The 46,254-nt window shown below is 75.1% G+C and carries 33 protein-coding genes and 1 pseudogene; 10 read left to right on the top strand and 24 right to left on the bottom strand.

Features of this window, described 5'->3' with window-relative positions; all coding sequences use genetic code 11:
- Positions 1-51: 51 nt before the first annotated feature.
- The 3 genes from ACFRAR_RS25785 to ACFRAR_RS25775 all read right to left on the bottom strand — a co-directional run bounded on the left by ACFRAR_RS25785 (position 52) and on the right by ACFRAR_RS25775 (position 2,561).
- Positions 52-1,044 carry a malate dehydrogenase gene (locus tag ACFRAR_RS25785; RefSeq protein ID WP_380700556.1) on the bottom strand — a complete coding sequence of 331 codons (993 nt, stop codon included), beginning with the start codon at positions 1,042-1,044 and terminating at the stop codon, positions 52-54.
- A gap of 216 nt (positions 1,045-1,260) precedes the next feature.
- The gene (locus ACFRAR_RS25780; protein ID WP_380700555.1) at positions 1,261-1,686 is read right to left on the bottom strand and encodes a DUF3017 domain-containing protein; all 426 of its coding nucleotides are present in this window, start codon (positions 1,684-1,686) and stop codon (positions 1,261-1,263) included.
- Positions 1,687-1,706: 20 nt separating this feature from the next.
- Entirely contained in the window at positions 1,707-2,561 is an 855-nt protein-coding gene (locus ACFRAR_RS25775) for a bifunctional methylenetetrahydrofolate dehydrogenase/methenyltetrahydrofolate cyclohydrolase (protein WP_380700554.1), read from the bottom strand.
- A gap of 543 nt (positions 2,562-3,104) precedes the next feature.
- On the opposite strand from ACFRAR_RS25775, the gene ACFRAR_RS25770 reads away from it, so the two are divergent.
- Positions 3,105-3,734 (top strand): hypothetical protein, encoded by a 630-nt coding sequence (locus ACFRAR_RS25770; protein WP_380700553.1) that lies wholly within the window; start codon positions 3,105-3,107, stop codon positions 3,732-3,734.
- 87 nt (positions 3,735-3,821) lie between these two features.
- On the opposite strand, the gene purH is transcribed toward ACFRAR_RS25770, so the two are convergent.
- Together purH and purN are read right to left on the bottom strand one after the other, a co-directional pair.
- The gene (gene purH / locus ACFRAR_RS25765) at positions 3,822-5,399 is read right to left on the bottom strand and encodes a bifunctional phosphoribosylaminoimidazolecarboxamide formyltransferase/IMP cyclohydrolase (RefSeq protein WP_380700552.1); all 1,578 of its coding nucleotides are present in this window, start codon (positions 5,397-5,399) and stop codon (positions 3,822-3,824) included.
- On the bottom strand, positions 5,396-6,055 hold the full coding sequence (gene purN, locus ACFRAR_RS25760) for a phosphoribosylglycinamide formyltransferase (protein WP_380700551.1): 660 nt from the start codon (positions 6,053-6,055) through the stop codon (positions 5,396-5,398). Before purN ends, purH begins: the two co-directional genes overlap by 4 nt.
- 422 nt (positions 6,056-6,477) lie before the next feature.
- On the opposite strand from purN, the gene ACFRAR_RS25755 reads away from it, so the two are divergent.
- Complete coding sequence (locus tag ACFRAR_RS25755) at positions 6,478-7,191, top strand: hypothetical protein (RefSeq protein ID WP_380700550.1); 714 nt, start codon at positions 6,478-6,480, stop codon at positions 7,189-7,191.
- Positions 7,192-7,276: 85 nt separating this feature from the next.
- Here ACFRAR_RS25755 and ACFRAR_RS25750 read toward each other — a convergent pair whose 3' ends face one another.
- Positions 7,277-8,776, bottom strand: a complete 1,500-nt coding sequence (locus ACFRAR_RS25750; RefSeq protein ID WP_380700549.1) for a DUF6350 family protein — start codon at positions 8,774-8,776, stop codon at positions 7,277-7,279.
- Between the two features lie 132 nt (positions 8,777-8,908).
- On the opposite strand from ACFRAR_RS25750, the gene ACFRAR_RS25745 reads away from it, so the two are divergent.
- Complete coding sequence (locus tag ACFRAR_RS25745) at positions 8,909-11,293, top strand: hypothetical protein (RefSeq protein WP_380700548.1); 2,385 nt, start codon at positions 8,909-8,911, stop codon at positions 11,291-11,293.
- A 57-nt stretch (positions 11,294-11,350) separates the two neighbouring features.
- Here ACFRAR_RS25745 and sucD read toward each other — a convergent pair whose 3' ends face one another.
- The 5 genes from sucD to ACFRAR_RS25720 all read right to left on the bottom strand — a co-directional run bounded on the left by sucD (position 11,351) and on the right by ACFRAR_RS25720 (position 18,548).
- On the bottom strand, positions 11,351-12,241 hold the full coding sequence (gene sucD, locus ACFRAR_RS25740; RefSeq protein WP_380700547.1) for a succinate--CoA ligase subunit alpha: 891 nt from the start codon (positions 12,239-12,241) through the stop codon (positions 11,351-11,353).
- An 18-nt stretch (positions 12,242-12,259) separates the two neighbouring features.
- Positions 12,260-13,432: an ADP-forming succinate--CoA ligase subunit beta gene (gene sucC, locus ACFRAR_RS25735; RefSeq protein WP_380700546.1), complete on the bottom strand. Its 1,173-nt coding sequence runs from the start codon at positions 13,430-13,432 to the stop codon at positions 12,260-12,262.
- A gap of 304 nt (positions 13,433-13,736) precedes the next feature.
- Complete coding sequence (locus ACFRAR_RS25730) at positions 13,737-14,906, bottom strand: VWA domain-containing protein (protein WP_380700545.1); 1,170 nt, start codon at positions 14,904-14,906, stop codon at positions 13,737-13,739.
- Between the two features lie 184 nt (positions 14,907-15,090).
- Complete coding sequence (locus ACFRAR_RS25725) at positions 15,091-17,469, bottom strand: DUF5682 family protein (RefSeq protein WP_380700544.1); 2,379 nt, start codon at positions 17,467-17,469, stop codon at positions 15,091-15,093.
- A complete protein-coding gene (locus tag ACFRAR_RS25720; protein WP_380700543.1) occupies positions 17,466-18,548 on the bottom strand; it encodes an AAA family ATPase in 1,083 nt (360 codons plus the stop codon). Before ACFRAR_RS25720 ends, ACFRAR_RS25725 begins: the two co-directional genes overlap by 4 nt.
- Positions 18,549-18,705: 157 nt before the next feature.
- On the opposite strand from ACFRAR_RS25720, the gene ACFRAR_RS25715 reads away from it, so the two are divergent.
- Both ACFRAR_RS25715 and ACFRAR_RS25710 read left to right on the top strand, forming a co-directional pair.
- The gene (locus ACFRAR_RS25715) at positions 18,706-20,019 is read left to right on the top strand and encodes an SWIM zinc finger family protein (protein WP_380700542.1); all 1,314 of its coding nucleotides are present in this window, start codon (positions 18,706-18,708) and stop codon (positions 20,017-20,019) included.
- An 80-nt stretch (positions 20,020-20,099) separates the two neighbouring features.
- Entirely contained in the window at positions 20,100-21,689 is a 1,590-nt protein-coding gene (locus tag ACFRAR_RS25710; RefSeq protein WP_380700541.1) for a DUF5691 domain-containing protein, read from the top strand.
- 97 nt (positions 21,690-21,786) lie between these two features.
- Here ACFRAR_RS25710 and ACFRAR_RS25705 read toward each other — a convergent pair whose 3' ends face one another.
- The gene (locus ACFRAR_RS25705; RefSeq protein ID WP_316523706.1) at positions 21,787-22,191 is read right to left on the bottom strand and encodes a cobalamin B12-binding domain-containing protein; all 405 of its coding nucleotides are present in this window, start codon (positions 22,189-22,191) and stop codon (positions 21,787-21,789) included.
- Between the two features lie 333 nt (positions 22,192-22,524).
- Here ACFRAR_RS25705 and ACFRAR_RS25700 point away from each other — a divergent pair, with 333 nt between their 5' ends.
- Positions 22,525-23,334 carry a M23 family metallopeptidase gene (locus ACFRAR_RS25700; protein ID WP_380700540.1) on the top strand — a complete coding sequence of 270 codons (810 nt, stop codon included), beginning with the start codon at positions 22,525-22,527 and terminating at the stop codon, positions 23,332-23,334.
- A gap of 43 nt (positions 23,335-23,377) precedes the next feature.
- Here ACFRAR_RS25700 and pcrA read toward each other — a convergent pair whose 3' ends face one another.
- The 3 genes from pcrA to ACFRAR_RS25685 form a co-directional block, all read right to left on the bottom strand.
- The gene (gene pcrA / locus ACFRAR_RS25695) at positions 23,378-26,029 is read right to left on the bottom strand and encodes a DNA helicase PcrA (RefSeq protein WP_380700539.1); all 2,652 of its coding nucleotides are present in this window, start codon (positions 26,027-26,029) and stop codon (positions 23,378-23,380) included.
- 98 nt (positions 26,030-26,127) lie between these two features.
- Complete coding sequence (locus tag ACFRAR_RS25690; RefSeq protein WP_355255707.1) at positions 26,128-26,805, bottom strand: response regulator transcription factor; 678 nt, start codon at positions 26,803-26,805, stop codon at positions 26,128-26,130.
- Complete coding sequence (locus tag ACFRAR_RS25685) at positions 26,798-28,267, bottom strand: PspC domain-containing protein (RefSeq protein ID WP_380700538.1); 1,470 nt, start codon at positions 28,265-28,267, stop codon at positions 26,798-26,800. Before ACFRAR_RS25685 ends, ACFRAR_RS25690 begins: the two co-directional genes overlap by 8 nt.
- Positions 28,268-28,401: 134 nt before the next feature.
- Between ACFRAR_RS25685 and ACFRAR_RS25680 the strand changes: the two genes are divergently transcribed.
- On the top strand, positions 28,402-29,838 hold the full coding sequence (locus tag ACFRAR_RS25680) for a PspC domain-containing protein (protein WP_380700537.1): 1,437 nt from the start codon (positions 28,402-28,404) through the stop codon (positions 29,836-29,838).
- On the top strand, positions 29,835-30,044 hold the full coding sequence (locus tag ACFRAR_RS25675) for a hypothetical protein (protein WP_380700536.1): 210 nt from the start codon (positions 29,835-29,837) through the stop codon (positions 30,042-30,044). The genes ACFRAR_RS25680 and ACFRAR_RS25675 overlap by 4 nt, the downstream gene beginning before the upstream one ends.
- A 20-nt stretch (positions 30,045-30,064) precedes the next feature.
- Here the strand turns inward: ACFRAR_RS25675 and ACFRAR_RS25670 are convergent, their stop codons facing one another.
- From ACFRAR_RS25670 to ACFRAR_RS25635, 8 genes and pseudogenes are all read right to left on the bottom strand, one after another.
- Entirely contained in the window at positions 30,065-30,349 is a 285-nt protein-coding gene (locus ACFRAR_RS25670) for a ubiquinol-cytochrome c reductase iron-sulfur subunit (protein ID WP_380700557.1), read from the bottom strand.
- Between the two features lie 225 nt (positions 30,350-30,574).
- Positions 30,575-31,099, bottom strand: a pseudogene (locus tag ACFRAR_RS25665) (DoxX family protein); the annotation flags it as partial.
- Positions 31,100-31,313: 214 nt separating this feature from the next.
- Positions 31,314-32,909: a glutamine-hydrolyzing GMP synthase gene (gene guaA, locus ACFRAR_RS25660; RefSeq protein ID WP_380700535.1), complete on the bottom strand. Its 1,596-nt coding sequence runs from the start codon at positions 32,907-32,909 to the stop codon at positions 31,314-31,316.
- A gap of 1,025 nt (positions 32,910-33,934) precedes the next feature.
- Entirely contained in the window at positions 33,935-35,572 is a 1,638-nt protein-coding gene (locus tag ACFRAR_RS25655; protein ID WP_380700534.1) for a hypothetical protein, read from the bottom strand.
- Between the two features lie 344 nt (positions 35,573-35,916).
- Positions 35,917-37,734, bottom strand: coding sequence for a GMC oxidoreductase (locus ACFRAR_RS25650; protein ID WP_380700533.1), 1,818 nt, complete (start codon positions 37,732-37,734; stop codon positions 35,917-35,919).
- 101 nt (positions 37,735-37,835) lie between these two features.
- The gene (locus tag ACFRAR_RS25645) at positions 37,836-39,467 is read right to left on the bottom strand and encodes a succinic semialdehyde dehydrogenase (RefSeq protein ID WP_380700532.1); all 1,632 of its coding nucleotides are present in this window, start codon (positions 39,465-39,467) and stop codon (positions 37,836-37,838) included.
- A gap of 147 nt (positions 39,468-39,614) precedes the next feature.
- Positions 39,615-41,390 carry a serine/threonine-protein kinase gene (locus ACFRAR_RS25640; RefSeq protein ID WP_380700531.1) on the bottom strand — a complete coding sequence of 592 codons (1,776 nt, stop codon included), beginning with the start codon at positions 41,388-41,390 and terminating at the stop codon, positions 39,615-39,617.
- Between the two features lie 161 nt (positions 41,391-41,551).
- The gene (locus tag ACFRAR_RS25635; protein ID WP_380700530.1) at positions 41,552-42,670 is read right to left on the bottom strand and encodes a protein kinase; all 1,119 of its coding nucleotides are present in this window, start codon (positions 42,668-42,670) and stop codon (positions 41,552-41,554) included.
- A gap of 57 nt (positions 42,671-42,727) precedes the next feature.
- On the opposite strand from ACFRAR_RS25635, the gene ACFRAR_RS25630 reads away from it, so the two are divergent.
- Positions 42,728-43,270 (top strand): SHOCT domain-containing protein, encoded by a 543-nt coding sequence (locus tag ACFRAR_RS25630; protein ID WP_380700529.1) that lies wholly within the window; start codon positions 42,728-42,730, stop codon positions 43,268-43,270.
- A 25-nt stretch (positions 43,271-43,295) separates the two neighbouring features.
- On the opposite strand, the gene ACFRAR_RS25625 is transcribed toward ACFRAR_RS25630, so the two are convergent.
- Positions 43,296-45,269 (bottom strand): protein kinase, encoded by a 1,974-nt coding sequence (locus tag ACFRAR_RS25625; protein ID WP_380700528.1) that lies wholly within the window; start codon positions 45,267-45,269, stop codon positions 43,296-43,298.
- A 252-nt stretch (positions 45,270-45,521) separates the two neighbouring features.
- Here ACFRAR_RS25625 and ACFRAR_RS25620 point away from each other — a divergent pair, with 252 nt between their 5' ends.
- Positions 45,522-46,085: a hypothetical protein gene (locus ACFRAR_RS25620; protein ID WP_380700527.1), complete on the top strand. Its 564-nt coding sequence runs from the start codon at positions 45,522-45,524 to the stop codon at positions 46,083-46,085.
- The last annotated feature ends 169 nt before the right edge of the window (positions 46,086-46,254 follow it).

Below are 46,254 nucleotides of genomic sequence, written 5' to 3'. Positions count from 1 at the left end.
GGCTTCCGGGAGGGACGCGGCGGGCCGCCGGTCGAGCCGTGCGGGGCGGGCTCAGATGAGGCCCAGCTCCTGGACCGCGTCGCGCTCCTCGGCCAGCTCCTGGACCGAGGCGTCGATGCGGGCGCGCGAGAAGTCGGAGATCTCCAGGCCCTGGACGATCTCGAACTTGCCGTCCTCGGTGGTGACCGGGAAGGAGGAGATCAGGCCCTCCGGAACGCCGTAGGAGCCGTCGGAGACGACGCCCATGGACGTCCAGTCGCCCTCGGCGGTGCCGTTGACCCAGGTGTACACGTGGTCGATGGCGGCGTTGGCGGCCGAGGCGGCCGAGGAGGCGCCGCGGGCGTCGATGATGGCGGCGCCGCGCTTGGCGACGGTCGGGATGAAGTCGTTCTCCAGCCAGCCCAGGTCGCTGCCGACGGCCTCGAAGGCCGGCTTGCCGGCGACCTCGGCCTGGAAGATGTCCGGGTACTGGGTCGCGGAGTGGTTGCCCCAGATGGTGACGCGCTTGATGTCCGCGACCAGGGAGCCGGTCTTGGCGGACAGCTGGCCGAGGGCCCGGTTGTGGTCCAGGCGGGTCATCGCGGTGAAGCGCTCGGCCGGGACGTCCGGGGCGTTGCGCTGGGCGATCAGGGCGTTGGTGTTGGCCGGGTTGCCGACGACCAGGACCTTGATGTCGTCCGCGGCGTGGTCGTTGATGGCCTTGCCCTGCGGGCCGAAGATGCCGCCGTTGGCCTGGAGCAGGTCACCGCGCTCCATGCCCGCGGTGCGCGGACGGGCGCCGACCAGCAGCGCGACGTTGGCGCCGTCGAAGGCCTCGGCCGGCTTGTCGGTGATGGTGATGTCGCGCAGCAGCGGGAAGGCGCAGTCGACGAGCTCCATGGCGGTGCCCTCGGCGGCCTTGAGGCCCTGCGGGATCTCCAGGAGGCGCAGGTTCACCGGCACGTCGGCACCGAGCAGGTGGCCCGAGGCGATGCGGAAGAGCAGCGCGTAGCCGATCTGGCCGGCCGCTCCGGTGATGGTGACGTTGACGGGGGTGCGAGTCATTTCTACCTTCTCCAGCAAATCGCCAGGTGCCCCAGGCACACCGGCGCACTGGAGCCGAGGACGGTCTCTCGACATCGAGAGACCGGCGTCAGGTTATCGCAAAGGGAAGCCTACGCCGCGGGTGCGGGCCTGGCTGATGCGTCACAGGCGCGACGCGGCCCCCGCCCGGGCCCTGGACTCCAGGGGCTCGGACGGGGGCCGCGGCAGGCCCGCCGATCAGTGTTTGGGCCGGCCCATCAGCTGGCCGATGTTGTCCAGCAGCGGGATCTGGAGCCACGGGTTCGGCTGCGCCACCAGGGTCAGCAGCACGATCGAGGCCCCCAGGAAGGTCAGCACGATGACGTCGGTGAAGCGGCTGCGCACCGCCAGCATCCCGACCTCGGGCAGCACCAGCCGCAGCACCGCGCCGAGCAGCACTCCGCAGCCGAGGATCAGCAGCCCGTACTTGAAGCCGTCCTTGAAGTCGGCGAACCAGGTGACCGCGAGGCCGGCGCCGACCACCAGCAGCACCAGCGTGATCGGCCACTGCCGCACGGGCAGCGCGTGGTCGCGTCCGAGGGCCGCGGCCGAGCCCTCGGGCGGCAGGGTGCCGGTGGTCTTGACCGCCCTGCGGCTGGGCCCTGCCGGTCGCGGTTCAGTCATGCTCGCCGTCCCTGGGGTCGTCAGACGCCGGCGCGGCGCTCGGCCGCCTCGACGATGTTGTTCAGCAGCATCGCGCGGGTCATCGGGCCCACGCCGCCGGGGTTCGGGGAGATCCAGCCCGCCACCTCGGCCACGCCCGGGTGCACGTCGCCGACGATCTTGCCCTCGCTGCGGCTGACGCCCACGTCCAGCACCGCCGCGCCCGGCTTGACGTCCTCCGGCTTGACCAGGTGCGGCACGCCGGCGGCGGCCACGATGATGTCGGCCTTGCGCAGGTGGGCGCCGAGGTCCCGGGTGCCGGTGTGGCACAGGGTGACGGTGGCGTTCTCGCTGCGGCGGGTCAGCAGCAGGCCGATCGAGCGGCCGACGGTGATGCCGCGGCCGACCACGACCACCTCGGCGCCGTCGATCTCGACGTCGTGGCGGCGCAGCAGCTCGACGATGCCGAGCGGGGTGCACGGCAGCGGGCCGTCGATGCCCAGGGCGAGCCGGCCGAGCGAGGTCGGGTGGAGGCCGTCGGCGTCCTTGTCCGGGTCCATCAGCTCCAGGACCGGGTTCTGGTCCAGGCCCTTGGGCAGCGGCAGCTGGACGATGTAGCCGGTGCAGGTCGGGTCGGCGTTGAGCTCGCGGACGACGTTCTCGACGTCCTCCTGGGTGGCGGTGGCGGGCAGCTCGCGCTGGATCGAGGCGATGCCGACCTCGGCGCAGTCCTTGTGCTTGCCGTTCACGTACCAGCGGCTGCCCGGGTCGTCGCCGACCAGGACGGTACCGAGGCCGGGCGTGACGCCCTTCGCCTTGAGGGCCGCCACACGGGCGGCGAGTTCGGACTTGATCGCGGCGGCGGTGGCCTTGCCATCGAGAATCTGGGCAGTCATGACCCCATTCTCCCGGATCCCCGGGGGTCGCCGTACCGAGGGCTCGTCCGGTCGACCGGCGCCCGCCCGGGAGTGCCCGGCGGGGCGGTCCCCGTCGCCCCCGAGTACGGCGTCCGGGTGAACGAACGACTACCGGGACCCACGTCACGTTGCGGTTGCGCCACAGTCTCGGCCCGCCCGGCGAACCGGCTGGACACGGCGCCGCCGTCCGGATGACGATATCCGGGCATTCCCGCCGTGGACCGGCCCGGTGACGGGCCGACGGAACCCGCGGCGGGGCGTATCCGGGGGAAAGAGCCAGTGAGCCGACCACAGCAGTGCGAGCAGTCCGACCGCGGGGGCACCGTCCCGCCCGCGCCGTACCCGTCGGCCGCCCCGCGCCCCTGACGCTCACCACTCTGCCGAACCGCGGCGCCCGTCACCGCCGCCGGGCTGTCACCCCGCCCCGCTATCGTCCCCTTCCGGTAGGTGATCCGACTCACCGACCGGCACCGGGTCGTCGGCGTCCCGTCCCCGCGTCCCCGTAACTGCCCGGAGGCATCCATGAGTTACCCGCCCGACCCGAACAACCCGTACGGCCAGCCGCCGGCCGCACCGGGCTACGGCTACCCGCAGCAGGCCCCGCCGGCCGCGCCGGGTTACGGCTACCCGCAGCAGGCCCCGGCCTACGGACAGCCCCCCGTGGGCTACGGCTACCCGCCGGTGGCCGCGCCGCAGTCCATGCCGGGCCTGATGATGACCGCCCGGGTCCTGCTGTTCATCGTCGGTGGCACCCAGGTGCTGGGAGCGGTGTTCTGCCTGCTCGGGGCCATGGCCACCAAGGGCGCCATGGCCCAGAGCAAGACCAGCGACGAGGGCCTGCTCGCGATCGGCGACGCCGCCGCCGGCGTCCTGGCCGTCATCGGCGTCGTGGCCGCACTGGCCGCCGCGCTGTCCATCACCCTCGGGGTGAAGTTCGGCAAGGGCGGCAACAGCGTCCGGATCACCACCATCGTCTACGGCTCGATCGGCGCCCTGCTCGGCCTGCTCGGCCTGCTCAGCTCGTTCGCCGCGACGGAGGGCCAGGGGGCCAACCTCTTCGTCTCCGTGCTGTGGGTGGCGATCAGCGTCATCTGGATCGCCGGCGTGTGCACCCGGGACGCCGTCACCTGGTTCAACCGGCCGAAGTACTGACCGGCCCGTGGGCCCACGGGCCCACGGCGGAGCGGCCCGGCTCCCTCCTCGGAGGGGACCGGGCCGCTCTGCCGTTCCGTCACGCCATCAGTGGAAGAAGTGCCGCGCACCGGTGAAGTACATGGTCACGCCGGCCTCGGCGGCCGCCGCGACGACCTCCTCGTCCCGGATCGAGCCGCCCGGCTGGACGATCGCGCGGACGCCGGCCGCGATCAGGATCGCCGGGCCGTCCGCGAACGGGAAGAAGGCGTCCGAGGCCGCGTAGGCGCCCTTGGCGCGCTCGCCGGCCCGCTCGACCGCGAGCTTGCAGGAGTCCACCCGGTTGACCTGGCCCATGCCGACGCCCACCGAGGCGCCGTCCTTGGCCAGCAGGATCGCGTTGGACTTGACGGCCCGGCAGGCCCGCCAGGCGAAGGCCAGCTCGGCCAGCTCGTCGGCGGCCAGCGCCTCACCGGTGGCGAGGGTCCAGTTCGCCGGGTCGTCGCCCTCGGCGTGCACCCGGTCGGCGTCCTGGAGCAGCACGCCGCCGGAGATCGGGCGCACCTCCTGGCGGTTGGCCGGGGCCTCGGGGGCGAGCAGCACCCGCAGGTTCTTCTTCTTGGTGAGCACCTCCAGGGCGCCCTCCTCGTAGCCGGGGGCCACGACGACCTCGGTGAAGATCGGGGCGATCTGCTCGGCCAGCGCGACGGTGACCGGGCGGTTGACGGCGATCACGCCGCCGTACGCGGAGACCGGGTCGCACTCGTGCGCCTTGCGGTGCGCCTCGGCGACGTCGGCGCCGGTCCCGATGCCGCACGGGTTGGCGTGCTTGATGATCGCGACGGCCGGCTCGGCGTGGTCGTAGGCGGCGCGGCGGGCGGCGTCGGTGTCGACGTAGTTGTTGTACGACATCTCCTTGCCGTGCAGCTGCCGCGCGCCGGCCAGGCCGCCGGTGCCGTCGCTGTACAGCGCGGCGCCCTGGTGCGGGTTCTCGCCGTAGCGCAGCACGTTCTGCCGCTCCCAGGTCGAGCCCAGGAACTCCGGGAACCGCTCGTCGCTGGGCGCGTAGCCGTCCTCGAACCAGGAGGCGACGGCCACGTCGTAGGCGGCGGTGTGGGCGAACGCGGCACCGGCCAGGCGCTTGCGGGTGGCCAGGTCGAAGCCGCCCTCCTGAACCGCCTTCAGCACGTCGCCGTAGCGGGCCGGGTCGACCACCACGGCCACCGAGGGGTGGTTCTTGGCGGCGGCGCGGACCATGCTCGGGCCGCCGATGTCGATCTGCTCGACGCACTCGTCCGGGGTGGCGCCGGAGGCGACGGTGGCCTTGAACGGGTAGAGGTTCACCACGACCAGGTCGAAGGGCTCGACGCCCAGCTCGGCCAGCTGCGCGCGGTGCGACTCCAGCCGCAGGTCGGCCAGCACGCCGGCGTGCACGCGGGGGTGCAGCGTCTTCACGCGCCCGTCCAGGCACTCCGGGAAGCCGGTCAGCTCGGAGACCTCGGTCACCGGCACGCCGGCGGCGGCGATCCGGCCGGCGGTGGAGCCGGTGGAGACGATGGCGACCCCGGCGGCGTGCAGGCCCTGGGCCAGCTCCTCCAGACCGGTCTTGTCGTACACGCTGATCAGCGCGCGACGGATCGGACGAACGTTCTCCGAAACGGGCGTGGTGGTGGAGCTGGCACTCATGCCGGGATCCATACCTTTCGGTCCTCGATGCGGTGACCCTCGCGGGCCAGCCGGCCCACGACGTCGACGAGCAGCTTGCGCTCGACAGTCTTGATGCGCTCGTGCAGCGCTTCGCCGCCATCGGCGTGGTCGGCGTCGACGACCTCGACGACGCCCTGCGCGATGATCGGCCCGGTGTCCACGCCGGAGTCGACCAGGTGGACGGTGCAGCCGGTGACCCTCACCCCGTACGCGAGCGCGTCGGTGACGCCGTGGGCGCCGGGGAAGGCGGGCAGCAGTGCGGGGTGGGTGTTGACGATCCGCCCGGCGAAGGCGGTGACGAACTCGGGGCCGAGGATCTTCATGAAACCGGCCGTGACCACCAGGTCCGGCTGGTACTCGGCGACGGAGGCGGTCAGCGCGCGGTCCCAGGCGGCCCGGTCCGGGTGGTCCTTCACCTGGTGGACGAAGGTCGGCAGGCCCGCCTTCTCCGCCCGCTCCAGCCCGGTGATCCCGTCCCGGTCCGCGCCGACCGCCAGGATCTCGGCGCCGTACGCCGGATCGGTGGCGGCGTCGATCAGCGCCTGGAGGTTGGTGCCGGAGCCGGAGACCAGCACCACCAGGCGGGCCGGTCCGGGCGTACGGGGCGGGAAGTGCTGGGCGGGGGCGGCGGCCACTGCGCGTTTCTCCGTAGGTCGGGCGCCGTCCGCTGGTACGTCCACCGGTGGTGGGGCCACTACGAACGGCAGGTCGAGCGAGGGGCAACTCCAGGGAAACCCGCCGCGACGCGGGCCCCGGGGAACCTCTGTGGGCTGCTGACCGTCACCACGATAACGGCTGGTCGGACGGCCTCCGCACCCTCCCGGCGGCGCTACGCGCGTAGTTGAGACGGGGATCTCCTCCGGCCTCCCGCACCGGAGTTGCCCCCGGCCGTACCGGCCCCGACCGGACCCGCGGCCCAGGCCGCCCGTGGACCGGCGGACGGCTGCGGGATCATTGGGGGCGCGGGAGACCGCTCCTACGCGAGAACCTCCGAACGAGCCCGACCGAGACCAACTGAGACCGACCGAGACCCGACCGAGAAGGAATGGCCGAACCCATGAGCAGCGGCGACGACACCGGCGAGCGCAACCCCTTCGCGCCGCCGCCGGCGGATGCCCCCGACCAGCCGTGGCAGCCGCGCAGCCCCTGGGGCGGCGAGGGCCAGGACGGCCCCGGCCAGGACGGCTCCGGACAGGGCGGCTCCGGACAGGGCGGTATCGGACAGGGCGGCCCCGGGCAGGGCGGAGGGCGTCCGCAGGGGCCGTCGCCGTGGGGCCCCGGGGGCGACGGCCGCCCCGGCCGGCGGCCGCCGGCCCCGCAGCCGCCCCGGCTCGACCCGGCGAACCCGGCCCACCGCAAGGCCCGCAACGCCGCGCTGGCCGGACCGCTCGCGCTGGTCTGCCTCTTCACCGGGCTCCACTGGCTCGCCCTGCTGATCGGGGCGCTCGGCATCGTCTGGGGCGTCAGCGCGATGCGGACCCGCCAGACCGCCGCCCCGGCCGCCACCGCCGCCACGGCCGTGGCCTCGGCCTCGGGGCCGGACGGCTCGTACCCGGGTGCCACGGCGCCGAACCCGCTCACCCCGGCCGCGCTCGCCGGCATCCTGACCGGTGCGATGACCGTCGTGTTCGCCACCTCGGTGATCGGCCTCGGGTACCACTACCGCGACTACGTCACCTGCGTCCAGGACTCGCTGACCTCGGTCGGTGCCCAGAACTGCGACCGGTACGCGCCCCAGTGGTACGTGGACTTCACCGGGAACGCCGAGTAGTCGGGCCGGCCGGCCCGGTCGGGCGCCCCGGTCCGGTTCCGGCGGGGTGCCGGGGTCCGGGTCGTCGGGGTCGTCGGGGTCCGGGTCAGTCGTCCGGGTCCGGGTCGTCCGTGTCCGGGTCGTCGTGGTCCGGGTCCCCGGTGTCCCGGACGCCCGGTCCGGAGAGCCGCAGCACAAGGGCGTAGGTACTGGCGCGCAGCTCCAGCACGCCCCGGCGCGCCCGGCGCGCAAGCCAGGCGTACGCGCCCACGCCGCCCGCCGGGCCCAACGCGCGGTACCGCACCAGCAGGGCGCCCGGGACGGCGACCAGCGCGACCCAGCCCACCGCCGCCAGGCCCGTCCACCAGGGCACCGGCCCCACCCGGGCCAGCCGGTCCCCCGCCAGCGCCCCGCCGGAGAGCCAGCCCAGCAGCACCGCCCCGGCCCCGACCACCAGCGCCGCCACCAGGGCGGCCACCGCCGTCGCGGGGGGGGGGGCGGGCCCGGGGGGCGCCCCCCCCCCCCCCCCCCCCCGCCCGCGCCCGCCCCCCCCCCCCCCCGCCCCCCCCCCCCCCCCGGGGCCCCCCCCCCCCCCCCCCGCCACTGCCGGCCGGCGCAGACCCGCCGCCGCACGGCCCAGCAGCACCGCCGGGACCACCCCGGCCAACAGCGGCAGAGCCGACGCCGCGAGCCGCCATCCGCCCGGTCCGTCCGCCGGCAGCAGGGCGAACAGCGGGAACTCCGGCACCGGGCCCAGCGCCGTGCCGGCCGGCGACACCGTCGTCCCGCGGCCCACCGTGAAGCCCGGGCCCAGCGCGTACGCCGCACCCCACAGCACCGCGTTCGGCAGCAGCGCCACCGCGAGCAGCAGCAGCCCCAGCAGGGCGGCGGGCCCGCTCCCCAGCAGCGCCGACCCGCGCCCGGCGCCGGTCACCGCGGCCAGCACCGCCGAACAGGCCGTCAGCAGTCCGCCCGCCGCGACCAGCCCGGCCCCGGCCGCCAGAGCGGCGGCCCGGACCACCGGAGCGCCGTCGACCGGACGGTACGGCGGCGGCAGACGGTCCAGCGGGGAGCCGGCCGGCGCGTCCAGGACGGTGACCGAACGGGCTCCGGCCGCCGTCGCCAGGCCCGCCACCAGCGCCACCACCAGGACGTCCGGCAGCACCCGGCTGCGGAACGGCCCGTCGCCCGCGCAGTGCAGGGCCACCCCGACGGCCACCGCGCAGTACCCCGCCCACACCGCCGTCGGGCCGCCCCAGCGTGAACGCAGCCCCGGCCGCCCCGCCACCGCGGCGCCCACCCGGTAGAGCCGCACCACGGCCAGCACGCCGAGCAGCAGCGGAGTGACCGTCAGCGGGGCACCCGACGCCCCGCGCAGCACCGGCGCGCCGTGCCCGAGCAACCACAGGATGCCCGCCAACCGGGTGACAGCGGGCGCCCCGTCGTCCGCGTACGGCGTCATCACCCAGAGCCCGAGCACCGGCGCCCCGACCGCCGCCAGGCCGACCAGCGCCGTCCGCACCCCCGCCAACAGGTCGGCCAGCGCGGGGCGTCCGCCCAATTCGCCGGGCGATTCCAGGATCGGACGGCCCATCAGCTGCGTCATGCGCCACATGGTGCCAAGGCGACTCGCCATGCTCCGTGAAGCGCCAAACCGCCGCCGTGTCCCAGATTATTGGCTTATGCGCATTTTCAGACCCTGCCCCCAAGCCGCCGGTGCCCCGGCCCGGAGCGTCTGATGACCACGCCGCCCACCGCCGACTCCCCCACCCCGGAGCGCCACCGCGGACCCGCCCACGCCGGAACCGACGCGGGCCGCCTACTGCGGAAGCTGACTCCGGGTGAGACCCGGACCCTGGCCCACCTCGCGGCCGGCCACTCCCTCCCCGCCACCGCCGCCGCCCTCGGGATCACCCCCGCCACCGCCCGCGGCGACCTCCAGCGCGCCCTGCGCAAGCTGGGCACCCGCACCGAGGCGGAGGCCCTCGCCCTCCTGGCCGGCTCGCTGCCGAGCGTCACGGGCGCAGCGCCGGCGGGCCAGGACGGCGGTACGTCCCGGAAGCGGCGACGCACCCGGACACGGACCGGAAAGCCCGTCCCGGCGGTCGCGGACGAGCTCGTGAAGCCGGTATGGCTGGCGCAGGCGGGCCCCGGAACTCCGGCGGCCCCGGACCAGCCCGCGCAGCCGCCGCGGGTCACGGACGGCGGCGCGGGCCTCGCGGATCCGACCGGCGAACCCCGCCAGGACTCCCCCGCCGCATGCGGTGGCACGCCGTCGGACGCCAGGAGGAGCGGCGGGCCCAGGGCCGGAGCGGCGAAGTGCGCGCCCACCGACCGGACGGAGCACGCGGCCGCACCGCGACCGGTGGCTCCCCCGGACCCCGGCCCGGCCCCGGCGACGGCCCCGGCCCCGGCGACGGCGACGGCGGGCGGGAGCGGGCCGACGGCGCCCCGGAATCGCGGCGGCACCCCTGACACCGGGCGCGCCCGGACGGAGAGCGCCCCGGCCTCCGACGGCCGACCGGCCCCGGACGCGGGCCCTGGACCGGTGGCCCCCGCAGACGTGGCCGAAGCCGACCACGGCCGGCCGCAGCCGCCGCCGGGCGGAGGCCCCGGACCGACGGCTCCCCCGGACACCGCCGCACACCGTCACGACGCTCCGCGCCGGACCCGCACCGCGCCGGACCCGGCGGGCGGGCTGCCGCAGGCCCCCGAGCCCGCGGACCGCACGCCCGCCGGACCCGCCCGGAAGGCCCGGCCGGCGCGGAAGGCCGCCGCCTCGCCGGCGGCACGCGCCCAGGAACCCGCCGAACGCACCGCGCCCGCGCGGGCGGCCCAGGCGGAACCGGACACCACCGCCACACCCACCGACCCCAGACCCACACCCCCACCCACCGGCAACGACGACACCCGACCCGCCCGGGAAGAAACCACGACCAACGCCCCCGCACCCGCGCCCACGCCCGGCGGCCCCGGGCGGGTGGCCCTGGCCGCCGCCGCGCCCTCGGGGGCGGACGACGACCTCGACGCGGAGCCCCCGGCGGCGACCTTCGAGGAGCTCTACGAGGCGGCGCACACCCGGCTGGTGCAACAGGTGTTCCTGCTGACCGCCTGCCGCCACCGCGCGGCGCACTGCGTACGGCGGGCGTTCGGCGGGGCGCGGCGGAGCTGGGAGGCGGTGGCCGCCACCGGGAACCCCGAGGGCTGGGTACGGGTGCGCGCCTGCGAGCTGGCATTGTCCCCGTGGCACCGGGGCGGGCCCCGGCGGGCGGACTCCTGGGCGCTGCCGCACCGGCGGATCAAGGTGCGCCCGGCCGACGAGACCCAGGCGGTGCTGCCGGACCACGACCGCCTGACCGACCGGGACCGGGCGCTGCTGAAGGCGCTCAAGCGGCTGTCCCGGCCACAGCGCCGGGCGCTGGTGCTGCACGACGGGCTGGGGATGCCGGCCGAGGCGGTCGCGGTGGAGGTGGAGGCCACGCTGACGGCGGCCGAGGGGCGGGTGTGGACCGCCCGGGCGGCGCTGGCGCACTGGGTGCCGGAGCTGGTCGGGCCGGACCCGGCGGCACCGGGCTTCGCGGACGGGCTGAGCGAGCTGCTGCACCGGGCGGCGGTGCGCGGGTGCCCCGAGCCGCACCGGACGCCGGTGGCGGTGCTGCGGGCCCGGCACGGGCTCCGGGCGGCGAGCCGGACGGGCGCGGCGGCGCTGCTGACGGTGGCGGTGGCCGGGGCGGCCCTGGCGACCCTGGCGGGGCTGCGCCCGGCGGAGCTGTTCCGCCCGCCCGCCCCGCCGGCGCCCGCACGGTGCCTGCCCGCCGCGTTGCCCGTCGCACCACATGCCGTCGCACCGCCCCCGGTCGCACCGCCCCCGGCCGGGGTGGACGCGGCGGAGGACGGGGAACCGGTCCTGCCGCTGCTGCCCGGCGGGCCGCCGAGCGGCGTCACCAGCATCTGGTGCAGCCCGGCGCCGGGCCTGGAGGCCGTCCTGGTGGAGCCGCACCCGCGGGCGGCCTCGCGCTGGGGGCTGCCGACCGCGGCCCGGGGCGCCGCGCCGCCGCAGGGCCCGGCGGCCTGCGCGCGGTGGATGCCCCGGCCCTGCGGCGCGGACCCGAAGGCGCGCTGAAACGGCGAGCGCCCCCGCCCGGAAGGGGCGGGGGCGCTCGTCACGCGCGGTGCGGGATCAGGCCTGGGCGGCGATGATCTCGCGGGCCAGGCGGGCGGTCTCGGACGGCGTCTTGCCGACCTTGACACCGGCGGCCTCGAGGGCCTCCTTCTTCGCCTGGGCGGTGCCCGAGGAGCCGGAGACGATGGCGCCGGCGTGGCCCATGGTCTTGCCCTCGGGGGCGGTGAAGCCCGCGACGTAGCCGACGACCGGCTTGGTCACGTGCTCGGCGATGAACGCCGCGGCACGCTCCTCGGCGTCGCCACCGATCTCACCGATCATGACGATGAGCTCGGTCTCCGGGTCCTCCTGGAAGGCCTTGAGAGCGTCGATGTGGGTGGTGCCGATGACCGGGTCGCCACCGATGCCGACGGCCGAGGTGAAGCCGATGTCCCGCAGCTCGTACATGAGCTGGTAGGTCAGGGTGCCGGACTTCGAGACCAGACCGATCTTGCCGGAGCTGGTGATGTCGGCCGGGATGATGCCGGCGTTCGACTGTCCGGGGCTGATCAGGCCGGGGCAGTTCGGGCCGATGATGCGGGTCTTGTTGCCCTTGGCACCGGCGTGCGCCCAGAAGGCGGCGGTGTCGTGCACCGGGACGCCCTCGGTGATGACGATGGCCAGGCCGATCTCGGCGTCGATGGCCTCGATCGCGGCGGCCTTGGTGAACGCCGGCGGGACGAAGAGGACGGTGACGTCGGCACCGGTCTTCTCCATCGCCTCGGCGACCGTCCCGAAGACCGGGATCTCGGTGCCGTCGACGTCGACCGTGGTGCCGGCCTTGCGCGGGTTGACACCGCCGACGATCTGGGTGCCGGAGGCGAGCATGCGGCGGGTGTGCTTCATGCCCTCGGCGCCGGTCATGCCCTGGACGATGACCTTGCTGTCCTTGGTAAGGAAGATAGCCATGGTGTTAAGTCCCCTTCCTTACTTGTTGGCCAGCTCGGCGGCGCGGTCAGCGGCGCCGTCCATGGTGTCCACGCGCTGCACCAGCGGGTGGTTGGCGTCGTCGAGGATCTTGCGACCCAGCTCCGCGTTGTTGCCGTCCAGGCGGACGACCAGCGGCTTGGAGACGTTCTCGCCCTTGCTCTCCAGGAGCGCCAGGGCCTGCACGATGCCGTTGGCGACCGCGTCGCACGCGGTGATGCCGCCGAAGACGTTGACGAAGACCGACTTGACGTCGGGGTCGCCCAGGATGATCTCCAGGCCGTTCGCCATCACCTCGGCGGACGCGCCGCCACCGATGTCGAGGAAGTTGGCGGGCTTGACGCCGCCGTGGTTCTCACCGGCGTAGGCGACCACGTCGAGGGTGCTCATGACGAGGCCCGCGCCGTTGCCGATGATGCCGACCTGGCCGTCGAGCTTGACGTAGTTCAGGCCCTTGGCCTTGGCGGCGGCCTCCAGCGGGTTGGCCGCGGCCTTGTCCTCCAGGGCCTCGTGCTCGGGCTGGCGGAACTCGGCGTTCTCGTCCAGGGAGACCTTGCCGTCGAGCGCGATGATCTTGCCGTCACCGGACTTGATCAGCGGGTTGACCTCGACGAGGAGGGCGTCCTCCTTGATGAAGACGGTCCACAGCTTCTGGAGGACGTCGGCGACCTGGTCGGCGACCTCGGCCGGGAACTTCGCCGCGGCGACGATCTCGGCGGCCTTCTCCGGGGTGCAGCCCTCGTTGGCGTCGACCGGGATCTTGGCGAGCGCGTCGGGGTTCTGCTCGGCGACGACCTCGATCTCCACGCCGCCCTCGACGCTGGCCATGGCCAGGAAGGTGCGGTTGGTGCGGTCCAGCAGGAACGAGACGTAGTACTCGTCCTTGATGTCCGCGGTCTGGGCCAGCATCACCTTGTGAACGGTGTGGCCCTTGATGTCCATGCCGAGGATCGCATCGGCCTTGGCGACGGCGTCGGCCGGGTCGGCGGCGAGCTTGACGCCACCGGCCTTGCCTCGGCCACCCACCTTCACCTGAGCCTTGACGACGGCGCGGCCGCCGAAGCGCTCCGCGATGGCGGCAGCGTCTGCGGCGGTCTCGATGACATCGCCGTCAAGCACGGGCACGCCGTGCTTGGCGAAGAGGTCCCTCGCCTGGTACTCGAACAGGTCCACGTGTTTGTCCTTGTTCGTGGTCGCGGATTGTGTCTCTACGAGCGTGCCACGGCAGGATCTTCGCTGCGGGTCGTCGGGGCTGGTGCGGGTACGCAGAGGTACGGCCTTGCGGCCCACCCAGCCACGGGCGCACACGTCAATCAACACGCGCGTCACGTCCGTCTGGCAGGTTATCCCCGTGGGACGGGCCTGTTCCGCCCCGGGGCCTGCCCGTCTTGGGTGAGAACCATCACAGATGGCCCGGAGCGGTGGGCCGGACGCCCCGTCCGCCGATCGTGCGGATTAGCGCGTCCGGGTGAATCCGTCACGCTCCTCTCCCGGGGAGCGGGATCGGGCGCTTCTCGATGGCCGCCGCCATGATCTCCGGGAAGGCGTCCGGGGTGCAGGCGAAGGCCGGCGCGCCGAGCGAGGCCAGGGCCGCGGCGTGGGCGTGGTCGTACGCCGGCGCACCTTCGTCGGAGAGCGCGAGCAGGGCGACGAACTGGACGCCCGCCGCCTTCATCGCGGCGACCCGCTTGAGCATGCCGTCCCGGATGCCGCCCTCGTACAGGTCGCTGATCAGGACGACGACCGTCTCGGAGGGACGGGTGATCCTGGACTGGCAGTAGGCGAGCGCGCGGTTGATGTCCGTGCCGCCGCCGAGCCGGGTGGCGAACAGCACGTCGACCGGGTCGGTGAGCTGCTCGGTGAGGTCGACCACCGAGGTGTCGAAGACGACCAGCCGGGTGTCCAGGGTGCGCATCGAGGAGAGCACCGCGCCGAAGACGGCGGCGTGGACGACCGAGGGCGCCATCGAGCCGGACTGGTCGACGCAGAGGATGACGTCCTTCCTCACGGCGCGCCGGGCGCGGGCGTAGCCGACCAGCCGCTCGGGGACGACGGTGCCGTGCTCGGGCAGGTAGCTCTTGAGGTTGGCCCGGATGGTGCGGTCCCAGTCGATGTCGCGGTGGCGGGGGCGGTTGACCTTGGCGCTGCGGTCGAGGGCGCCGCCGACGGTGGCCCGGGTGCGGTCGGCGAGCCGGCGCTCCAGGTCGGCGACCACCTTGCCGACCACCGCCCGGGCGGTCTCCCGGGTGGTCTCGGGCAGCGCGTGCTTGAGCGAGAGCAGGGTGCCGACCAGGTGCACGTCCGGTTCGACGGCCTCCAGCATCTCCGGCTCCAGCAGCAGCCGCTCCAGACCCAGCCGGCTGATCGCGTCCTGCTGCATCAGCTGGACGACGGTGGACGGGAAGTACTCGCGGATGTCGCCCAGCCACCGGGCCACCTGCGGGGCCGAACCGCCCAGCCCGGCGCCGCGGCGCGCGCCGCGGCCCGCCCTGGCGCCCTCGTCGGGGGTGCCGCGGTAGAGCGCGGCGAGGGCGCCGTCCATCGCGGCGTCGCGGCCGCGCAGGGTGCGGCCGGTGCCTTCCCCAGCCTCGCCGCCGAGCACCAGCCGCCAGCGGCGCAGCCGTTCGTCGGTCGTGGGCGCTGCCATCTCGTCGTCTCCTTCAGCGGGTCCTGCGGCGGGGCAGGGGTCGGGTACGGCGGGGGTGGAGCGGTGTTCGGTGGGGCGGTGTTCGATGGGGCGGTGTTCGATGGGGCGGGTGCCGCGGCGGGCGCTCGGCGGGCGCGTGCCCGGCGGGGCGGGGGCCGGGGAGGCGCGTCCGGTGCGGCCGGCTTCAGGTGTCGCGGCCGGCGGCCTGCCGGGGGATCGTCGGACGGACGCCGAGCAGCAGCGCCAGCACGGGGACGGCGGCGTCGGCACGGGCCCGGTCCAGTTCGCCGGCCGGGGCCCGGAACGCCGGGGGCTCGCCGAGCGGGCCGGCCGCGACCCGGCCGCCGATGGTGGTGCGCACGCCCGCCTCCAGCCCGGCGAAGGTGCGGCGCAGCAGCGGCAGGACGTCGGTGAAGGCCTCGTCGCTCACCCCGGTCAGCCACTCGTCCAGCAGGGCGAGCAGCCGGGGGTCGTGCAGCAGCAGGGCGCCGCCGCCGGCCAGGAAGCCCTCGACCCAACCGGCCGCGTCCGCCGGGGCGTTGGCGACGGAGAGCACCAGCCGCAGCCGTCGGCCGGCCTCCTCGGAGTCGAGCCGGCCGTCGTCCAGCAACAGCCGGACCGCCCGGCCGCGCAGCAGCCCGGGGGCGCCGGTGGCCGGTCCGCCGGTCGGCTCGCGGCGGGCCAGCGAGCGCAGGGCGGCGGCCCAGCGGCCGGCCAGACCGTCGGAGTCGCCGGGGCGGTCGGGGCCGTCGGGGCCGTCGGGGCCCGGCTCCGGACCGGCCGCGGGTCCGGCGGTCACGGCGGTGCCGGCCAGCAGGCCGATCGCGCCGTGCACCTCGTCGAGGCGGCCGCGCATCGCCGCCGCGCCCCGCGCGTCCAGACCGACGCAGGCGGGCGGCAGCCCCACGCAGATCCGCTCCGCCAGACCGGAGGCCGCCTCGGCGAGCGCGCCGTGGTCGGTGCCGCGCACGTCGCCGTAGCGCAGCGCGCGGACCAGCGCGGGCAGCGCTCCCACGAGGTGCGCGACGTCGGTGTCCAGGGCCGCGCAGTCGGCGAGCACCCGCATCACGGCGGGCAGCGCGCCGGACAGCCCGGCCAGCAGGCAGGTCTCCACCAGGCCGGTGAGCTCGGCGAGTTCCTCGGCGGCGCGGGCGGTGCCGACGGCCTTGTTGGTCGCCGCCTCCTCGACCGTGGTGCCCCACTGGGCGGCCTCCGCGATCCGGACCGCGAACTCGGGCTGCCAGCACAGCCGCCAGCTCTCCCGGAAGGTCCCGGTCGAGTTCACCGGGGAACGCGCGGGCACGCCCCAGTCCACGCCCAGCAGCCGCAGCCGGTGCAGCAGCCGGGAGCGGGCCGCGTCGTTCTCCTTGCGCAGGTCGAGGTCGACGTCCTTCGGCACGGCCTCGGGCCTGAGCCGCAGCGAGCGCTGCAACCTGGTCAGGTCGCGGCGCAGCGGCACCGCCGGTGCGGCGTCCGGGACCCCGCCGAGCCGGTCACCGACCACCAGGCGGTCCCGGACCAGCTCCAGGGCGACGTCCGAGCCCTCGCAGAGCACCGCGCGGGCGGCGTCCAGGGTCTCGGTCAGCCCGGCGAGCGGGCGGCCGCGCAGCGCGGCCAGGGTCTCGGCGAGCCGGACCGCCTCGATCACGTGCGCGGAGGAGACCGGGTGGTCCTCGGCGCGCAGCAGTTCGGCGGCCCGGGTGAGCCAGCGCGGCACCGGGTCGCCGTCGGTGGTGAACAGGTGGTGGTACCAGCCGGGCGACGGCACGCCCGCGCCGTAGCCGGTGGCCCGGGAGAGCCGGCGGTGCGTCCACGGCACCCAGGTGATGTCCGTGCGCACCTTCTTCGGCAGCTCGGCGAGCAGCGCCCGGTCGTGGGCGACGGTCGGCATCCGCTCCAGCGCGGGGACGTGGAAGGCCCCGCAGACCACGGCGATCCGGCGGTACCCGGCGCGGCGGGCGGCGCGGACCTGCTGACGCATGTACGCCTCGCGCAGCCGGTCCCGGCGGGACTCGCCGAGGCCCTCGGCGCGCAGGGCGCCCATCGCCTCGGCGACGGCGGCGAACGGCGCCAGCGGGTCGGTACCGGGCGCGCGGTGCTCGACCACGTCCTCCCACCAGCGCTCCGGGTCGTCGTGCCCGGCCGCCTCGGCGAGCAGCGCCAGCGGGTCGGCGACCGGCTCGTCCGGCTCCTCCGGCCCGTCCGGCTCCTCCGGCTCCTCCTCGGCGGGGGCTTCGGGCGCGAAGCCGTACCCGGCGGGCAGGTCGATGAAGCGGACCGGCAGGTCGTGCTCCACCGCGTGCCGGATCGCCACCCACTCCGGGGAGAACTCGGCGTACGGCCAGAAGGCGGCCTTCGCCGGGTCGTCCACCGCGTGGGCGAGCAGGGCCACCGGCGGGACGAGGTCCTTCTCGGCGGCCAGGTGGACGAGGCCGTCGGCCTCCGGCGGGCCCTCGATCAGCACCGCGTCCGGCCGCCACCGCGCCAGCGCGGCGGCCACCGCCCGGGCGGAGCCGGGGCCGTGGTGGCGGATGCCCAGCAGGGCGACCTCGGCGGCCGTCATACCGCCACCTCGCGGGCGGCCCGGTAGAAGTCCTTCCAGCCGTCGCGCTCGCGCACCACCCCTTCGACGTACTCGTGCCAGACCGCCCGGTCCGCCACCGGGTCGCGGACGACCGCGCCGAGGATGCCGGCCGCCACGTCCCCGGCGCGCAGCACTCCGTCGCCGAAGTGGGTGGCCAGGGCGAGTCCGTTGGTCACCACCGAGATCGCCTCGGCGGTGGAGAGGGTGCCGCTCGGGGTCTTGACCTTCGTCCGGCCGTCGACCGTGATCCCGGCCCGCAGCTCGCGGAAGACGGTCACCACCCGCCGGATCTCCTCGGCGCCGCCGGGCAGTTCGGGCAGTTCCAGGGAGCGGCCGAGCTGGTCGACCCGGCGGGTGACGATGTCGACCTCCTCGTCCAGCGAGCCCGGTAGCGGCAGCACCACGGTGTTGAAGCGGCGGCGCAGCGCGCTGGACAGCTCGTTGACGCCGCGGTCGCGGTCGTTGGCGGTGGCGATCACGTTGAAGCCGCGCACCGCCTGCGTCTCGGCGCCCAACTCCGGTATCGGGAGCGTCTTCTCGGACAGGATGGTGATCAGACTGTCCTGGACGTCGGCCGGGATGCGGGTGAGCTCCTCGACCCGGGCGATCGTGCCGTCGGCCATCGCCCGCATCAGCGGCGAGGGCACCAGGGCGTCCCGGCTGGGGCCGTGGGTGAGCAGCCGGGCGTAGTTCCAGCCGTACCGGACGGCCTCCTCGGGGGTGCCGGCGGTGCCCTGCACCAGCCTCGTGGAGTCGCCGCTGATCGCCGCGGCCAGGTGCTCGGACACCCAGGTCTTCGCGGTGCCGGGCACGCCGAGCAGCAGCAGGGCGCGGTCCGTCGCCAGGGTCGTCACGGCGACCTCGACGACCCGGCGCGGGCCGATGTACTTGGGGGTGATCCGGGTGCCGTCCGGCAGTTCGCCGCCGAGCAGGTAGGTGGCCACGGCCCACGGCGAGAGCCTCCAGCGCTCCGGGCGCGGGCGGTCGTCCTGCGCGGCCAGCGCGGCCAGTTCACCGGCGAAGGCGTCCTCGGCGTGCTGCCGCAGAACGTCGGTCATCTCGGGCTCCTTCGGGTCGGCCACCGGGCACACGGGTGCCCCGGCGGCAGGGTGGGGAGCCGGCGTCCCGGCCTGTGGGAACCACCCTGCACCGGGGCACTGACAACGCCGGACGGACGGTCAGCCGCTGTCAGTGCCGCCGCCTACCGTCGGTCGCATGGAGGAACGCTGGAGCACCGAACACGTCCTGTCCCTGGCCCCTGACGCCGCGTCGCGGAAGGCCGCGGGCACGTTCTCCTCGTCCGCGCCGTGGTCCGGCACCGGCACCGACGGCGCCGCGGTCTGGGGCGAGTGCCGGGGCAGCGGCAGCACGCCGTACCGCACCGCGGTCGAACTCGCCACGCCCGCCTACCGGTGCAGCTGCCCCAGCCGGAAGTTCCCGTGCAAGCACGCGCTCGGGCTCCTCCTGCTGTGGAGCGGCTCCGCCGGGGACGTCCCGGCCGGTGAGCCCGCCGACTGGGCGGCGCAGTGGCTCGACGCCCGCGAGGAGCGGGCGGAGAAGGCCGCGAAGGGCCCGGCCGATCCGGCGGCCGCCCGGCGCCGGGCCGAGGACCGCGCGGCCCGGGTCACGGCCGGCGCGGCGGAACTGCGGCTGCGACTGGCCGACCGCGTCCGGCACGGCCTGGCCGACCAGTCCACCGCCGGCCCCTGGGAGGAGGTCGCCGCCCGGATGGTCGACGCGAAGGCGTCCGGACTGGCCACCCTGGTACGGGAGTTGGACGCGCTGCCGCAGGAGCGGCTACTGGAGGAGTACGCGATGCTGCACCTGCTCGCCACCGCCGCCACCCGGGTCGACGAGCTGCCGGACGGGCTGGCCGCCACCGTCCGCAGCCGGGTCGGCTACACCCTGGACACCGCCGGCCTGCTGGCCGGGCCGACGGTCCGGGACCGCTGGCTGGTGCTCGGCTCCCGGACGGCACCGATGGAAGGGGGCGCGGACGAGCGGCTGACCACCCGCCGGGTCTGGCTGCGCGGCGCCAAGACCGGCCGCCCGGCCCTGCTCCTCGCCTTCGGCCGCCCCGGCCAGTCCCCCGACCTCGCCCTGCCCACCGGCCGGGTACTGGAGGCCGACATGGCCTTCCACCCCGGCGCCCGCCCGCTGCGGGCCGCGGTCGGCACCCGGTACGGCACCCCCGAGCCCGGCCCGGCCGAGCCGCCCGCCGGACTGACCGTCGCCGAGGCGGTGGCGGGCTACGGCACCGCCGTGGCGGACGACCCGTGGCTGGACAGCTGGCCGACGGTGCTCACCGACGTCGTCCCGGTCCGCGCCCCGGAGGGCTGGTACCTGACGGACGGCCACCACACCGTGCCGGTCCGCACCTCGTCCGTCCCGGAGCCGGCCCTGTGGCGGCTGGCCGCGGTCTCCACCGGCCGCCCGCTGACCGTCTTCGGCGAGTACGGCCACCAGGGCTTCGCCCCGGTCACCGCCTGGGCCTCGGGCCGGCCCCCGGTCGGCCTCACCGGACCCTAGGGCCGGACAGGGCCCAGAGCACGCCTCGCAGCCCTCACCGGGCCTGACGGAACCCCCACGACACGCCAGGAGCACCGAGAATGACGACCACCCAGGACCCGTGGGAGACCCTGCACACCAGCGCCCTGCTCGGCACCGACCGCCGCCCGCTCCCGGCCACCGCCCTGCCGCTCACCGACGCCGTGGACCAGGGCGACCCGGCCACCGCGCTGCTGGAGCTCGCCGCGCTGGCCGCCGTCCGCCGCCGGGCCGGCGCGCTGCCCGTCCCGGCCGCCGGCCCACCCGGGCCGCCCGCCGCCGAGGACACCCGCCCGGAGCTGCCCGAACCGGCCGCCCGCCGGCTGACCGTACTGCTCTCGGGGCGGACGGGCGGCAGCGCCGGCACCCTGGCCAACCTGGCCGAGCTGCTGCCGCAGTGGCTCGCCACCGCCCGGGCCCGGGGCGTGCGCCCGCCCGCCGCGCTGGTGCCCGGCCTGCTCGACGCCGCCCGCGCCCGCAGCGAACTGCGCCCCGACGCCGTCGCGCTGGCCGGGCCGCTGGGCCGCTGGCTGGCCGAGCAGAATCCCGACTGGCGGTTCGTGCTGCGCACCGCCACCACCCCCGACGCGCCGGAGCGGCCCGCCGACGACCGGATCTGGCACGAGGGCCTGTTCGCCGAGCGGGTCACCCACCTGACCCAGCTGCGCCGCCGCGATCCCGCGGCCGGCCTGGAGCTGCTGCGCGGCACCTGGTCCACCGAGCGCGCCGAGGACCGGCTGCTCTTCCTGGACGCCCTCCAGGACAGCCTGTCCGCCGCCGACGAACCGTTCCTGGAGGCCGCGCTCGGCGATCGCAGCAAGAACGTCCGGGCCACCGCCGCCGAGCTGCTCTCCACCCTGCCCGGCTCCGCGCTGGCCCACCGGATGGCCGAGCGGGCGCGGGCCGCCGTCCGTCTCGCCGACACCGGCACCCACCTGCTGGTGACCCCGCCCGTCGAGTGCGACGCCCGGATGCAGCGCGACGGAATCACCCCCAAGTCCCCCACCGGGCGCGGCGAACGGGCCTGGTGGTTCGGCGAGGTGGTGGCCGCCGCGCCGCTGTCGGCCTGGTCGCGGAGCACCGGGCTGACGCCCGAGCGGCTGCTCGCCCTGCGGGTCGGCGACAGCATCGACGAGACCAGCAGCAGCTGGGCCGACGACCTGCGGGAGGCCTGGGCGCGAGCGGCCGTCCGCCAGCGCGACGCCGCCTGGGCCCGGGCACTGCTCGGCCCGGCCCCGGTCCCGCCCGGGCGCGGCGGGCGGGTCCGCACCCCGCGCACCACCGGCGCTCCGGCCAAACTGCTGGCCGTCCTCCCGCCCGGGGAGCGGGCCGCCTGGACGGCCGCGTTCATCGAGGTGCACGGGCTGGGCGAGGCCTTCCAGCTGCTCGGCGCCTGCGCCACCCCGTGGACGCCGCCGCTGTCCACCGCCGTGGTGGCCGCCCTCGCCCGGGCGGCCGGCTCCGGGGCGTACCCGTGGAGCCACAGCGGGGTGCTCGGGATGACGGAGCGCGCGCTCGCCCCGGAGTCGGCGGACGCGGTGGAGGAGCTGGCGGCCGGGGCCGCCCCGGACTCCGCCTGGTCCGAGACCTTCGCCCGGCTGGCCGGCACCCTGCGCTTCCGGGCGGCGATGCTCGCGGAGCTGGCGGGCTGACCGGACGGGCCAAGCCCGACGGGCCGACCCGGACGGGCCGAGCACGGCCGAGCGGGCCGGTCCGTCCGCCGGACCGGCCCGCTCGGCGTGCCGTGGATCAGCCGGCCCGCAGGTTCGACTCGACCCAGGCGACCACGTCCCGGGTGGGCGTGCCCGGGGTGAAGATGTCCGCGACGCCCATCGCCTTGAGTTCGGCGATGTCCTCGTCCGGGATGATCCCCCCGCAGAAGACCTTGATGTCCGCCGCGTCGCGCTCCTTCAGCAGCTCCAGCACCCGGGCGCACAGCGTCATGTGGGCGCCGGAGAGGATCGACAGCCCGATGCCGTCCGCGTCCTCCTGGATCGCGGTGTCGACGACCTGTTCGGGCGTCTGGTGCAGTCCGGTGTAGATGACCTCCATACCGGCGTCGCGCAGGGCGCGCGCGATGACCTTGGCACCACGGTCGTGACCGTCGAGCCCAGGCTTGGCGACCACCACACGGATCGGCCCCGACACACTCATCACTGCCTCCTGCTGGACCTCGTCGTCCACCATCCGACCGGACCCGGTGGGCCGCCGGCGCTGTTAACGGTCAATAACCAACCTGAGGGGAGGTTAGCGCCACCGGGCACGGTTGACCGTGCCACCTCCCAAGAGGAGGGCAAAGTCACAGCTCCCCAGCTCCGGCCCCTGCCGCCGACGGGCACGCCCCTCCTTCCCGCGACCTCCGCACAGACCGCCCGGCCGACCCCTTGACAACCGGAGGGTTTTCCGGGGCATCAGCCTTGGAGTTACAGTCACGGCTGTTTTCCCCCGCCCGACGACGTCCGAGGCCCACCGAGGAGGCAGCCCCCGATGGCTCCCGAAGCAGCCGCCCGTCCGACCCGCGCGGAGCTGCGCCTCGCCGCCCGCGAGCAGTCCCGCGCCCAGCGCCGCGGCGCCGCCAAGGCGGCCACCCGGACGGCACTGCTGCGGATCGCGCTGCCGTCGGTGGCCGCGCTCGGCGTGGCCGCGGCGGCCGCGATCACGGTGCAGGGGGACGCCGACCAGCAGCGCGCCCTGGCCGCCGGGCGGACGGCACCGCCGCAGGCCGCGGCGGACGACACCGCGGACGGCGTGGCCGCCCAGGCCGCGGCACAGGCGGTCGCGGCCGGCGGCCAGGCCCAGGCCTCGCGCGGCGACGCCCGCCAGCCGCTGGCCGCCGCCCAGCCCACCGAGGCCCCCACCGCACAGCCCACCGCCGAGCCGACGCCCGAGCCGGCCAAGCCCAAGGTGGCCATGCCGGTCGCCCGGCACGGCCTGGGCGAGCAGTTCGGCGCGGCCGGCACCCACTGGGCCAACCGGCACACCGGCATCGACTTCCCGGTGGACGGCGGCTCCGAGGTCTACGCCGTGACCGACGGCACCCTCCGGACCCAGTGGAACCCGTTCTACGGCTACATGACGATCATCAAGATGCCCGACGGCACCGAGGCCTGGTACTGCCACCTGCGGGCGTACAAGGTCCGCAAGGGACCGGTGAAGCAGGGCGACCTGATCGCCTTCGTCGGCAGCAGCGGCAACAGCACCGGCCCGCACCTGCACTTCGAGATCCGGCCGCCGGGGGGCAGCGGGCCGATCGACCCGCTGCCCTGGTTCCTCGCCAACGGCCTGGACCCGCGCTAGGCCCTGCCCGGCCGGACAGGGCCTAGCGGACCGGAACCGTCCGTCACAGCTTCTCCACCGGCGCGTAGCGCAGCAGCAGCTGCTTGCGCCCCTCCGTGCCGAAGTCGACGGTGGCCTGCGCCCGGTCGCCGACGCCCGTCACGCCCACCACCGTGCCCAGCCCGAAGGTGTCGTGGGTGACCCGGTCGCCGACCGCGAGCGAGACGGCCTCGCGCTCCACGACCTTGCCGGCGCGCCGCGCCGACTGACCCCAGCCCGCCTTCGGCGACGCCGCCGACGACGAGGAGGAACGCGAACTCCCGCCCCCGGACGAGGACTTGCCCCAGGACGAGCCCGAGGAGTAGCCGCGCTGGACCGGCGCCTGCGCCGCACCGGTGCGCTTCCACTCCACCAGCGTCTCCGGGATCTCCTCCAGGAACCGCGAGGCCGGGTTGTAGGCCGGCTGCCCCCAGGCGCTGCGCAGCACCGAGCGGGTCAGGTAGAGCCGCTCCCGGGCCCGGGTGAGCCCGACGTACGCGAGCCGGCGCTCCTCCTCCAGCTCCTTGACCTGGTTGAGCGCCCGCATGTGCGGGAAGATCCCGTCCTCCATGCCGGTCAGGAAGACCACCGGGAACTCCAGGCCCTTGGCGGTGTGCAGGGTCATCATCGTGATGACGCCCTGCCCGTCCGCCGCGTCGTCCGGACTTCCTCCTTCTGTCCCGTACTGCTTCGCATCCGGGATCTGGTCGGAGTCGGCGACCAGCGCGACCCGCTCCAGGAAGTCGGCCAGCGAGCCGACCGGCGGAGTGCCCTCCTCCCCGGCGTCCGGCCGCTCGCCCGGGTCCTGCTCGTACTCCAGGGCGACGGAGGCCAGCTCCTGGAGGTTCTCCACCCGGGTCTCGTCCTGCGGGTCGGTGGAGGCCTGGAGCTCGGCCAGGTAGCCGGTCTCCTCCAGGACGGCCTCCAGCACCGCCGCCGGGCCCGCGCCCGACTCGACGACCTGGCGCAGCCCGGCCATCAGGGTGTTGAACTTCTTGACGGCGTTGGCCGAGCGCGCGGCCATCCCGTACGCCTCGTCGACCCGCACCAGCGCCTGGGCGAAGGAGATCCGCTCCCGCGCGGCCAGCGCGTCGATCATCGCCTCGGCGCGCTCGCCGATGCCGCGCTTGGGCACGTTGAGGATCCGGCGCAGCGGCACGGTGTCCTCCGGGTTGGAGAGCACCCGCAGGTACGCCAGGACGTCCCGGACCTCCTTGCGCTCGTAGAAGCGCACCCCGCCGACCACCTTGTACGGCAGGCCGACCCGGATGAACACCTCCTCGAAGACGCGGGACTGGGCGTTGGTCCGGTAGAAGATCGCGACGTCACCGGGCTTGGCCTCGCCCTTGTCGGTGAGCCGGTCGATCTCGTCGGCGATGAACTGGGCCTCGCCGTGCTCGTCGTCCGCGACGTAGCCGACCACCTTCTCGCCGTGCCCGCCGGCCGTCCAGAGCTTCTTCTCCCGGCGGTTGGCGTTGCGCTCGATGACGGCGTTGGCGGCGCTCAGGATGGTCTGGGTGGAGCGGTAGTTCTGCTCCAGCAGGATCGTGGTCGCGTTCGGGTAGTCCTCCTCGAACTGGAGGATGTTGCGGATCGTCGCGCCGCGGAAGGCGTAGATCGACTGGTCCGCGTCACCGACCACGCACAGCTCGGCCGGCGGCACCTCGGCGAGCCGCCCGGCCGCCGGGTTCACCATGTCCCCGTCCACGGTGCGCCTGGGCGCGGCGGCGACGGATCCTCCGCTGAGCTCCCGGACCAGCATGTACTGGGCGTGGTTGGTGTCCTGGTACTCGTCGACCAGGATGTGCCGGAACCGGCGCCGGTAGTGCTCGGCGACGTCGGGGAAGGCCTGCAGCAGGTTCACCGTCGTCATGATGATGTCGTCGAAGTCCAGCGCGTTGGCCTCGCGCAGCCGCCGCTGGTAGAGCGCGTACGCCTCGGCGAGCTTCTTCTCCATCGGGTTGGCGGCCTGGTCGGCGAAGGTCTCCTCGTCGATCAGCTCGTTCTTGAGGTTGCTGACCTTCGCCGTGAAGGACTTCGGCGGGAACTGCTTCGGGTCCAGGTCGAGGTCGCGGCAGACCAGCGACATCAGCCGCTGCGAGTCGGCCGAGTCGTAGATCGAGAAGCTGGAGGTGAAGCCCAACTGCTTGGACTCGCGGCGCAGGATGCGCACGCAGGCGCTGTGGAAGGTGGAGACCCACATCGCCCGGGCGCGCGGGCCGACCAGTGCCTCGACGCGCTCGCGCATCTCGCCGGCGGCCTTGTTGGTGAAGGTGATCGCCAGGATCTCCCCCGGCTGCACCCCGCGGGCTCCCAGCAGGTAGGCGATCCGGTGGGTCAGCACCCGGGTCTTGCCCGAGCCGGCGCCGGCCACGATCAGCAGCGGGGAGCCCGCGTGCAGCACCGCCTCGCGCTGCGGGTCGTTCATCCCCTCCAGCAGCTGGGCCGGGTCCACCACCGTGCGCGCGGCGCCGTTGCGGTGCCAGGCGTCCCGCTCCGCCTCGGCGGCGTGGTCGGTCCGGAACAGCCCGTCCGGGATCGCCTCCTCGTACGCGTCGAACGGAACGTCGTCCTCGTACGGCGGGGGCTCCTCGTCGAGGGGCACGGCGGGCTGCTTCGACCCGGCGGCGGGTGCCTCGAAACCGGGGAGCGGAAGGTCGTCAAAGAGGCTACTCATGGCACATCGAGTCTATGGCCACCCACCGACAAGCCCGCCCGCCCCGATCGGCCGCACCGGAACGGGCCGTCGGAACGGGCGGGCTCGGTGGTCCCGGGTCAGACCAGGCGGCGGGCGGTGGCCCAGCGGGTCAGCTCGTGGCGGTTGCTCAGCTGGAGCTTGCGGAGCACGGCGGAGACGTGGCTCTCGACCGTCTTCACCGAGATGAACAGCTGCTTGGCGATCTCCTTGTAGGCGTAGCCGCGGGCGATCAGCCGCAGTACCTCGCGCTCGCGCTGGGTGAGCCGGTCCAGGTCCTCGTCCACCGGCGGAGTGTCGGTGGCGGCGAAGGCGTCCAGCACGAAGCCGGCCAGCCGGGGCGAGAACACCGCGTCGCCGTCGGCGATCCGGAAGACCGCGTTGACCAGGTCGGTTCCGGTGATGGTCTTGGTGACGTAGCCGCGCGCCCCGCCGCGGATGACGCCGATGACGTCCTCGGCGGCGTCCGACACCGACAGCGCCAGGAACTTCACCCCTCCCTGCTCGCCCATCACCCCGACCGAGCGGCGCAGCACCTCGACGCCGCCGCCGCCCGGCAGGTGGACGTCGAGCAGCACCACGTCGGGCCTGGTCTCGGCGACCACGCGGACCGCCGAGTCCACGTCGTCCGCCTCGCCGACCACGTCGATGCCGGTCACCTCGGTACGGCCGATCTCGGCCCTGACCCCCGTCCGGAACATCCGGTGGTCGTCCACCAGCACGACCCTGGCCGTGCGCTCCGGAGCTGCCTCAGTCATTCGTTCTCTCCATCTCCAGCTCGACCTCGGTACCGCCGCCCGCCGCCGGCCGCACCCGTGCGGTGCCGCCGTTGCGCTTCATCCGGCCGATGATCGACTCCCGTACGCCCATCCGGTCCTCCGGCACCGTGTCGGGGTCGAAGCCGGGCCCGTGGTCGCGAACGAACACCGACACCGTCCTCCCCTCGACCTCGGCGTAGACCTGGACCGGTCCCCCGCCACCGTACTTGGCCGCGTTGACGGTCGCCTCCCTCGCGGCCTGCATCTGTGCCGCGATCCGCTCGTCCATCGGGCAGTCGCCGACGATCACCAGCTCGACCGGGACGCCGTGCCGGTCCTCGACCTCGGCGACGGCCGCCCGCAGCGACTCCGCCATGGTGTCCGGCGCGGCCTCGGCGGCGGCCTCCGGGCGGTACAGCCACAGCCGCAGCTCGCGTTCCTGCGAGCGGGCCAGCCGCAGCACCTCCTTGGGGTCCTCGGCCCGGCGCTGGATCAGGGTCAGGGTGTGCAGCACGGAGTCGTGGATGTGCGCGGCGATCTCGGCCCGTTCCTGGGCGCGGATGCGGGCGGTCCGCTCGGCGCCGAGGTCCTGCCAGAGCCGCAGGCCGTACGGGCCGAGCAGCACCAGCACGCCGGCCAGCACCGCGAGCGAGGCCTCGACCACCGAGCCGAGCGTGGAGCCGCTGCCCTGCATGGCGAGCAGTGCGATGGTGCCGGCCACCGCGAGCAGCACGCCGGCGCCGACCCGGGTGTAGGCGCCGCGCCGCTTCTCGCCCTCCTCGATGCCGAACCAGCGCTGCCAGCGCGAGTCGTCGGCCTGCCGCCAGACCAGCGCCACGCCGACGCCGATCGCCAGCAGCGGCCAGGTGTACGGCTTGGCGGTCTGCAGGCCGAGCACGTTCAGCAGGGCGATCAGGCCGATCACCGTCATGACCAGCGCGGAGAGCTGGCCGAGTCCGCCCTGCCCGCCCTTGCCGGCCGGCGCGGTCTCCTCCTCGCCTTCCACGGGGGCGGTCACCGGCTCGCCCTGGAGGGTGTGCTGGAGCAGTCGGCGCATCCGGCCGAGCCAGCCTGCCGCCTGGCCGCCGCCCTTGCTCAGCGGGCCGCCCTGCGTCCCGGGCGAGGCCGGGACGAACGCGCCGTTGAGGTACACCCACTGGGCGCCGCCGCGCTGTGAGGGCTCGCCGATGCCGATCGGCACCACGAACCAGAACGCGGCGTACAGCAGGGCACCGATCCCCTGGGCGAAGAACAGCAGCACGAAGGCGAGCCGCACCCACCGCACCGGCAGCCCGAGGTGCACCGCCAGGCCGTTCGCGACGCCGCCGAGCATCCGCCCCTGCGGGCTGCGGTAGAGCCGCCGGTAGGGCGGTTTCCCGTCGTCGGGCGCGTTCGGGTCGGCGCCGGCCGACGGCGCGGGGTCGGGGGCGACGGATCGGGGATCGGTACCGGGGGCTGCCACGCCACCGATGGTTCCACGCGTGCCCCCACGGGCGCATCAGGGTGTGTCCCCATCCCGTATCAGGGACAAGTCAGGGTACGGACCGGGGTCGACCCGGTTGGGCCGGACCCATCCCTGCCGGAAGGATGGTGTCCATGACCGAGGACCCCCGCATCGAGGAGGCCGGGCCCGCCGCCCCGCCGGAACCGGACCGCCCGCCGCTGACCCGGGCCGAGCACCGCCGCGTGGTGGCCGGCGTCTGCGGCGGCCTCGGCCGGCACCTGGACATCGACCCGGTGGTGTTCCGGGTCGTCACGGTGGTGCTCTGCCTCTCCGGCGGCCTCGGGCTGTTCCTGTACGGCCTGGCCTGGCTGATCGTCCCGACCGACGGCGAGGCCAAGGGCCGCGGTGGGCGCACCGAGCTCCAGCGGGTGCTCACCGGGCGGGTGGACGGCCAGTCGGTCGGCGCGGTGCTGCTGACGGTGATCGGCACCGGCGTGTTCTTCTCGTCGATGGGCGACGGCGACCAGATGTTCCCGCTGCTGCTGCTCGGCGGCCTGGTCTTCCTGGCGGTGCGCTACGACCCGGACCGCCGCCGGGGACGCGAGCGCCGCCGGGGCGGCCCGTACGACCGGCACTTCCCCGAGCCCGAGGGCCCCGCGGCCGCCGACGGCGGGGAGTACCGCTGGCCGCGCCCGGACCAGGAGGAGCCGGTCCGGAGCGAGCACGCCACCGGCCCGGCCGCCGGCTCCGGCGGCTACCTCTGGGACCCGCGCCACCCCGAGCGCAATCCGTACGGCGGCACCGCGGCCGCCCCGACCCCGCCGTACGGCACGCCGCACCCTCCGTTCGGCACCCCCGCGGCCCCCGTCGGCGGCCCGGCCCAGCCCTGGTGGCAGCGCACCGACCTGCCCGAGGGCGACCCGCTGCGCAAGGAGCGCGCCCGGCGCCGCCCCGAGGCCGCCGCCGTACGGCGCCCCCGGGAGCGTTCGGCGCTCGGTTTCTTCGGCTTCCTGCTGGCGGTCGGTGTCGGCGCCGCGGTCTGGGGCGCCTCCTCCGGCGGCCACCACAACCCCGCCCTGCGGGGCACGGCGATCCTGGCCGCCGCCCTGCTGGTGGTGGGCCTGACGCTGCTGGTCGGCGCGAAGTTCGGCCGGGCCCGCCGGCTGGTGGTGACCGGTCTGCTGCTCACCCTGGCGCTGGCCTTCGTCGGCCACTCGCCGGACTCGGTGCGCAACGCCGTCGGCGACCGCAACTGGACCGTCGCCTCGGCGGCCGACCTGCACGACCGGTACAACCTGGGCGCCGGGGACGCCAGGCTGGACCTGTCCGCGATCGACCCGGCCGGGGCCACCCTCTCCACCAAGGTCGACCTCGGCGCCGGCGACATGACCGTCACCGTGCCGGACGACGTGACGGTGAACGTGGTGGCGCGGGTCGGCCTCGGCAACGTCTCCGTCCCCGGCGGGCAGGGCGACGTCACCGGGCGGCGCGACTACCTGATCGGCCCTGCCAACGGGCAGCCGGCCAAGGGCACCCTCAATCTCGAACTCGGAATCGGGCTCGGCAACATCAAGGTGGTCCAGCAGTGAGGAAGCACCGGCTCGACCTGTTCTCGCTGATCGCGGGCGCGCTGTTCACCGTGATCGCCGTGCTCTACCTGATCGCGGCGGTCAACCACCAGTCGGTGAACGGGCGGATCGTCCTCCCGGTCGCCTTCATCGTGCTCGGCGTCGGCGGCCTGGCCGGCGCGGTCGCGGCGGTGGCCCGGCGCGGCCGGCCCGACCGGGAGGAATGACGGCGGCCGCCTCCGTGGCCTCAGCCCTGCTGCGGGCCCAGGGTCAGCCGGTCCCCGTCCTTGGTGACGGCGTACCTGGGCAGCGGCTTGACCGCCGGCCCGTTGACCACCGCGCCGGTCGCGGCGTCGAACCGGGAGCCGTGGCAGGGGCAGTACAGCCGGCCGTTCTTCGGCGCGTCCACGGCGCAGCCGGAGTGGGTGCAGACCGAGGAGAAGGCGCAGTACTGGCCGGCCTTGGGCTGCACGATGTAGACGGCGTCCCCGGTGGTCGGGTCCTTGACCTGGGCCGAACCGCCGACCGGCACGCTCCCGGCGGCCACCGTGGGGGCCGCCGCCGGGGCGGCGGAGGCCGGGACCGCCGACTCCTTGGGGACCGCCGACTCCTTGGGGGCGGCCGGCTCGTCCCGGCCGAAGGTCCGGGTCAGCGAGCCGGTGAGCAGCCCGGCCCCACCGATCGCGACCGCCGCGATCCCGCCGTCCACCAGGGCCCGGCGCTTGACGTGGTCCTCGCCCAGCCCGCGCGCGCGGTCCCGTCCGGCCCGGCGGGCCAGGTAGCCGTCCACCGACAGGTACGGCGTGCCGGCCAGCACCAGCGGGGTCCAGGCCATCAGGTACGCCAGGTCGTTGCCGAGGTAGTACGGCGAGACGCTCCAGCTCACGGTCAGCCAGAGGCTGAGGTTGAGCAGCGCGCCGCCGAGCGCGGCGACCCGGCCCCAGAGACCGAACAGGGTGCCGAGGCCCACCGCCAGCTCGCCGAAGGCGATGGCGAGCGCGAACAGGGTGGGGTGGTCGAGGGCGGGGCCGAGCAGGAAGGCGATCGGGCTGCCGCCCGCCTTGGCGGCCTGGGTCTGCGAGACGAAGGAGGCCGGGTCGCCCGCCCCGGCCAGGAAGTGCGCGTCGGAGAGCTTGTCGAGGGCGGCGTAGACGAAGGTGACGCCGAGGAAGAGCCGCAGCGGCAGCAGCGCGTACTTCGACGCGAACGCCCTCCGCTGTGCCGCCCGCTCGGCCCGACCGGCCGCTCCCCCGGCCGGCACCGGGTTGCTGGCCTCCGACATCCCTCACACCTTCCCTCACCGCCCGCCACTCCCTGACAGGTCCGGTCCGCATTCTGCCCGTTCCCGCCCGCTTTCGGTGGGAGGTCCCACCTGACGGGCGCCGCCCGCACGGCAAACGGCCGCGCCGTCGCTCCCTCCACTACGGGAACGACGGCGCGGCCGTTCAGGCTTCGGCCTCAGTGCGAAATCACGCCACGGCGGCCGGCGGGAGCGGTCACTCCCACTCGATGGTGCCCGGCGGCTTGCTGGTGACGTCGACGACGACGCGGTTCACGTCGCGGACCTCGTTGGTGATCCGGGTGGAGATCTTCGCCAGCACGTCGTACGGCAGGCGCGACCAGTCGGCGGTCATGGCGTCCTCGGACGAGACCGGGCGCAGCACGATCGGGTGGCCGTAGGTGCGGCCGTCGCCCTGCACGCCCACGCTGCGGACGTCGGCGAGCAGCACGACCGGGCACTGCCAGATCTCGCGGTCCAGACCGGCCGCGGTCAGCTCCTCGCGGGCGATCGCGTCGGCGTCGCGGAGCAGGTCCAGACGCTCCTTGGTGACCTCGCCGACGATCCGGATGCCCAGGCCCGGGCCCGGGAACGGCTGGCGCTGGACGATCTCGTCCGGCAGGCCGAGCTCCTGGCCGACCATCCGGACCTCGTCCTTGAACAGCTTGCGCAGCGGCTCGACCAGCTGGAACTGGAGGTCCTCGGGCAGGCCGCCGACGTTGTGGTGGGACTTGATGTTGGCGGTGCCCTCGCCGCCGCCGGACTCCACCACGTCCGGGTACAGGGTGCCCTGGACCAGGAAGTCCACCGACTCGCCGTGCTCGCCGGCCTCGGCGACGATCTCGGCCTGGGCCTGCTCGAACACGCGGATGAACTCGCGGCCGATGATCTTGCGCTTCTGCTCCGGGTCGGAGACGCCCTTCAGCGCGTCCAGGAAGCGCTCGGAGGCGTCGACGACCTTCAGCTGGACGCCGGTGGCGGCCACGAAGTCCTTCTCGACCTGCTCGGTCTCGCCCTTGCGCATCAGGCCGTGGTCGACGTAGACGCAGGTCAGCCGGTCGCCGATGGCCTTGTTGACCAGGGCGGCCGCGACCGCGGAGTCCACGCCGCCGGACAGGCCGCAGATCGCGCGCTTGTCGCCGACCTGCTCGCGGATCAGGGCGATCTGCTCCTCGACCACGCTGCCGGTGGTCCAGGTCGGCGCGATGCCGGCGCCGCGGTAGAGGAAGTGCTCCAGGATCTGCTGGCCGTGGTCGGAGTGCAGCACCTCGGGGTGGTACTGGACGCCGTACAGCCGGGCCTCGTCGTTCTCGAAGGCCGCGACCGGGACCAGGTCGGTGGAGGCGGTGACGGTGAAGCCCTCCGGGGCGGCGGAGCAGGCGTCACCGTGCGACATCCACACCGAGTGCTGCGCCGGGACGCCCTCGAACAGGGTGGAGCCGGGGCGGGACACGGTCAGCGGGGTGCGGCCGTACTCGCGGGCGCCGTTGTTGTCGACGGTGCCGCCGAGGCTCTTGGCCATCAGCTGGAAGCCGTAGCACATGCCGAAGACCGGGACACCGGCCTCGAAGACCGCGCGGTCGATCTGCGGCGCGCCCTCTTCGTAGACCGACGACGGGCCACCGGAGAGGATGATCGCCTTGGGGTTCTTGGCGAGCATCTCGGCGACCGGCATGCTGCTCGGCACGATCTCGCTGTAGACCCGCGCCTCACGCACCCGACGGGCGATGAGCTGGGCGTACTGGGCGCCGAAGTCGACCACCAGCACGGGGTCGTTGTCCGGCGCGGACTGGACGGGAATTGCAGAGGACACGGACGGCCTTCCGGCAGCGGGTAACGAGGTGTCGCGCGTGGCCGCCTCCCTGGCGGGGGGCTGCGGCGGCGGACGGTGTGGGGTGTCTGACCACCGATTCTACCGGGCTGTCCGGTTTCACTCGTCTGCACGTCCAAGGGACCGTGACCGCACGGGGCGGCGGTTCGTTGCTTCTGACGAACGTACGGCCTCGCCGCGTCCGCCAGACACGCCGAACCGCCCCCGCGGGGGCACCGCCGTACGGCAGCAGGACCACGCGTGGAGTTCCACCCCAGTCCACCGGCGCACGTGGTGCCGCCGCCCGGCCCGCCGGGCGCAAGGCTCCGTGGGACCGTGCGCGGGTGCCGCGGCCGGCCAGCAGGGGACAGCGACCCCGGCCGCGACTGGGCCGAGAGGTGGGACGGCCGGGGCCCGGGGACGCCCGGGGCCGGCCGTCGCACCCCCGGTCCGATCCGGTGCACGCCCCGGCGCACTCCCCCGTCCCGCCCGCGCCGCTACGCGTGTCCCCGTGCGCCGCAACCATCCGGGCCGCTACGCACCGTGATCATCATGGGCGGGCCCGACGGCAAATGCTCTGTGCCGAACTGCGCCGAACCGGTTGCAGAGCGAGCCCTTCGTCCAGCACGATGCTCGTTGTAAGCAGTGCTCCCGGCGCCTCGCGGCCCACCGAGGAGTCCCGCGACGATGTCTCCGCAACCGTGCCGCAGGGAGACGGCAACGGTTTCAGTTCACGCTCCGTGAGCGTGGGACCGGCGCAGACCTACGTGCCGACCCGCCCCGCGCGGGCGTGCGCGCCCCGCGCGGCCGGCCACCCATGCCGGAGCCGCACGGCGCGGCACGGCGCACCCGAAGCCAACCGACACGACGGCGCTCCTCCCCCCGGCGCCGTCACCCCAGCACCGGCGCGGCCCTGACGCCGGTGCTGGCAGACAAAGGGCCCCGTTCCCCCGCGGGGCCCTTTGCCGTGTCCGGGCCACTTCCGCTGCAACCGCCACCGCCGCTGCCGCTGCCGCCCGGGAGCGTGCTCAGGGGTGCTCGCGCCAGACGCTCGGGTCGACCGGCTCCTGTTCCGGGGGCGGCGGCACCGCACCCGGCGTCGGCGTCCCGCCCGCCGGAGCGGTCGGCGCCCGGTGCGAGTCGAGCACCTCGCCCACCCCGCTCCCGGCGTCGTGCGGGGTGTCCCGCGGCGGACCGCCCTGCGCCGGCACGCCCCGGGCCGGCGTCGCGTACGGCACCTGCGGCGGCGCCTCCGGGTACGCCCCGGCGCCCTGAGCCCCGGCACCCTGGGCCCCGGCACCCTGCGCCGCCGCGAAGGGCGACTCGGCGTACGGCACGGCGGTGTGCGGCGCGCCGACGCCCCGGCCCCGGACGGCCGACAGCAGCGGCGGCACCAGCAGCGCGCCGACCAGGGCCCAGACCAGGTTGGCCAGCAGCACGCTGACGAACACCAGCCCGGCCGAGGTGTCCTGGGACATGTCCACCCGGTTCGAACCGGGCCAGCCCGGAATCGACACCGCCCTGGTCATCTGCACACCGGCCACGGCCGTCAGCGCGGTGAGCGCCACGGCGTACACGGTCGCCAGCCGGAGCCGGTCGGCCGCGTCCAGCCGCCGCCGGTACGCCGACCAGCCGAGCAGGGCGGCCGCGGCGAGCGCCAGCAGGCCGCTCCAGCGCCAGTCGGCGGTCAGGCCCCGCAGGTCGAAGAACGAGATCTCCATGTCGCTGCTGCCGTCGCCCCAGCTCGCGTCCTGGCCGGACATTCCGAAGTGCACCCGCCAGGTCGCCCCCGAGCCGAAACCGAGCAGGAGCAGGCCCAGGTTGGGCAGGAAGGCGAGCGAGAGCACCGTCTCCACGCCGTCCTCGCTGTTCGCCGCGATCAGGACGAAGGCCGCCAGTGCGCCCAGGCCGACCGAGAGCGCCAGCGCCTGGCCCGCGGTCAGCGCGGCCACCGCCCAGCCGCGCACCGCCCGGCTGCGCCAGGCGGCCCAGCGCAGCGCATCGGTGCCGTAGACGGTGAAGGCCAGCACGGCGGCCAGGAGCGCGGTCCACCCGACCGCCTCCAGCCAGCCCGAGTCCGCGCCGAAGGCCACGCCGGAGTTCTGCCGCGAGTAGCCGTAGTCGTCGTCGAACCGGCCCGCCGGCTGCCAGGTCGCCCCTCCGGCCGACCCGAGCAGCAGCGCCACCCCGGCCAGCACCACGGCGGTGCGCAGCGCCTCGCCACCGGCCTGGCCCCGGGTCAGCTGGGCGCCGGCCGCCTTGCGCCGACGGACGCCGGCGCGCAGGCCGAGCCAGAGCGCCAGCGCCCAGAGCAGGGTGACGGTCATCGGCAGCACCCGGAACACCAGGTTCAGGTCGTTCTGGCTGTCGCGGCTGGACATCGGGTGCCCGGTCAGCTTGAACGGCGCGCCGAACGCGTTCAGCGTCATCGCCAGCGCCGCGCCGAAGCGGTCGCCGAATCCCGGCGCCGCGACGATCATGTCGCGGTCGTAGTCGTAGTCACCCGGGACGGCCGTGATCAGCGCCGCCACGAGCAGGACGGCGGTCGGGGCGATCGCGGCCCGGAGCGCCGGGCGCCAGTCCGAGCCGGTCAGCCGGCGCACCACCGGCGAGGACCCGCCCCGCGGGACGTACGGCTTCTCGTCTCCCCCTCCCCAGGTGCCCACCGGGGGCGGCCCGGCGACGGGCTGGTGGCCCGGGCCGGGCTGCGGCGGCGGGTATCCGGGCGGACCGGGCGGCGGTCCGCCCGGCAGGACGACCGCCGGCGGGGGCGGCGGGAACGACGGGGGCGGGGGCGGGGGCGGGGGGGGCGGCGGGGACAGCGGCCGCCCGCACGAACCGCAGGCCGCCGATCCCTCCTCCGAAGTCGCCCCGCACGACGTGCAGTCGGCCATGCCCGCGTTCCCCCCGCTCGACGAGTCCCTGGCGCCCAGGGAGCCCGTTTATCCCACCGGATCCGAACGGCTGTCAACCGGGAACCGGGGCAGCCGGATTGACCGGACGGCCGGGTTCAGCCGCGCTTCTTCGGGACCTCCGGGACCGGCAGCAGCGGCAGCCGGAGCGCGCCGAACGCCCCCTCCGGCACGGCCGGCCGCACCGGCGCCACCGCCGCGACCCGCCGGTACCCCTCGTCCTGCGCCGGGCGCCGGTCCGCCTCGCCCTTGTTCGGCCACATCGACATCGCGCGCTCGGCCTGCGCGGTGATGGTGAGCGAGGGGTTGACGCCCAGGTTGGCGGAGACGGCCGAGCCGTCCACCACGCTGATCCCGGGGTACCCGTACAGCCGGTGGTACGGGTCCACCACCCCGGTCTCGGGGGCGTCGCCGATCGGGCAGCCGCCGAGGAAGTGCGCCGTCATCGGGATGTCGAAGATCTCGCCGACGGTGCTGCCCGCGAAGCCGTTGATCTCGTCGGCCAGCGCCTGGGCGCCCTTCTCCGCGGCCGGGATCCAGGTCGGGTTGGGGGCTCCGTGGCCCTGGGCGGAGGTGAGCCGCGGCTTGCCCAGCGGGCCCCGCTTCAGCGAGACGGTGATCGAGTTGTCCAGTGACTGCATCACCAGGCCGATGATCGTCTTCTCGGACCAACGGTGCTGGTTCATCGAACGGACGAAGTTCACCGGGTGGATCACCGAGTCGCCCAGGTAGCGCAGCCAGCGCGGACCCTTCCCGCCGCCCTTGACCTGGGCGATGGACAGCGCGCCCATCGCGTTGGAGCCCTTGCCGTAGCGGACCGGCTCGATGTGGGTGTTGGCGTCCGGGTGGATCGAGGAGGTGATCGCCACGCCCTTGGTGAAGTCCGCCCGGGTGCCGTAGCGCCGGTCCGTGGTCTGCGCGCCCACCAGGGCCTCGGAGTTGGTGCGGGTCAGCTCGCCCAGCCGCGCCGAGATCCGGGGCAGGTGGCCGGCGTCCCGCATCCGGTGCAGCAGCGACTGGGTGCCGTAGGTGCCGGCCGCGACGACCACGCGGGCCGCGGTGACGGTCCGCGCGCCCGCCTTCACCCGGTCGGTCCTCGAACGCGAGTCGGTGCGGCGCACGTCCACCGCGAAGCCCCGGCCGTGCTCCCGGATCCGGGCCACCGTGGTGAGCGGGTGGATCCGCGCACCGCCCCGCTCCGCCAGGTACAGGTAGTTCTCGGTGAGCGTGTTCTTGGCGCCGTGCCGGCAGCCGGTCATGCACTCGCCGCACTCCACGCAGGCCTTGCGGGCCGGGCCGGCGCCGCCGAAGTACGGGTCGGCGACCTCGCGGCCGGGCGCGGCCTTGACCGGACCTCCCCCGGACTCCGTCCGGGAGGTGCCCCCGGCGTCCTCGCCGTCGCCGAAGAAGACCCCGACCGGCGCCATGTGGAAGGTGTCACCGACGCCCATCCGCTCGGCGGCCGCCTTGAGGTGGACGTCGGAGGGGGTGACGGTCGGGTTGAGCCGGACCCCGAGCATCCGCTGCGCCTGGTCGTAGAACGGCGCCAGCTCCTGCTGCCAGTCCGTGATGTGGCGCCACTGGCGGTCCTCGAAGAAGGCCTTCGGCGGCACGTACAGGGTGTTGGCGTAGTTCAGCGAGCCGCCGCCGACCCCGGCGCCGGCCAGGATCAGCACGTTGGCCAGCAGGTGGATGCGCTGGATGCCGTACAGCCCGAGCCGCGGCGCCCACAGGTAGTTCGACAGGTCCCAGGAGTTCCGGGGCAGTTCGTCCCGGTCGAAGCGCCGTCCGGCCTCCAGGACGGCGACCCGGTAGCCCTTCTCCGTCAACCGCAGGGCCGCGACCGAACCGCCGAATCCGGACCCGACCACCACCACGTCGTAGTCGAACTCCGCCGCGCCGTCGGACTCCACCATCTGCCACCGCTCCTTCGCCGGGTGAACCTGCCTGTGGGTACCGCGAGTCGGGCCCCGCCGGAGTGCGGGGCCCTGCGTACGGCCGTGGGGCCGGCCGGGGCCTACTTGAAGCGCAGCGCCTTGAGCGCCCGCAGCCCGCCGGTCATCAGCGCGGCGAACTGCTTGTCGTCCAGGCCGAACGAGGGCGCGATCGGCATCAGCCGCTGGGTCGCGATGGTCTGCGCCTCGGTGAAGCGCAGGATGCCCTCGGCGCCGTGCCGGCGGCCCAGCCCGGAGTCGCCCATGCCGCCCATCGGCGCGCCGACCGACCCGTAGGTGGCGGCGTACGCCTCGTTGACGTTGACCGTGCCGGTGCGCAGCCGGGCCGCGACCGTCCGGCCGCGCCGCAGGTCCCTGGTCCAGACGCTGGAGTTCAGGCCGTACGGCGTGGAGTTGGCGGCGGCCACCGCCTCCTCCTCGGTGTCGAAGCGGTAGACGGAGACGACCGGCCCGAAGGTCTCCTCGGAGCAGACCGCCATGTCCGGGGTGACGCCGTCCAGGATGGTCGGCTCGTGGAAGAACGGGCCGAGGTCCGGCCGGGCGCGCCCGCCGGCCACCACGGTGGCGCCCGCCTTGACCGCCTCCTCCACGTGCCGGCTGGTGGTCTCCAGCTGGCGGACGGAGACCAGCGAGCCCATGTCGGCGCCGTACGCGAGGCCGCCGCCGAGGCGCAGCGCCCGGGTGCGGGCGGCGAAGCGCTCCAGGAACTCGTCGGCCACCGAACGGTGCACCAGCAGCCGCTCGATCGAGATGCACAGCTGCCCGGCGGAGGAGAAGCAGGCCCGGACGGCGCCCTCGGCGGCGGCGTCGAGGTCGGCGTCGGCGAGCACCAGCATGGCGTTCTTGCCGCCGAGTTCGAGCGAGGCGCCGACCAGCCGGGCGGCGGCCCGCTGGGCGACGTCGCGGCCGGTGCGGGTGGAGCCGGTGAACGAGACGTAGTCGGCGTGCTCCACCACGGCGGGGCCGATCACCGGGCCGTCGCCGATCACGACCTGCCACAGGTCGGCCGGCAGCCCGGCCTCGACCAGCAGGTCGCGGGCCCACAGCGCGGTCAGCGCGGTCTGGGTGTCGGGCTTGTTGACCACCGCGTTGCCGGCCACGAAGGCGGGCAGGGCGTCGCCGACGGACAGCTCCAGCGGGTAGTTCCACGGCGAGATGTGACCGATCACGCCCTTGGGGCGGCGGGCCTCGACGGCGTGGGTGAGCACCGGCAGCGCGCCGCCGCGCCGCTTGTCCCTGAGGTACCCGTGCGCGGCCCGCCCGTAGTGGCGGGCGGCCATGGCGACGGCCGCCACCTCCTCGAAGGCGTGCAGCCGGGCCTTGCCGGTCTCCGCTTGGACGATGTCCAGCACCTCGTCCTGCCGCTTGAGCAGCAGGTCGTGGAAGCGCAGCAGGACGGCGGCGCGTCGGCGCACCGGCAGCGCGGCCCAGGCCGTCTGGGCGCGGCGGGCCAGCTGGAAGGCGACCTCGACGTCGGCCGGGGTGGACCGCGGGAGGCTGGCCAGCCGTTCACCGGTCAGCGGGGCGACGGTCTCCACCAGGTCGGGCTCACCGGTGGCGGTGACACCGGCGGCCAGCTTGGCGACCAGGGACGGCGGGACGGCCGTCGCGACGGTCCGCCCGCCGCCGGGGGCGGCCGGGTTGCCGGCGCCGGGGTGTTCGGTGGCCACTGCGTCTGCTGTGAGGTCCGACATACGGCGCAGCCTAGGCGTTCGGCGGCCGGTCCGGTACCCGTCGGTAACAAGAATCTGCCGCAGTCGGGTGAAAGCGGACTCCCCACCCGCGCCGGGACGTCCGTCGCCAGGGTGTCCGTCGCCGGCACGTCCTCGGCGGGACGTCCGTCAGCGGGAGGGCGCGAAGTTGTTGAGCACCGCGTAGAAGCGCTGCTCGGCCTCGTTCCACTCGTTGCCCTTCTCCGGGCTGGACGAGTAGATCGCGTAGCTGGTGCCGTCCTGGCCGATGAACTCGGTCTCGATCGCGCGCCGGCGGCCGCCCTCCTTGGCCAGGTAGCTGAACTCCCAGACCGCCGCCTCCTGGCCCTTCACCGCCGTGCCGGCCATCCGGTGCTGCTTGTAGTCCTTGAGCGACTTGGAGACGGTGGTCTCCATCTGCCGCATGTGCTCCAGCGGCTTGACCGACTGCCCGACGGTGACGGCGAACTGGAGGTAGTGCTGCTTGTTGTCGGGGGTGTAGAAGATCTGGTTGTCCCCGGAGCTGATCCGCTGCCAGGGCGGGGTCCCGGTCGGCAGCGGGAAGCGGAAGCCCGCGGGGTCGTCGACCCAGCGGTAGCCGCTGGGCGGTGGCACCGCGGGGGCGGCGTCGCCACTGGGTTCGCCGGTGGGCGCCGGCCCGGTGGTCTCGGCGGACCCGGTCGGTATCGGGTCGTCGACCGCGCCGCCGCCGCTGTTGTGCACCGCGCTCCGGGTGGCGAGGAACGTGCCCGCGGCCGCCAGCAGGCCGACGGCCGCCGCGATGCCGACGATCTTCAGCAGGTTGCGGCGTTTGGCCGGTCCGCGCGCGGGCGTGACGGGGTGCGCCACCGGCGCGACGGGGTGGGTGGGCGCCTGGGCGGCGGCCTGAGCGCCCCCGCTGGTGTCCTGCACGGCGGCGACGGCGGCGACGGCCGCGGACGCCTGCGGCTCGGTCGGCTCCTCCGACCCCTCGACCCCCTCGGCCTGCTCCACGGCCGACTCCTCGGGAGCCTCGCTGCGGTCCACCACCGGCACCGACTGGGTGGGCATCCGCACCGGCGCGACCGTCTTGAGGCCCATCGTGTGCCCGGCCCGCACCTCGGCCAGCATCCTGGCCGCCTCGTCCGCGGTCGGCCGCTCGGCCGGGTCCTTGGCCATCAGCGCGGACAGCACCGGCCCCAGCGGACCGGCCCGCCGCGGCTCCGGCAGCGGCTCGTCCACCACCGCGGCGAGCGTGGTGATCGGCGAGTCCCGGCGGAACGGCGACTGGCCCTCGACCGCCGCGTACAGCGTCGCCCCGAGGCCCCACAGGTCGGAGGCCGGCCCGGGCCGCTCGCCCTGGGCGCGCTCCGGCGCCAGGTAGTCCGGCGAGCCGACCAGGTCGCCCGGCCGGGTCAGCTCGGTCGAGCCCTCGTACTTCGCGATCCCGAAGTCCAGCAGCACCACCCGCCCGGTGCCGCGCTCCAGCAGCACGTTGGCGGGCTTCACGTCCCGGTGCAGCACGCCCAGCTGGTGGCCGCGGTGCAGCGCGGCGAGCACCTGGCTGCCGACCTCGGCGGCGGCGCGCGGCTGCAGGGTGCCGTCCTGGCTGATCACGTCGGCCAGCGAGCGGCCGTCGACCAGCTCCATCACGATCCACGGCCGGCCGTCCTGCTCCAGCACGTCGTGCACGGTGATCACACCGGGGTGCTTGATCCGCGCGGCCGCGCTGGCCTCGCGCTTCATCCGGGTGTGCAGGATCTGGAGGTCCTCCTCGGGCAGGTGGTTGACGGTCAGCTCCTTGACCGCGACCTCGCGGTCGAGCATCCGGTCCCAGGCCCGCCAGACCGTGCCCATGCCGCCCCGGCCGAGCCGCTCGCCGAGCTCGTACCGCCCGGCCAGCAACCGCTCCGCCTCGGCCGCCTCCGGCCGGTCCTGCACGCCCATCTGCGCCCGCTCCCCCACACATTGCGCCAGCCGTCACCGTGACGGAGGGCCTGGTGCAGACCACTGTTCGAACAAATCCCACGCACACATTAGGCGCACCTTGCCTCCCCGGGTAATCACGCCCACCCCCTGGACCTGAAGACCGGAATCCGCACGGGCCGTCAGCCTGCGAACAGCACCACGGCGGCAATTCCCGACACGAGCAGCACAAACACTCCGCCCACCAGTAGCGGGCCCAACAAGGCGGGGGGCATCCGCGGCGGTTTCGCCGCCTTCCCCGCCCCGAAGTCCCCGCCGTTCCCGCCCTTTCGGGCACTCCTTCCGACACGGGAGCGCACCGCCTCCCGGCCGCGCCCGCGCGGCCGCCCCGGCGCCTCCGGTCCCTCGGTGTTCCGGACGTACTCCAGCCGCTCCTCGTCGACCGGCTCCGGCGCCCCCGCCAGCAGCTCCGTCAGCTCCCCGCGCACCGCCTCCGCCGTCGGCCGCCGCACCGGATCGGGCTGCAGCAGCCGCTCCACCAGCGGCGCGAGCGGCCCGCTCACCACCGCGGGCTCGCGCCGCCCGTCCCGTACGGCCGTCACCAGCTCCGGCACGTCCCGCTCCGGGTACGGCGAACGGCCGGTGACCAGCCGCTGCGCCAGCGCCCCGAGCGCCCAGCAGTCGCCCGCCGGGCCGCCGTCCAGCGGCCAGCGCTCCGCCACCGGGCCGACCAGGGTGGCCCGCACCTCGTACCGGCGCCGCCCGGCCGGCCCGCCGAGGTCCTCGGCCAGTGCCTCCTGCGCCACCCCGGCGAGCAGCCCGCCGAGCATCGCCGCGCCGTCCTCGCAGACCAGCACCGAATCCGCGGTCAGGTTGCCGTGGGTGAGCCCGGCCGCGTGCAGCGCCCGCAGCGCGCCTGCCAGGTCCGCCGCCAACTCGGCCGCGCGGTACGGCGGCAGCGGCCCCTCGGCGAGCAGCTCGGCCACCGTCCGCCCGGCCGGCCGCTCCTCCACCGTCCACAGCAGCTCGCCCTCGACGAACGCGCCGACCCCGCGCAGCAGCCGCGGATGGGCGGCCGGCGCGGCCGAACCGACCGCCGCCACCCGGCGCACCAGCCGGTCCGCCTGCGCCGCCGCGGCCTCCTCCGGGTCCTGGCCGGTCGTCAGCAGCCCCGGCAGCTCCAGGGCGCTCAGCAGCACCGATTCACCGGTCCGCTCGTCCACCGCGTGGGCGCGCAGCGGTTCGGGACGGTCCGTCAGCCGGTACCGCCCCGCCAGCAACTGCCCCGGGCCGCCTCGCATGCCAGTTCCTCTCGCTCGCCGAGCAGCCTACTGAGCGGCTCCCTTAGGCTCGGCCCCATGGACTGGACCGATCTGATCGACACCGCCTTCGACGCGGCCGGAAACCACGGCAAAGCCAACCAGGCCGAGGCCGTCCGCACCGTCCGGGCGACCGTGCTCGACGGCGAGCAGCCGGTCGCCTCCACCGCCGGCCGTCACCCCGACCACTTCCGCAAGGGAGTGCTCGTGCTGACCACCCACCGGCTGCTCTTCCTGAAGGACGGGAAGCCGCCGGTACCGGTTCCGCTCGCCGCCGTCACGGACGCCACCGTGACCCGCACCAAGCTCAACGGCGAAGTGCTCCTTGTGGTGGCGCTGACCGGCTCGCACCGCTTCGAGGAGGTGGTCAAGGCCGAGTTCTTCGCCGAGCAGCTCCGGGCGGCCGCCCGGGCCGCCCGCGACGCCGGGCAGCCGGAACTCACCACCGCCCCGGCCGAGGCCGTCACCGGGCCCGGGGGCGAGCAACTGATCGGCCAGCTGGAGCGGTTGGCCGCCCTGCGCACCTCCGGCGCGCTCACCGAGGACGAGTTCAGCCGCGCCAAGCGGCGTCTGCTCGGCTGAACCCGTCGCCCCGGCACGCCAGGCCCTACGGTGCGGGCTGGAAGCTGTTGAAGACGACGTCCCGGACCGGGGCGTGCGCGGCCCACTCGGCGTCCGGGACGATCCAGTAGATCGAGTACCCGTACTTGGCCGGGCTCCCGGTCACGAAGCCGCGGTTGAGCGAGTGGATCCGGGGCGTGCCGCTGGTCCACTCCCAGTCCGCCGCGTTGCTCCACTGCCGGTAGGTGATCGCCGCCAGGTTGACCCGCTGGTAGTTGGTGACCTGGGCGCGCACCCCGGGCTCGGACTCCTGCCAGTCCACGACCGCGCTCGGCCTGGGCGAGGTGGTCCACTCGATCCGCAGCTGGCTGCCGTCGGCCGCGTTCTTGAAGATCCGCTTGGTGGCCTCCGACCCGGTCGGCTGCAGACCGTCCGGCAGTACGGCCGAGAAACCGCTCGGGTCCTTGTACTCGTGGTACCCGGCCGGCACCGCCCCGGTCTGCACGGGCGGCACCGGAGCGGCGGGCTCGGTGGCGGTCTGCGCGGGGGCGTCCGGCACGGTGGGGGCCGGCTCGCCCGTCGGCGCCGGCCCGGCCGGCGTGGGCTCGGCCGGCGCGGGCTCGGCTGGCGCGGGCTCGGCCTGTGTCGGCTCCGGCACGGGCGCGCTCGCCGGGGCCTCCGCGCTCCCGCCGGTCGCCGGGTCCGTGGTGGTCACCACCGGCGTGGTGGCGCCCGCGCTCCGGGTGGCCCCGGCGTTCGAGTCGCCGTCCCCGTTGCCGACCGCCTGGATCACCGCGACCACGCCCGCGATCAGCAACAGCACCACGATCACGGTGGCGATGGCCAGCCGCCGCCGGCCGGTGCGCGGGTCGGCCCCGGCCGCCTGGGTCGCCCCCATCCGCCACTCGCTGGTCACCGGCCGGATCGGCTCCGCCGCCGACTCGGCCGGGGGCTCCTGCGCGGGCTCCGCGTCCTGCGCCCGGCTGCCCACCCGGACCGTCCCCAGCAGCCCGCCCACGGACCGCTTGCGGCCGTCCTCGGACCGCTTCGACGGCTCCGGCGCCTCCGGTGCATCCGGTGTGTCCGGCCGCCCGGACTCCTCCGGCGAAGCCTCCGCGACCGGCCCCGGGGCCTCGGCCGCCTTCTTCACCGGCACCGCGTGCTCGGTGGTCGACTCGGCCCGCGCGGTCGCCTCCGCGACCACCCGCTTGAGCATCGACCGGGTCTGCGAGGCGTCCAGCCGCTCCGCCGGGTCCTTCGCCAGCAGCCCCTCGATCACCGGCAGCAGCGGCCCGGCGTTCACCGGGGTGGTCAGGTCCTCGGTCATCACCGCGGTCAGCGTGGCCAGGGCCGAGCCCCGGTCGTACGGCGGCCGCCCCTCGACCATCGCGTACAGCGTGCCGCCCAGCGACCACAGGTCGGCCGGCGGCCCGGGCTTCTGCCCGCGGGCCCGCTCCGGCGAGATGTACGAGGGCGCGCCGACCAGCATCCCGGTGGAGGTGACCGAGGCGTCGCCCTCCACGCTGGCGATGCCGAAGTCGGTGAGCACCACCCGGCCGTCCTCGCCGATCAGCACGTTGGAGGGCTTGACGTCCCGGTGCAGGATGCCCAGCGCGTGCGCCGCGCTGAGCACGCCCAGCACGTCCAGCGCGATCTCCGCCGCCCGGGCGGGCTCCAGCGGGCCGTCCTCGCGCACCACGTCGGCCAGCGAGCGGGACTCGACCAGCTCCATCACGATCCACGGCCGGTCGTCCTCGTCGACCACGTCGAAGACCGTCACCGCCGAGTTGTGCCGGATCCGGGCGGTGGCCTTGGCCTCGCGCAGCGTCCGGGTGATCAGCCGGTGCTTCTCCTCCTCCTCGACGCTGGCGTTCATCCGCAGTTCCTTGACCGCGACGGTCCGGCCCAGCATCTCGTCCTCGGCGCGCCAGACCGTGCCCATGCCGCCGCGCCCGAGCACGCCGTTCAGGCGGTAGCGGCCGGCCAGGAGGCGGCCGGTGGAACCCTGCGCCTGGGTCATTCGGAACGTTCCCCCATGTGCTGCCGACGGTCGTGATGACGGCGCGTCGGCCCGACCTGGGTCCGAACGCCCAAGCCTCCATCATCCCCTGTCCGGAGGGCCCTCGACCACCCGCCCCCCGCACCAAGCCGGGCCGGACCGGAACGGTTTCGGCGCTCCGTGCCCTATCTGTGATCGAAAACTCGCCAAGATCTGTCCGGGCCACTGCTACCGTTCGGCAGCTCATCGTCTTTCCGGGGGGATACGACGCCCATGACCGCACCCGCACCGGGCACTGACGGCCCATCGGCCCGGCCGCGCACCGCCCAGCACTACTCGGTCGCACCGGTCCAGGCCTCCCCCGAGGGCTACGTCGCCCCCGGCATGCCCGGCGCCCCGGTGGCCGGCTTCGAACCCGTCGAGCCCGCCCCCCGGGCCACCCCCCGCCGCCGCACCGCCCTGGCCGTGGCCCTGGCCCTGGTCGCCATGCTGCTCGGCGGCCTGGCGTACGGCAGCGCCCCGCTGCGGGCCGCCGACAGCCTCGGCTGGCTGGCCATCGCCCCGGCCGGCATGGTCGCCCTCCCGCTCGGCCGGCTCGGCGGCCGGAGCCGCTTACTGCCGCCGCTCGGCGCCCTCCTCGCGGCCGGCGCCCTGCTCCTCGGCCAGTTGCTGGAGCACCTCCGCCGGGCGCACGCCGACGGCCCCGGGCCCGGCGGCCTCCTGCACGACACCGTCACCACCTGGCGCGTCGACCTGCGCCCCCTCGACGCCGCCTTCTACGCCATCGCCCTGATCGGCGGGTTCATCCTCACCCGTCGCGCCGCCGACCGGGATTGACACCGGGCCCGGCCGCTCCGCCCGGCGCCCCCGTCCCCGAACAGCCCCTCCCCCGGAGAAGCCCGAAGGCCCCCGCCGTCCTTGGGTTCTAACGGTCCTCGCAACACCCGCGATCTGTGGGAGTTGCGAGGACCGTGGGCGTTAGGCGTGATGATCTTGCTGAGTTGCG

The sequence above is a fragment of the Kitasatospora sp. NPDC056651 genome, from assembly GCF_042792155.1.
GTDB lineage: Bacteria > Actinomycetota > Actinomycetes > Streptomycetales > Streptomycetaceae > Kitasatospora.
The sequence above is the reverse complement of the archived record's forward strand: the minus strand, read 5'-3'. Positions and strand labels throughout refer to the sequence as shown.

What these genes read in the sequence shown, in the direction of transcription:
- ACFRAR_RS25785 (WP_380700556.1), bottom strand. Translation starts at nt 1,044, where the DNA reads ATGACTCGCACCCCCGTCAACGTCACCATCACCGGAGCGGCCGGCCAG.
- ACFRAR_RS25780 (WP_380700555.1), bottom strand. Translation starts at nt 1,686, where the DNA reads ATGACTGAACCGCGACCGGCAGGGCCCAGCCGCAGGGCGGTCAAGACC.
- ACFRAR_RS25775 (WP_380700554.1), bottom strand. Translation starts at nt 2,561, where the DNA reads ATGACTGCCCAGATTCTCGATGGCAAGGCCACCGCCGCCGCGATCAAG.
- ACFRAR_RS25770 (WP_380700553.1), top strand. Translation starts at nt 3,105, where the DNA reads ATGAGTTACCCGCCCGACCCGAACAACCCGTACGGCCAGCCGCCGGCC.
- purH (WP_380700552.1), bottom strand. Translation starts at nt 5,399, where the DNA reads ATGAGTGCCAGCTCCACCACCACGCCCGTTTCGGAGAACGTTCGTCCG.
- ACFRAR_RS25755 (WP_380700550.1), top strand. Translation starts at nt 6,478, where the DNA reads ATGAGCAGCGGCGACGACACCGGCGAGCGCAACCCCTTCGCGCCGCCG.
- ACFRAR_RS25750 (WP_380700549.1), bottom strand. Translation starts at nt 8,776, where the DNA reads ATGACGCAGCTGATGGGCCGTCCGATCCTGGAATCGCCCGGCGAATTG.
- ACFRAR_RS25745 (WP_380700548.1), top strand. Translation starts at nt 8,909, where the DNA reads ATGACCACGCCGCCCACCGCCGACTCCCCCACCCCGGAGCGCCACCGC.
- sucD (WP_380700547.1), bottom strand. Translation starts at nt 12,241, where the DNA reads ATGGCTATCTTCCTTACCAAGGACAGCAAGGTCATCGTCCAGGGCATG.
- ACFRAR_RS25730 (WP_380700545.1), bottom strand. Translation starts at nt 14,906, where the DNA reads ATGGCAGCGCCCACGACCGACGAACGGCTGCGCCGCTGGCGGCTGGTG.
- ACFRAR_RS25725 (WP_380700544.1), bottom strand. Translation starts at nt 17,469, where the DNA reads ATGACGGCCGCCGAGGTCGCCCTGCTGGGCATCCGCCACCACGGCCCC.
- ACFRAR_RS25720 (WP_380700543.1), bottom strand. Translation starts at nt 18,548, where the DNA reads ATGACCGACGTTCTGCGGCAGCACGCCGAGGACGCCTTCGCCGGTGAA.
- ACFRAR_RS25715 (WP_380700542.1), top strand. Translation starts at nt 18,706, where the DNA reads ATGGAGGAACGCTGGAGCACCGAACACGTCCTGTCCCTGGCCCCTGAC.
- ACFRAR_RS25710 (WP_380700541.1), top strand. Translation starts at nt 20,100, where the DNA reads ATGACGACCACCCAGGACCCGTGGGAGACCCTGCACACCAGCGCCCTG.
- ACFRAR_RS25705 (WP_316523706.1), bottom strand. Translation starts at nt 22,191, where the DNA reads ATGAGTGTGTCGGGGCCGATCCGTGTGGTGGTCGCCAAGCCTGGGCTC.
- ACFRAR_RS25700 (WP_380700540.1), top strand. Translation starts at nt 22,525, where the DNA reads ATGGCTCCCGAAGCAGCCGCCCGTCCGACCCGCGCGGAGCTGCGCCTC.
- pcrA (WP_380700539.1), bottom strand. Translation starts at nt 26,029, where the DNA reads ATGAGTAGCCTCTTTGACGACCTTCCGCTCCCCGGTTTCGAGGCACCC.
- ACFRAR_RS25690 (WP_355255707.1), bottom strand. Translation starts at nt 26,805, where the DNA reads ATGACTGAGGCAGCTCCGGAGCGCACGGCCAGGGTCGTGCTGGTGGAC.
- ACFRAR_RS25680 (WP_380700537.1), top strand. Translation starts at nt 28,402, where the DNA reads ATGACCGAGGACCCCCGCATCGAGGAGGCCGGGCCCGCCGCCCCGCCG.
- ACFRAR_RS25650 (WP_380700533.1), bottom strand. Translation starts at nt 37,734, where the DNA reads ATGGTGGAGTCCGACGGCGCGGCGGAGTTCGACTACGACGTGGTGGTG.
- ACFRAR_RS25645 (WP_380700532.1), bottom strand. Translation starts at nt 39,467, where the DNA reads ATGTCGGACCTCACAGCAGACGCAGTGGCCACCGAACACCCCGGCGCC.
- ACFRAR_RS25640 (WP_380700531.1), bottom strand. Translation starts at nt 41,390, where the DNA reads ATGGGCGTGCAGGACCGGCCGGAGGCGGCCGAGGCGGAGCGGTTGCTG.
- ACFRAR_RS25635 (WP_380700530.1), bottom strand. Translation starts at nt 42,670, where the DNA reads ATGCGAGGCGGCCCGGGGCAGTTGCTGGCGGGGCGGTACCGGCTGACG.
- ACFRAR_RS25630 (WP_380700529.1), top strand. Translation starts at nt 42,728, where the DNA reads ATGGACTGGACCGATCTGATCGACACCGCCTTCGACGCGGCCGGAAAC.
- ACFRAR_RS25625 (WP_380700528.1), bottom strand. Translation starts at nt 45,269, where the DNA reads ATGACCCAGGCGCAGGGTTCCACCGGCCGCCTCCTGGCCGGCCGCTAC.
- ACFRAR_RS25620 (WP_380700527.1), top strand. Translation starts at nt 45,522, where the DNA reads ATGACCGCACCCGCACCGGGCACTGACGGCCCATCGGCCCGGCCGCGC.